The sequence below is a fragment of the Rhizobacter sp. P2_D12 genome (assembly GCF_056404395.1).
On record NZ_JBFUEB010000058.1, the window covers coordinates 1 to 41525 of the forward strand.

The window sequence follows — 41525 nt, forward strand, 5'->3', positions numbered from 1 at the left end:
TCGTGCCGCTGAGCGCCGCCTGCGCTGCCGCCGGCACGCCGCCGGCCAGCCCGGTGGCCGCGCCGGCCACGCAACTGACGGCCGACTGGGCCACCGCCACCACCAAGGCGCGCGCGCTGGCCACGGCCGCGGGGCTGGATTTCGACGTGCTGGCCGCCGTCACGCCGTACGACTTCTACGGCGACTTCCACCGCACGGTGTACGCCGGCGAACTGGCGCTGCGCGACATGGGCGAACTGCGCGTGAAGCAGTACAAGCTGCTGATGTCGGCCTTCCCGGCGGCGCCCGCGGCGATCGTCAAGGTCGGCGACAAGCCCTCGGACCAGAACGCGGTGCAGGTGGCCTTCCAGAGCCAGTTCAAGCAGGTTTTCGCGATCTTCAAGGGCCTGGGGTCGGCCAAGCCCAGCGACCATTTCACGGTGGACTTCAAGAACAAGAAGCTGGTCAACGCGAACGCGGCGGGCCTGAGCTTCAACTGAGGGCGCGTTTTGATGGCAAGCTCCGGGGTCCTTTCCCAGACTCCGGAGACTGACATGCCCAAGGGCTACTGGATCGTTCGCGCCGACATCACCGATCCCGAGGTCTACAAGACCTACCAGGCGGCCAATGCGGCGCCGTTCAAGCGTTTCGGCGCACGCTTCCTGGTGCGCGCCGGTGGCTTCGAGGTGGTCGAAGGCAGCAGCCGGGCACGCCACGTCGTGCTCGAGTTCCCGTCCTACGAGGCGGCGCTCGCCTGCTGGAAGTCGGACGACTACCAGGCCGCGATCAGGCTGCGCGAGAAGGTCTCGACGCTCGACATCGTCGTGATCGAGGGCTACGAGGGCCCCCAGCCCTGACGCCAAGCGAGACTTTGCGCACGGCCGGCGGGCCTGTGTAGGCAATCGCCCTTCTCAAGGGAGGCTGCGCGCGGGCCGATAAACCCGTGTGGTCTCCTTCGCCTGCCCCAACCCCTCCTGGCAACGCCGCGTCGCGGCGGCTGCTGTGCTGTTGCTGGCCGGCTGCGCGCTGGTGCTGGCGGCGCCGGTGAAGGCCGGCGCGATCGGCGATGCGGTGTTCGCGATCGAGGCGAAGCACGGCAACGAGCCGGCGTCGGTGATCGCCGCGCTGCGCCAGGTCGAGCCGCAGGCCCGTGCGGGCGGCGGCGACGACCTGCGCATCTTCCTGGCTGCCTGGGGCTATGCCCATGCGGCGATCGACAAGCCCGCGGTCGCCGAGGCGGCGATCGAGGAACTGACCGAGATCGGCCAGCGCACCGGCGATGCCGCGGCGCTGGCGTCGGCCTACACGCTGAAGGCCTGCGTGCTGCAGTTCTCCGGCCAGGTGCGGGCCGCGTTCGGCTGGGTCGAGAGCGCGGTGCCGCTGGCCGAGAAGGTCGACAGCCCCGATCTGAGCTACTGGGTCGACATGACGGGCGGCGACCTGGCCACCTCGAACGGCCAGATCGATGAAGGCATCCGCCTGCTCGAAGGCGCGGTCAGGGCGGCGCGCGCCAGCGGCAACCCGCGCCGCGAGGCCCAGGCCTACCAGGCGCTGACGCCGCTGCGCATCGTCAAGGGCGACACCACCGCGGCGCTGGCGGAATCGCGCCGGGTGCGCGAGCTCGCCAGCCGCGCCGGCGACGTCGCGCTGATCACCTCGGGCTGGATCATGGACGCGCTGGCCGCCGAAGCGTCGCACCAGCCCGAGCGTGCCGAGCATGCCCGCCAGCAGGCCGCGCTCACCGGCAGCGTGCTGCGTCCGGCGTCCGGCGTCAATTCGCAGATGGGCGGCAGCAACTGGCTGAGCACCGAGCTCGACACCCTGCTGACGATGTCGACGCTGTACCTCGGCCACCGCGACTACCCGGCAGCGCGCGAGTTCGCGCTGCGGGCGCAGCGCCTGGCCGACCAGCGCCAGGACCGCGGCACCGCCGCGCGTGCCCTGGTCAACCAGGGCCTGGCGGAACTCGGCGCCGGCCACCTGCTGACCGGCCGGCAGCTCGCCGACCAGGGCCTGGCGATGCTCGGCAAGGCCGGGCGCGATGCCGAATACCTGATCCAGCTGAACCGCTATGCCGCCGCGCTGGAGCGTGCCGGGCAGGCCGTGCAGGCCCTCGACCGCCTGCGCGAGGCCTTGCTGCTCGAAACCGACCTCGAGCGTCGCGATCGCCACAGCACCGTCGTCGCACTGCAGCGCGAGTCGAGCTTCCAGCAGCGCCAGCGCCAGCTGGAGCAACTGCAGCACGACAACGAGCTGCAGGCGGTCGAGATCTCGAGGCGCAAGAACGAGCGCGCGCTCGGCTTCCTGCTGGTGGCGGCGCTGGCGGTCGGCGTCGTCGCGGCCTGGCGCCTGTACCTGCGCTCGCTGAAGGCGAACCGCCAGCTGGCCGTCAACAACGAGCAGCTGGAATTCGCGAGCACGCACGACAAGGTGACCGGGCTGCTGAACCGCCGTGCGATGGAGGCCGAGGTGGCGGCGCTCGCCGGCCAGCCGTATTGCGGCGTGACGCTGTCGGTCAAGCAGTTCGGCCTGATCGTCGGCAGCGTCGGCCATCAACTGGGCGACAGCCTGCTGTGCCAGATCGCCACGCGGCTGGACGATGCGGCGACGCGCCACGGGGGCCGGCTGTACCGCGTCGACGGGGTCACCTTCGGCGCGATCTTCCGCTTCGGTGGCGACGAGACGCGGCTGCGGCTGGCGCTGGAGGCGCTGACCGAGGCGATGGAGATGCCGTTCGAGATCGGCAACCAGGACCTGATGGTGTCGATCGGCGTCGGGGCCTCGGAGTATCCGAAGGACGCGAAGAACGCCGATGAAGTGGCGCGGCTGGCCGAGCTGGCCAAGCTGCAGGCGCAGGCCGAGCCGGGCAACAGCTTCGTGGTCTACGACGCACGCATCGGCGAGGGCCAGCGCGACAAGCTGCGCATGGAGTCGCGCATGAAGAAGGCGCTGGAGCACGGCGACTTCGAGCTGTACTACCAGGCGCAGCGCACGCTGCGCGACGGCAGCATCAAGGGTTTCGAGGCGCTGCTGCGCTGGCACGACGACGGCAAGATGGTGTCGCCGGCGCAGTTCATCCCGCTGGCCGAGGAGTCGGGGCTGATCGTGCGCATCGGCGCCTGGGTGCTGCGCCAGTCGTGCCTGCAGGCCAAGGCCTGGGCCGATGCGGGGCTGGGTGCGCCGGTGGTGGCGGTGAACATCTCGCCTCGCCAGTTCAACCACCCGGAGTTCATGACCACGGTGCGCGAGACGCTGGCCGAGACCGGCGTCGACCCGGCGCAGATCGAGCTGGAGATCACCGAAGGCAGCGTGATGGACGATGCCGAGGCGAGCGTGGCGCGGCTGCATGCGCTGCGGGCGCTGGGGCTGCAGCTGGCGATCGACGACTTCGGGACGGGCTATGCGAGCCTGTCGTACCTGCGGCGCTTTCCGCTGAACCGGCTGAAGATCGACCGCTCGTTCATCAGCCAGCTGAGCGCGAGCGAGCAGGACGACACCATCGTGCGCACGGTGATCGAGCTGGCACACAGCCTGGGGCTGTCGGTGACGGCCGAGGGCGTCGAGACGACCGCGCAGGAGTCGGTGCTGAACGGCTGGGGCTGCGACATCGTGCAGGGCTTCCTGCATTCGCGGCCGGCACCGGCGGTGACGGCGACCAGCCTGCTGGTGAGCGACAGGCAGCCGGCGTTGGTGGCGGCCTGAAACGTCCCGCCTGAACACGGGCTTGCCGGCCGCCCTGCAGTGCTGGCACAGTGCAGCCATGGCCATCATCTCCTCGCCACTGCCGCGCATCGCGACCGTGCTGCTGTGCAGCCTGCTCCTGTCCAGCGCCGCTTGGGCGTCCGAGCATGACGATGCGATCGACGTCACCTTTCCCGGCAAGCTCGGGGGCCTGTCGCTGCAAGGGCGCCAGACCTTCGGCCAGAAGGCGCTGGGCGCGAGCTACGGTTATCAGAACGAATGGGGTTCGCTGCGCGTCGGCATCTATGTCTACAACGGCGGCTTGCGCAGCATTCCCGGCGACCTGGCCGCGCCGGTCGTGCGGCGGCATTTCGAGCAGGTGATCGGCGAGGCGAAGTCCTTGCAGGCCACCGGGCAGGTGCGCGCGGTCGAGTTGACCGACACCGCGCCGCTGCTCACTGCGCTGCCCGGCTGCGGCCCGCAGTTCGTGCACCAGGGCTTCACGATGGAGATGAACGCCGGCCTGCAACTGACATCCGCCACCTGGCTGACCGTGATGCGCGACAACTTCATCAAGCTGCGCGTCTCGTACCGATCCAACGCGCCGGAAGAGGCCGCCTACGCCGAGCGCTTCATCGGCGAGTTGCGGCGCACGCTGGGCCACTGCCCGGTGCAGGTGGCGGGGCTGCCATGACCAGGGCCTGGCTCATCGCGGTGCTGCTGCAGGCCGGCATCGCCACCGCCCAGCAATCCCCCGCCGAGATCCGCCCCGAGCAGGTCGCGCAATACCGCGTGAAGCTGGAAGCCGGCTGCGTCACCGACGCCAAGGCGGGTGGCCTGTCGCAGCAGACCGCGCAGGCGATGTGCAGCTGCTGGGGCAAGAGCCTCGGCCAGAGCGTCACCGAGCCCGAATGGCAGGCCGCCACCTTTCATGCGCTGAAGCGCGACGAGGCGGCCGAATCGCAGGTGCTGGTGGCGCACGTGCGCACGGCGGCGCGGCTGTGCGCGTCGGTGGGTCGCTGAGCCTTCAGGCTGCCAGCCGCCGGTAGAAGTAGGTCGTCGCGCACAGCGGCCCGTCGGGCATCAGCGCGTAGTCCGGGATCGCGCCGACACGCTGCCAGCCTTCGCGCTCGTACAGCCGCTCGGCATCCGGGTTCGCGGTGTCCAGCACCAGCAGCGTCTTGCCGCACTCGCGCGCCAGCGCCTCGGCCGCACGCATCAGTGCCGCGCCGGTGCCTTGGCGCCGCGAGCGTCGATGCACCAGCATCTTGCACAGGTCGGCACGGTGCGGCTGGTTGTCCGGCATGTCGAGCACCAGCTGCACGGTGCCGACGATGCCGAGCGCGTCCTCGGCCACCAGCAGCGCGCGCTCGCCGCTGGCCACGCCGTCGGCGATGCGGCGCCAGAAGGCCTGCGCGCGGGCGTGGCTGAACGGTTGCATGAAGCCGACCGACGCGCCCCCCTCGACGCAGTCGACCAGCACCGCGCACAACGATTCGATCTCGGCCGGGCCCAGCGCGGTCAGTCGGCGGACGGTCAATGCTGCGGCAGTCATCTCATCTCCAGGGGGCGGTTTCGGTGGTGATCACCACGGCATAGCGGGCGGGCTTGCGCGTGGGGTTGTGGTAGCTCATCGGCCGGTCCAGCACCATGGCCAGGCAATCGCCGGCGTTCAGCCGGTGCTGCTCGTCGCCCAGCGTGATCGCGATGCTGCCTTCGAGCATCCACACCTGCTGGTGCACGCGCGGCGTGCGGGCGGCCGTCTCGTAGTTGACGCGCGCGCCGGCCGGGAAGGCCACCTCGACGATCTGGATCGGCGATGCGAAGCCGGGCGGCGAGACATTGCGCCGCACGTAGCCCGAGCCCGGGTCGCGCCACAGCGGCTGGTCGGCCAGCCGCGACACCGGCTCGGGCATGGCGTCCGGGGCTTCGAACAGCGAGGCCAGAGACACCCCCAGCCCGGTGGCCAGCTTCTCCAGCACGACGGCGGTCGGGCTGCTCTCGCCGCGCTCGATCAACGAGATCATCGAGCGGCTGACACCGCAGTGCGTGGCCAGCTCGTCGAGCGACAGGTTGCGCGCGGCGCGCAACTCGCGCACGCGCTGGGCGATGCGGTCGCCGAGGGAGGAAGTGGGTAAATCATCCATTGGAATAATCATCCAATATGGTGGATTGCCTTGTCAAGGGGATCGTGGGTGCGCTCGTACAAGGCCAACGCGCGCGCGTGGTGGTGGGCGGTGAGCCAATTGCCGGCATGATGCCGAGGGTCGCAAGAGGAGAGGGCGCGCCATGGGGATGATGGGAAGTTTCGTGCCGATGTCGGCAGGACATGGCGGACAAGCGCATCTATCCCGATGTGATCTGGGTTCGCGAAGGGCAGGGCGCGTTGGACTTCCTGATGGAGAGCCATGCCGCGATGGTGACGCTGTACCGCGATGCCGCCGCGCGCGGCGACGCGATGATCCTCTGGCTGGCCTGATACGTCGCACCACTGAAGATTCGGCATGAGCGGGCGACGCAACCTTCAAGGCATCAATGCCATCGTCATCGGCGTGCTCGCCGTCATGCTGATTGCGTTCGTCAAGCAGATCGAGCTCGCCCGCGAGACGCATGCAGGCTACCTGCTGCGGTGGATGGATCGCCTCGGGCTGATTGCCGATGGGTCGCGCGATGAGAGCCGCCTCAAGGCCTGGGACCCGTTCTCGCTCAATGACGACACGGCATTGACCGCCGTGTTCGGCTTCGGGATCTACCTCGCCGTCGCGGCGATGGCTTCCGCGCTGTGGGCCCGGCGGCGGGGCGAGGACAACCTGTTCCTCAGCGCCGGTTTCATGTGCGCTTCGTGCGCGCTGGTGCTGGCCGACTACACCTGGGGGATGGCAGCGATGTTCGGCGGCGCCTTCGTGATGGCGCTTCTGCGCGAGCGCCGTACCTGAACCGCGGAGCTGCCCCGCGGGCGCAATCCCATCGAATGTGTTGTAGCCCGGATGCCAATCCGGGATTCGTGCGTCGTGCAGCGCCGTTCCCGGATTGGCATCCGGGCTACCCGAATATCCCTCAGGCCGCCGGCGCGAACCCGCCGTCGAAGGTGTTGCGCACCTCCAGCCGCTGCTTCAGCAGCCCGGCCTCCAGGTAGAAATCCGCCGTCGCCTGCTGGTCTGCCAGCACCTGCGCGTCGACCGCGATCCAGCGCTGCCGGCGCCGCTCGAACTGCAATCGCGCGGCCTCGGGCGGGATGCCGATGATGCGGGCCAGCGCGGCCGAGAACTCCGGCACGTGCTGGTACGACCAGCGCTGCGCCCGCACCACGCGCTGCGCGAAATCCTGCAGCGCCGCGCGCTTGGCCGCGATCGCGCTGTCGGTGGCCGCCAGGAAGCTCAAGCCCGATGACAACCCCCGCCCGTTGACCAGCACGCGGGCATGCCCCGCCGTCTCCGCCATCGCGGTGTACGGCTCCCACGTCGCCCACGCATCCACCGAGCCCTGCGTCAACGCCAGCTTGGCCTCGGCCGGCGGCAGGAAGCGGAAGGTGTCCGCATCCGGCTTCAGCCCGGCCGATGCCAACGCCTTCAGCGCCACGTGGTGCCCGATCGAGCCGCGGTTGGTCGCGATGCGCTTGCCCTTCAGGTCGGCCGCCGTCTTCAGCGGCGAATCGGGCCGCACCAGCACCGCCGTGCCATACGGATCCGAGCGGTTCACGCCGATGGCCTTCACGCGCACGCCGTTGGCCAGCGCGAAGATCAGCGGCGCATCACCGATCGGCCCCAGGTCGACCGCCTCGGCGTTCAAGGCCTCGGCCAGCGGCGCCGCGGCCGGGAACTCGGCCCATTGGATCTGGTAGCCCAGGCCTTGCAGCTCGTTCGCCGCTTCCAGCAGCGCGCGCAGGCCGCCCTTCTGGTCGCCGGCCTTCAGCAGCACGCCTTGCGCCTGCAGCCTGCCCACGCCCAGGGCTGCGGCGGCGCCGACGATCAACCGGCGACGGGTCGGATGGTGCTTCATCGCCACGCCCTTCACGCCGCGCGGCGCGAGCCGGCCGCCAGCCGCTCGGCGACGAGTTGCCGGGTGCGCGGGATCAGCTCGCGGCCGTAGTCGATCGCATCCTCCAGCGGATCGAAGCCGCGGATCAGGAAGGTCGTCACGCCCAGCGCGTGGTAGTCGAGGAAGGCCTCGGCCACCTGCTGCGGCGTGCCCACCAGCGCGGTGCTGTTCGAACGCCCGCCAGTCTCCTGCGCGATCGCCGTCCACAGGCGCTTGTCGACGCGCGCGCCCTTCTGCGCCGCGGCGAGCAGCCGCTGGGCGCCGACGCTCTGCTGCGGCCCGCCACGGCTGTAGCCGGCCTGCACGCGCAAGCGCCGCGTGTCTTCCAGGATGCGCTCGGCACGGGTCCAGGCCCGGTCTTCGGTGTCGGCCAGGATCGGGCGGAACGACACCGAGAAGCGCACGCTGCGGCCGTGCTTCGCGGCCTCGGCGCGCACGCGCCCGGTCAGCTCGGCCACCTGCTCCAGCGACTCGCCCCACAGCGCGTAGACGTCGGCATGCTTGCCCGCCACCGGGATCGCGGCGTCCGAGGCGCCGCCGAAGTACACCGGCACGTGCGGTTGCTGCAGCGGCTTCACCTCGGAGAAGCCGGCCTGGAAGCGGTAGTGCTTTCCTTCGTGGTCGAACGGTTGGTCTTCGGTCCAGATGCGCCGCAGGATCGTCAGGTACTCGTCGGTGCGCTCGTAGCGCTGGTCGTGCGTGAGCCAGTCGCCGTCGCGCTTCTGCTCGTCGTCGGAACCGCCCGAGATGAAGTGCACGCCCAGCCGCCCCCCGCTGAACTGGTCGAGCGAGGCGATCTGCCGCGCCGCCAGCGTCGGTGCCGTGAACCCCGGCCGGTGCGCGAGCATGTAGTGAACCCTCTCGGTGTGCGCCGCCGCGTAGGCGATGGTCAGCGTCGCGCTCGGGCCGGTGGAGTGGTGCGGCACCAGGATGCGGTCGAAGCCCGCCTGCTCGTGCGCCTGGGCGAAGCGCCGCACGTAGTCGCGGTCGATGGCCGGGCCCTGCGCGGGGTGCGTCTCCGAAACCTTCTGCCCCTGGATCATGCCGATGAATTCGATGCTCACTGCCGTGTCCTGCTGCCTGTCGGGTCGACCCACCGGACGGTAGCGAGCCGCACCGCGCCGCGGCAACGAAGGATTTCGGCGCTGCATATGCGCTATCCATGATTTACGGATCGCGGATGCGGGTCTACGCTTGCACGATGCTGGAACGCTTCATCGCCGACTTCTCGCGGTTGCTGCTGGCGCGACCCGACGAAGCACGCATCCGTCGCGAGGGCGGGGCGCTGCTCGGCGGCCTGATCGAAGACGAGGGCTGGCTGCCGGCGACGCACGCGGTGCCCGGCGCCGACCGTTTCCGCCAGTACCTGCTCTACCGCGACCCGCTGTCGCGCTTCTCGGTCGTCAGCTTCGTCTGGGGCCCGGGGCAGGAGACACCGATCCACGACCACACCGTGTGGGGCTTGATCGGCGTATTGCGCGGCGCCGAGCTGTCGCAGGGCTATCGCTTCACCGGCTCCGGACGATTGGAAGCGGCCGGCGCGCCGCTGCGCATCGAGCGCGGCCAGGTCGAAGCCGTGTCGCCCGCGATCGGCGACATCCACCGCGTGCGCAATGCCTTCGACGACCGCACGTCCATCAGCATCCACGTCTACGGCGCCGACATCGGCGCGGTCGAGCGCTCGGTTTACACCGAGGACGGCCAGCGCCGGCCCTTTGTCTCCGGCTATTCGCCCTTGCCTGAACTCACATGAGCCATCACGACGATTTCCCGCTGCTGCAACCCGCCGAGGTGCATGCCGCACTGCTGGCCCGCCATGAGATCGCAGTGCTCGACGTGCGCGAGGAAGACCCGTTCGCGCAGTCGCACCCGCTGTGGGCGGCCAACCTGCCGCTCGGCCGCCTCGAGCTCGATGCCTGGGGCCGCATCCCGCGGCGCGACACCCGCATCGCCGTCTACGGCAACGGCAGCGGCAACGACGACGCTGACGCGCTGCATGCCGCGCGCCGGCTGCGCGAACTCGGCTACACCCAGGTGCACCTGCTGGCCGGCGGGCTGGCCGGCTGGGCCGCGGCCGGGCTCGAGCTGTTCCAGGACGTCAACGTGCCCAGCAAGTCGTTCGGCGAGTGGGTCGAGGCCCGGCGCCACACGCCGTCGCTGGCGGCCGAAGAGCTGCAGGCCCTGCTCGACGCGAAGGCCGACGTGGTGGTGCTCGACGCGCGCCGCTTCGACGAATACCAGACGATGAACATCCCCGGTTCCACCAGCGTGCCCGGTGCCGAACTGGTGCTGCGGGTGCGCGACCTGGCCCCCGATCCGGCGACACGGGTGATCGTCAACTGCGCCGGCCGCACGCGCAGCATCATCGGCACGCAGTCGCTGGTGAACGCCGGCATCCCGAACCCGGTCAGCGCGCTGCGCAACGGCACCATCGGTTGGACGCTGGCTGGCCAGAAGCTCGAACACGGTGCCGCCCGGCGCTTCCGCCCGGCCAGCGACGCGGCGCGGCATGCCGCGCGCGACGGTGCACGCGCGGTGGCCGAACGTGCCGGTGTGCGCCGCATCGGTGCCGCGCAACTCGCGCACTGGGTGGCCGAGCCCGGCCGCACCACATATCGCTTCGACGTGCGCACGCCGGAGGAATACGCCGCCGGCCACCGGCCGGGCTTTCGCAGCGCGCCCGGCGGCCAGCTGGTGCAGGAGACGGACGTGCATGCGCCGGTGCGTGGCGCACGCATCGTGCTGGCCGACCACGACGGTACGCCGGCCGGGTCGCGCGACGCCGGGGTGCGTGCCGAGATGAGCGCGTCATGGCTCGCGCAGATGGGCTGGGAGGTCGCGCTGCTCGACGTCGATGCTGCAAGCGATGCGCCGCAGACCGGTGCCGATGCGCCGCCGCGGCCGACACCGCCAGCCGTGCACGCCATCACGCCCGCGACCTTGGCGGATTGGCTCGCGAGCCCCGGCCACGATGTGCTGGTGCTGGATGTCGCACCCTGCGCGAGCCACGTGAAGCGCCACATTCCCGGCGCGTGGTTCGTGCTGCGTTCGCAGCTGCAGGACGCATTGAAGGCACTGCCTCCGGCGCGCCGTCACGTCGTCACCTGCGGCACCGGGCTGCTGGCACCGTTCGCCGCGCAGGACCTGCAGGCGCAGCTCGGCCCGCAGGCCGAGGTGCACGTGCTGCAGGGCGGCACCGCGGCCTGGGCCGACGCGGGGTTCCCCGTCGAGAGCGGTGACGCCCGGCTCGCGTCGTCCCGCATCGACCGCTACCGGCGCCCGTACGAGGGCACCGACAACGCGCATGCGGCGATGCAGGCCTACCTCGACTGGGAGTTCGGCCTCGTCGCGCAGCTCGAGCGCGACGGCACGCACCACTTCTCGCCGATCTGATCGCCCGCTGTCGCGCCACCCGTTCACGGGTTCTTGCGGCGGCCGATCATCCAGGCCGCGCTGATGCCGCTGAGCAAGGCCAGCAGCGCGCACACGCCCATCACCTGCCGGAAGCCGCTGACGAAGGCGCCGCCGACGGCCTGCTTCAGCGCGGCGGCGCCGGCCGCATCGAGGCCCGGCGGCGGCACGATGCCGGCCAGGCGGTCGCGCTGCTGCAGCACCGCGTCGGTGGCCGCGGCCGGCAGGTGCAGGCCGGACAGCGACTGCGCAAGCTGCTGCTCGAAACCCCAGGCCATCAGCAGGCCGAAACCGGCCACCGCCAGCAAGCCGGCTGCGCGCGACACCGCGTTGTTGACGCCCGAGGCCACGCCGGCCATCTCGCTGCCGACGGCGTTCATCACCGTCGTCGTCAACGGGGCCACCGTCACCGCCATGCCGAGGCCCAGCACGACGATGGCCGGGAAGAAGCCGCTCCAGTAGCCGCTGCCGACGCCGGGCAGCATGAAGAGCGCGAAGCCGGCCGCGGCCACCAGCGGCCCGGCGATCAACGGCAGCCGCGGCCCGAAGCGGTCGACGATGTGGCCGGCCGCGCGCGACAGCGCGAACATGATCGCGATGAACGGCAGCAGCGCCGCCCCGGCGGCCGCGGCGCCGTAGCCCTGCACCTGGATCAGGTTGAGCGGCAGGAAGTACAGCCCGCCGCCGAGGGCCGCATAGAGCAGCAGCGTCAGCAGGTTGGCGCCGGCGAAATCGCCGATGCGGAACAGCCCCAGCGGCACCATCGGCGCGGCGCTGCGGGCCTCGGTGCGCACGAACAGCGCGAGGCCGCCGATGCCGAGCGCCAGCGCGATCAGCACGTCGACGGCGGCCCAGCCGCGCAGCGGCGCCTGCACCAGCGCGAACACGATGCCGGCCAGCCCCAGCGTCGCCAGCGCCGCGCCGGGGACATCGATCCTCGAGGCATCGGGCGTGTTGCGGCTTTCCGGCACGCGGTACGCGCAGACCAGCAGCAGCGCCGCGCCGATCGGCAGGTTGACGAAGAAGGCCCAGGTCCAGCGATAGTGCTCGACCAGCCAGCCGCCGGCCACCGGGCCGATGGCTGCGGCCACGCCGCTCATCGCCGACCAGGTGCCGATGGCACGCCCGCGCTCGGCCTGCGCGAAGTTGGCACCGATCAGCGACAGGCTGCCCGGCACCAGCAGCGCCGCGCCGACGCCCTGCAGCGCGCGCGAGGCGATCAGCAGGTCGGCCGAACGCGACAGCGCGCAGGCCGCGGAGGCCACGGTGAACAGCCCGACGCCGATCATGAAGACGCGTCGCCGGCCGAGCCGGTCGCCGAGCGCGCCGCCGGCCAGCAGCAGCGACGACAGGAACAGCGCGTAGGCCTCGACCACCCACTGCAGCTGCGCCGCGCTGGCGTTCAGTTCGCGCTGGATGGCGGGCAGTGCGACGTTGACGACGCTGCCGTCGATGAAGGCCATGCCGGAGCCGAGGATGGCGGCGACGAGGGTCCAGCGCTGGCCGCGTGCCGCGACGGGCGCGCTGGCGGCGCCATGCAGGATGGCGGCCTTGTCGCAGGGGGTCTGGCCGGCGGGGTTCACGTGCCGGCATTCTGCCGGTTCGGCGGCGACGCGTCTTCCGCAGCCCGGATGGGCATCCGGGCCACGGGTCAACGCGGCAAGGGCGGCCCGCCTTCCAGGTTCAGGCGCTTGATCTCGGCCTCCATCGCCGGTGTCAGCAAGCCCTGCTTGCGCAGTTCCGGCAGCTTCAGTTCTTCGGGCGTGTAGCGGTAGCCCTGGCGGCGTTCGGCCGTCAACGGCGTGCCTCCCTCGCCGGCCGCCGCCCACGGCGTCGACAGGATGCGCAGGCTGCGGTCGCGCCGCGCCGCCGTCAGCGCCGGCGGGATCGGCGCGGGGGCCACCCCTCCCGGCACAAGCTCGGGCTGCAGCGCGCGCGCGCCGGAGATCATCATGAAGACGGCAGGGTGCTCGTCGCCCTTGCCGAAGCCCTTGGCCGGCGTGCGCAGCAGCTTGCCTTCGACCGTGCGGATCTCCAGCACGCTGCCGGGGCGCAGCGCCAGCAGGTCGCCGCTGGCCAGGTTGCGCCCCGGCTGCAGCGGCTCGTAGACGGTGGCGTCGCGCGGGCGGATCAGCACCCCTTCGGCACCGGCCACCAGCGCGCCGTCGGCCCAGGCGATCAGGCCGTCGCGCGGCGTCAGCTGCTTGCCGAGCGGGCCGCCGCAGCAGTCGAGGCGGGCACAGCGCGGATCGCAGCCCGGTGCCTGCATCCGGCACGCCAGCGGCGACCCGGCGCCGGGAATGGTCAGCGCCAGTGCCCGCGCCGCCGGCCCCATCGCGTCGGCGCTTGCCGAGAGACCGCGTGGCGTGAAGCCGCCGAACGGGTCGCAGATCTCCGGGATGTAGTTCGGGATGCGCCCGCACCAGCCGCCCGGGCACAACTCCTTCCAGATCGGCGGGTCGATCAGGTGGACCACGTTCACCGAGTCGATCCCGCAGAGCAGCAACGAACGCGACGGCAAGGCCTTGTCGACGCTCGGCCGCAAGGCATTGCACATCTCCTGGTAGCTGCAGTCGGCCGTGTTGCACACGCGCAGCCGGGGCTTGACGGTCAGGCCGCTGGGCACGATGCCCGCCAGCTCGAATTGCGGCGACTCCACGTAGATGCCGCAGGCGGCGCGCAGCTTGCCCGCGAGACCGGTGACCGTGGGCAGCGCATCGTCGAGGCTGGCGACGCCGAACAGCGTGCGCAAGGCCTCGACCTCGTTCTGCACCAGCCCGACCGGGGCGGTGGCCGTCAGCGTGCCGTCCGCCAGCAGCCAGTCGCGCAGCACGGTGGCCACGTCGCGCACGGTCAGGGGCCCGGCCGGCGGCGTCGGCGTGAAGCCGCCGATCGCGGTGCCGAGCTTGTCGATCCAGTCGACCGCGACGCCGGCCGGCTTGCTGCAGGTGCCGTGCACCGTTTCCCAGGCGAGCTGGCCCTGGAAGTCCACCGTCTGGAAGCCCGGCTGCTCTTCGCTGAAGTAGTAGCCGATCGAGCGCATCAATTCGTCGTTCGGGTAGGTGACGGCAGATGGCGTGCGTCGCGGTGCCGGCCAGTCGAGCGCCATGTGCACCGAGTTCGCCAGGTTGCGTGCGGAATAGCGGTGCACGCCCTCGCTCATCGCGTTCTTGTGGTTCTCCGGATGGGCGTTCGAGTCATAGCCCGGCGTGCTGACCGGCGGCACGCGCGGGTCGGCCTCGATCCATGGGTCGTAGACGGGCGGCAGCTGGTACGCGGTGCTCGCGACAGTGGCCTTCGGCGCGACGCGGTTGAAGAAGTCCGAGGTCAGGATGCGCACCAGCAGGTCCTTGATGGACCAGTCGCGCGGCAGCAGCTTGTACTCGGTCAGGTTCCACAGGATCTGCTGCTGGCCGACGTTGCGCGAGAAGTAGTTGGCGATCGTCAGCGGGTAGCCCATCGTCTCTTCCCAGACGTTGTTGACGACGCGCTCGGCCACCAGGAAGGCGAAGGCCTCGTGGCCGGCCACGTCCTGGCGCACCTGGGAGCAATCGGTCGCGGCGCACTGCGCGCAGGCCGTCTGCGAGGCGATGCCGTTGATCCAGGTGCTGACCTGGGCGATCTCCGTCGCGCTCAGCGCCGCAGCGCCGAGCGGCATGCGCGAGGTGTTCGCGGCCATGCCGGTGCCGTTGAGCTTGTTGATCAGGTAGCTGTTGACGGCCACGCCCGGCTGCACCAGGTTCTTGCCGGCCACCTGTCCCGAAGACTGCAGGATCAGGTCGTTCGCCCAGTCGGCGCCGCTGGTGATGAACAGGTTGGCCGCCCCGCCGTGGCAGCCCTGGCAGCGGTTGATCAGCAGGGCCTTGACGGCCGCCGCGCCGGGCGCGTTGTTGGCCACCTGGGTGATGTCGATGTTCGAGCCCTGGCAGTTGGCGGAGCAGAAATTGCAGGTGGCCTGCACCGCCGGCGGCAGCGTGCGCTGCAGCCCGTCCACCTTCAGGTCGAGGTAGCCGAACTGCAGCACCGCCTGCACGTCGTGGATGCTGAAGGTCTGCGATTGCGACACCGCGAAGTACGGCGTGATGCCCTTCGGGTCGTTGGGCAGCGAGGTCCTGTAGCTGCCGCAGCTCTGCATGCCCCAGGGGTTGATGGCCGACGCGCCGAAGCGCACGTCGGTGCGGAACATCGCGAAGGCATTGTTGGGCGGCTCGCCGGTGGATGCGCCGAACAGGCCTTTCTCGAACAGGCCGCGGATCGGGTGGGTGCGGTTCCAGCCCGACGGCGCGCCCGAGGTCGACGACTCGCTGTTGTGGCAGACCAGGCAGCCCATCTGCCGGTTCAGGAAGGTCTCGGTGAAGCGGCCGCCGATGCGCTCGCGCGTCTGCAGCTCGTCGCTCGCGAACGGCAGCACGTTCATCAGCGCGTACAGCTGGGCCTTGTAGACCGGGTAGAGGTTGTCGGCCACCAGCGCGGAGCGCACCACGTCGCTCATGTTGAAGGGCCCGCCGGGGGCGGTGCCCTGCGGGATGCCGTCGCCGATGAAGGTGGCCAGTGCGCCGTCGGGGGTGGCGCGCAGCGGCGCGCCGAAGCAGGCGGGTTGTGCCAGCTCGCCTTCGCGCGCGATGCGCAGGTCGTCGACCAGCACCTCGGCCCAGTGGTCGACGAACTCGGGGCGGTCCATCAGCGCACGCAGCGCGGTCTCGCGATCGGTCTTCACGATCAGGTCGCTGATCAGCTTGACCTCGTCGTAGCCGCGGGCCTTGCGGCCATAGAGGATGGGGATCACCTGGCGCACGAAGGCGGCGTCGTTGGCATCCTCCTTCGGCACCAGCGGGAACAGTGCCGCGCAGCCGGCGAGCACGGCGACCAGCAGCAGCGCCGTCAGGAAGGGGTGGCGCAAAGGCAGCAGATGCAGGGGTTTCATGGCAACACCTTCTTCCTCTCAATCGAAGAACTTCTGGCGCAGTGCCACCATCCCGGCGGTGTGGTCGACGGCGCCGGCGAAGGGTGCCGACAGCGCGCCCAGCTGGTAGTTCTCGGCCTCGAAGGGGTCGATGTTCATCGCCAGCAGCTGCGCCGCGCGCAGGTCGGTGGGCGTGTAGCTGATGTCGGCCACCGCGCCCAGGTTGGCGGCGTCGCTGATGGAGCCCAGCACCTTGGACGTGGCGATCGGGCCGCCGATCATCACGCTGCAGAAGGCGTCGGGCCAGTGATCGCGGCCGGTGGAGCCGGCGGACGGCGCGTTGATGAAGCTCTTGAAGGGCGTGCGGCCGAACTCGGTGTTGATGCAGATCAGCGTGTTCGACAGGTCGAGCTTGTCGGCATCGGCCGGCGTCGGGTTGGCCGGGTCGCGCACCATGCCCATCAGGGTCGACAGCGTGTTCCACAGGTTGCTGCCGGTGTCGGTGGCATTGCGCACGGAGTGCACGTCGTAGGGCAGGCCGGCGAACTTGCTGATGCCGGAATCGACCACCTGCACGTAGCGCGCATTGAGCGGCGATGGCCGGGTCAGCAGGAACACGGCGGCCTTCAGCGCGGCCTCGGTGGTGTTCGCCCCGGTGGTGAAGGGCAGCGCCTCGGCGGCGCAGCCGGCCCCGTTGGCGATGGTCTGCGGCAGGGTCTGGAAGAAGCTGGCCAGCGACGGCGCATTGAAGAGGTTGGCGGTGGCCAGGTCGTAGTCGCGAAACGCCTTCGAGCGCACCAGGGCGGCCGGCGCGGTGGCGCCTTGCAGGCGCAGCCAGTCGCGGTACTGCGCGCGCAGGTTGTCGAGCAGCGCATCGGCGCTGGACGTCATGCCCGGGCGCCCGAGCTGCGAGATGAAGGTGGAGAACAGCGGCCCGATGCGCAGCACCAGCGGCTTGGCGCTGCCGTCGTGCGCGCCGAGCTGGCCCATGGTGGAGAACAGCAGGTTGTTCAAGCCGGCGTCCTGTGGCAGCAGGCCGTAGGCGTAGGGCGCGGTGCGTACCGGCAGGCCGGCGCTCTCGTCGAGCGCGCGATGGCGCTGCTGGATGGCGGCGCCGAGGCTCGCCTGCGTCGGCCGGCCGATGCGCAGGCCCGTCATCACGTAGGGGATCGCCGCTTCGTGCGGCATCAGGTCGTGCCGCAGCACGACCACGCGCGTGCGGTTGCGGATGTGCGCCGGCCACAGCTTGGCGGCGAACGGCCCGAGGTGGACGGGCTTGCCGTTCTCGTCGTTGGCGAGGAACTGGGAGGGCAGCGGCGGCGGGCCGGGCGGCGTGCCGTTGCAGGCCGCCAGGCCGGTGTTCCAGTTCAGGGCCGACACCTCGGTATCGAAACCACGCGTGCGCAACCCGTTGACGGGGCGGAAGTAGAAGCTCTCGAACGGGGCCATGCCGCCGAGCAGGTGGATCTCGAGGATGCGCGTGTCGGGCGGTGCCGGCCACACGCCGGCCGGCACCTCGCCCCATTCGCCGGCTGCGAGCGACAGCGACGGCATCGCGATCGCGGCGGCTGCGCCGCCGAGCCGTGCGCCGTGCGCGAGGAAGTGACGTCGGGTCCAGTGCCTCATCACGCGTCCCTCCTCTCGATGGCGCCGACCAGCGGTCAGGCTGGCCCCATGCTAGGAGCCTGCGGGCGCAACGGCATCCCCAAGATGTTGGACAGCGCCGCGTGCGAAGGCCGCGATGGCGATGGTCATCCGACACGGCCTGCTGTAGTGTTCGGCCCTTGTTCAACCCGATGGAGGAATCCCATGTTCGGTCTGACACCGCTAGGCATCGTCCACACGCTCATCTCGCTGGTTGCCGTCGCGGCGGGGCTGGTGGCCTTCTTTCGCGACCAGCGCATCGTCGCGGGGAACACCACCGGCCGCGTCTACATCTGGGCCACGGTGCTCACCTGCCTGACCGGCTTCGGCATCTTCCAGCACGGCGGCTTCGGCAAGCCGCACATGCTGGGCATCCTGACGCTGCTGGTGCTGGGCGTGGCCGCGCTGGCAGGACGGCGCAAGCTGTTCGGCGGCGGGTCGGCGTACGTCGAGACCGTCAGCTACTCGCTGACCTTCTTCTTCCACATGATCCCCGGCGTCACCGAGACGACGACGCGGCTGCCGCTGGGCAAGCCGCTGCTGCCGAACGCCGATGCGCCCGAGCTGCAGGTGGTGGCCGGCGGGCTGTTCGTGCTGTTCGTGATCGGCGCGGGCTGGCAGTGCCTGCAGCTGCGTGCGCGCAACCGGGCCGCCGGCATGGCCGCGTCCGCCTGAACCGATGAAAGACCGCGACCCGGCCCCCAGCCACCTCAGCATCACCGTCAACGATGTCGCACGCGTCGCGGGCGTGTCGGCGATGACGGTGTCGCGCGTGCTGAACCGGCCCGATCGCGTGCCCGAGGCCACGGTGGCCAAGGTGCGCGCCGCGGTGGCGCAGACCGGCTACGTGCCCAACCGGGCTGCGGGCGCGCTGCGCTCGAGCCGCAGCCGGCTGGTGGCCGCGGTGGTGCCGACGCTGTCGGGGCCGATGTTCCTGGAGACGCTGGAGGCGCTGACCGAGGGCCTCGAGGCGCGCGGCTACCAGCTGATGGTGGGGCAGAGCGGCTACAGCGAATCGCGCGAGGACGCGCTGCTGGCCGACATCATCAGCCGAAGGCCCGACGGCATCGTGCTGACCGGCGTGCTGCACACCGCGCAGGGGCGCGCGCGCCTGCTGGCCTCGGGCATCCCGATCGTCGAGACCTGGGACCTGTCGGCCGACCCGATCGACGTGCTGGTGGGCTTCTCGCACGAGGCGGTGGGGCGTGCGGTGGCGGGCTTCTTCGCGCAGCGCGGACGGCGCAGGCTGGCCGTGATCGGCGGGGACGACCCGCGCGCGCGGCGGCGGGCCGCAGCCTTTGCGGCCGAGGCGATGGCGCACGGCTTGGTCGAACCGGTGCTGCAGTTCGTGCCGGCACCGACCCGGCTGGGGCATGGGCGTTCCGCGCTCGGCGAGTTGCTGCGGCACGCGCCCGACACCGACGCCGTGTTCTGCAGTTCCGACCTGGTGGCGCTGGGCGTGCTGACCGAGGCGCATGCGCGCGGCATCGCGGTGCCCAGGCAATTGGCGGTGGTCGGCTTCGGCGACCTGAACTTTGCCGCCGACCTGGACCCGGCGCTGACCAGCGTGCGCGTCGACCCGCGGCAGATCGGCGAGCTGGCGGCGCAGTGCATCGTCAGCCGGGCGAGCCGCGAGACGCTGGCGCAGCGCGTGATCGACGTCGGGTTCTCGATCGTCGAGCGGGCGAGCAGCTGAAGCCACGAAATTGAGGGTAAACCCTTGCGCAAGAGGTCTTTCAGAAGGCGTATTGTTAACGTTAACAATCAGACCGAACCTGCTGGAGACGTTTCATGCCCAAGCTTCTTCTCGCGCTGGCTCTTGCCTGCGCTTCCATCACCGGCGCCCAGGCCCAGGCCTGGCCCGACAAGCCCGTCACGCTGCTGGTGCCGTTCCCGCCCGGCGGCTCGACCGACTCGGTGGCCCGCGCGATCGCGCCCAAGCTGGGCGAAGCCTTGAAGCAGAACTTCATCGTCGACAACAAGGCCGGTGCCACCGGCACGATCGGCGCCGCGCAGGTGAAGCGTTCGCCACCGGACGGCAGCATCTTCCTGGTCACCTCGCTCGGCCCGCTGGTGATCGCACCGCACCTGATCAAGGGCGTGCAGTACGACGCGCTGCACGACTTCGACCTGATCACGATCGCGGTGCAGGCGCCCAACGTGCTGGTGGTGCCTGCGGCCTCGCCGCACAAGAGCGTGGCCGATGTCATCGCGTTCGAGAAGGGCAACCCCGGCAAGATGACGTTCGCGTCGTCGGGCAATGGCTCGAGCGACCACCTGACGGCCGAGCTGTTCTGGCAGCAGACCGGCACCAGCGGCTCGCACATCCCGTACAAGGGCGGCGCACCSGCSATCWCCGACCTGCTGGGCGGCCAGGTGGACGCCTCGTTCCAGAACGTCAACGCGGTGCTGCAGCACATCCGGGCCGGCAAGCTGCGCGCATTGGCCGTCACCGGCGACAAGCGCTCGCCGGTGCTGCCGGAGGTGCCGACCTTCGACGAGGTGGGTGTGAAGAACCTCGCCGTCTACTCGTGGCAGGGCATCGCCGCGCCGAAGGGCCTGCCGGCCGACGTGCGCACGAAGGCGCATGCCGCCATCGTCGCCGCGCTGAACGATCCGCAGGTGAAGCAGCAGTTCACGTCGGTCGGCTTCGAGATCGTCGGCAACACGCCGGCGCAGTTCACCGCTTTCCAGCAGAAGGAATTCGCACGCTGGAAGACCGTCATCGACACCGGAAAAATCACTGCAGACTGAATGGCCCCCCAATCGCTGCGCTCCTGCCCCCAAGGGGCGCCTCGCATCGGCCCGGCAAAGCCGGATCCTCCTCGTAGCCCGGATGCCAATCCGGGTTTTGTGCCTCAAACCTCCAACAGCTTGAATCCATGCCTGCTCCCAAGATCACCTCGCTGCGCGCCATCCCGATCGCCGGGCGCGACGGCATGCTGCTCAACCTGAGCGGCGCCCATGGCCCGTTCTTCACGCGCAACCTGCTGATCCTCACCGACAGCGCCGGCAACACCGGCGTCGGCGAGGTGCCCGGCGGCGAGAAGATCCGCCAGACGCTCGAGGATGCGAGCCCGCTCGTCGTCGGCCAGCCGCTCGGCAACCACCAGCAGGTGCTGCAAGCCGTGCAGCGCCAGTTCGCCGACCGCGACAGCGGCGGCCGCGGACTGCAGACCTTCGACCTGCGCACCACCATCCACGCCGTCACCGCCATCGAGTCGGCATTGCTCGACCTGCTGGGCCAGCACCTGGGCGTGCCGGTGGCCGCGCTGCTCGGCGAAGGCCAGCAGCGCGATGCGGTCGAGATGCTGGGCTACCTGTTCTTCGTCGGCGACCGCGACAAGACCGACCTGCCGTACGCGCGCGAAGCCGACGCTGCCGACGACTGGCAGCGCCTGCGCCACGAGAAGGCGATGGACGCCGCCGCCATCGTGCGCCTGGCCGAGGCCGCGCGGGCCCGCTACGGCTTCAACGACTTCAAGCTGAAGGGCGGCGTGTTGCGCGGCGATGAAGAGGTGGAGGTGATCCGCGCGCTGCACGAGCGCTTTCCCACCGCCCGCATCACGCTGGACCCGAACGGCGGCTGGCTGCTGAAGGATGCGATCCGGCTGATGCGCGACATGCGCGGCGTCGTCGCCTATGCCGAAGACCCGTGCGGCGCCGAGGCCGGCTTCTCGGGCCGCGAGGTGATGGCCGAGTTCCGCCGCGCCACCGGCCTGCCCACCGCCACCAACATGATCGCGACCGACTGGCGCCAGCTGAGCCATGCGCTGGCGCTGCAGTCGGTCGACATCCCGCTGGCCGATCCGCATTTCTGGACCATGGCCGGCTCRGTGCGCGTGGCCCAGACCTGCCGCGACTGGGGCCTGACCTGGGGCTCGCACTCGAACAACCACTTCGACGTCTCGCTCGCGATGTTCACGCAGGTGGGCGCCGCGGCGCCGGGCAAGGTCACCGCGATCGACACGCACTGGATCTGGCAGGACGGCCAGCGCATCACCAAAGAGCCGCTGCGCATCGAGGGCGGCCACGTGCAGGTGCCCAAGCGCCCGGGCCTGGGGGTCGAGCTCGACATGGCCGAGGTCGACAAGGCGCACCAGCTGTACCTGCAGCACGGCCTGGGCTCGCGCGACGATGCGGTGGCCATGCAGTACCTGCATCCCGGTTGGGCCTTCGATCCGAAGCGGCCGGCGCTGGACCGTTGAACACGTCACGAACCGGCACTCAAGTGGCCTGACCAGCGGTCGATAAGGGGCGGTCACTCCCCCTTATCTGACCCTCATGTCCCTCGCCAACCTCTCCATCGGAAAACGCCTTGCCGTCGTCCTCGGCCTGATCCTGGGCCTGTCCGCGGCCAGCAGCCTCTACGCGGTTCGCACGCTGCGCCAGGTGGGCGCCGACATCGACGTGATGGTCTCCGACAGCGTGAAGACCGAACGCGCGCTGTCGGACTGGCTGCGCCACACCACCTCGGGCGTGCAGCGTGCGGCCGCCATCGCGAAGAGCAGCGACCCGAGCCTGGTCGAATATTTCGCCGGCGCGACCGCCGAGTCGATCCGCCAGACCACCGAGCTGCAGAAGCAGATCGAGCTGCAGATGAACACGCCGCAGGAGCAGGCGCTGTTCGCGAAGGTCGGCGAGCTGCGCCGCGCTTACCTCGGCGCGCGCGAAGAGGTCAGCAAGCTGAAGAAGGCCGGCGACGCCGACGGCGCCGCGCGCGCGTTTGCCGAGCAGTTCGAGCCCAAGTCGCGCGAGTACATCGACGCGGTGCAGGCGCTGTGCAATTCGCAGCGCGACCAGCTGGATGCCGGCGCGCGCGCCGCCGAGGCGCGTCGCGCCAGCGCGACGCTGCTGCTGCTGGCGAGCGCGGGGCTGATGCTGCTGGCCGGCGCGGCGCTCGCCACCTGGCTGGCGCGCAGCATCACGGTGCCGCTGCGCCGCGCCGAAGCGATGGCCGACGCGATCGCGCACATGGACCTGAGCGCCGCGCCGCAAGGCCGCTACGCGCAGGACGAGACCGGCCGCCTGCTGCGCTCGATCGACGCGATGCGCGGCGCGCTGACGCGCACGCTGGCCGAGGTACGCGGCGTGGCCGACGGCATCTCGACCGCGAGCACGCAGATCGCGAGCGGCAACCAGGACCTGAGCGCGCGCACCGAGCAGGCCGCGAGCAACCTGCAGCAATCGGCCGCGTCGATGGAGCAGCTGACCGGCACGGTGCGCCAGAGCGCCGAGTCGGCCTCGCAGGCCTCGCAGCTGGCCTCGTCGGCGGCGCAGGTGGCGCAGCGCGGCGGCTCGGTCGTGTCGCAGGTGGTCTCGACGATGGACGAGATCAACACCAGCTCGAAGAAGATCGCCGACATCATCGGCGTGATCGACGGCATCGCGTTCCAGACCAACATCCTGGCGCTGAACGCTGCGGTCGAGGCCGCCCGTGCCGGCGAGCAGGGCCGCGGCTTCGCGGTGGTGGCGGCCGAGGTGCGCAGCCTCGCGCAGCGCAGCGCCGACGCGGCGCGCGAGATCAAGGGCCTGATCGGCCAGAGCGTCGACAAGGTCGAGGCCGGCAGCCGCCTGGTGCAGGACGCCGGCACGACGATGGACGAGATCGTCGTCAGCGTGAAGCGCGTGACCGACATGATCAGCGAGATCAGCGCCGCATCGACCGAGCAGAGCCAGGGCATCGGCCAGGTCAACGTCGCGGTGAGCCAGCTCGACCAGATGACGCAGCAGAACGCGGCGCTGGTGGAAGAGTCGGCCGCCGCGGCCGAAAGCCTGAAGGACCAGGCGCTGCGGCTGAGCGGGATCATCGGGACGTTCAGGCTGAACGGGCAGGGGATGGCGGCGGCCTGAGCCGGCGCGGCTTGGTGATGCTGCCAAACATTGGTAGCCTCCAGACCGTGCAGACCGTCTCTCCCGCCGGCTACTCCGGCACGCCTCTCTCCAAGAAGCTCGGCATCAAGGACGGCACCGAGGTGGCCGTTTCGGGCGCGCCGCCTGAATACCGGCAACTGCTCATGCCGTTGCCCCCCGAGGTGCGCTTCTGCGGGCAGGCCTCGGCCACGACCGACATTGCGCACGTCTTCGTCACCTGCCGCGCCGACTTGTCGGCCCACCTCGAGCGCCTGCGCAAGACCCTGCGGCCCGACGCCATGCTGTGGGTCTCCTGGCCCAAGAAGAGTTCGAAGCGGCCGACCGACATCACCGAGGACACGATCCGCGAACTCGCGTTGCCGCTCGGCTTCGTCGACGTCAAGGTCTGCGCGGTCGATGACACCTGGTCGGGCTTGAAGCTGGTGGTTCGCAAGGCTCTGCGTTGAACCCATCGGATCCGTTCGGCGGGCGGCGCGGGCACCGTCGATTGCGCAATCGGTCACGACAAAGGTGGCAGGACACATCCCGACTGTCAGGGAGAATCGTGGCCGCTTCTTCAACCCCATCGCCACGTTGCCCATGAGAATCCTTGCCACCCTGAGCCTCGCATCCGTCTTCGCCTCGGGATGCACGACGGTTCGACAGCAACCGATCGACGCCAAGGCCGGCAGTTCGCTGAAGGGCCAGACCGTGGCCGCGACGGTGCATGGCACCAAGCCCGATTTCGCGGCAATGACTTCGACGAAGGCCGCGTTTGCGCTGATCGGCGCCGTGGTCGCGATCAGCGAGGGCAACAAGCTCGTGGCTGCCAGCAATATCGATGACCCGGCCGCTGGCATCTCGTCGGCGCTGTCGCTCGCGCTGCAGGATCGCTATGGCGCGCAGGCGGTCCAGCCCGCCATCAAGACGAACGGCGAAGAGATCGCCCAAGTGGTGGCCGCTGTCGGTTCGGCCGCCAACTACGTCGTCGACGTCCGCACGATCAACTGGAGCCTCAACTATTTCGCAACCGACTGGACGCACTATCGCCTGATCTATTCGGCGCGTGCGCGCCTCATCGACACCAAGACCCAGCAGGTCGTCGCGGAAGGTTTGTGCAAGCGCATCCCGGAGACCAACGAGGGCGCGCCGACCTATGACGAAATGGTCGGCAACAACGCCGCGCGCCTTAAGAAGGAACTGGCAGTCGCTGCGCAAACCTGCGTCGACAGCCTGAAGAAGGACATGCTGTCCATCTGAGGATGGCGGATTGGCGGGCGCGCGTCTGCGTGACGATCGCGCCGCCCGCCGGCGGCGAATCCCTTCGTCGAACAGGTCTTTAATGTGTCAGTGAGAATCACAGAATGTCACACGCCAACGTCCAGTTCTCCGTCGCGTCGCACGTGATGGCGGTGCTGGGCACGGCAGAGGGGCACGAGCTGCGTTCGGCCGAGCTGGCCAGCAGCGTCAACGCCGACCCGAGCTTCGTGCGCCGCGTGGTCTCCAAGCTGGTCAAGGCCGGCCTGGTGAGCACCACGCGAGGCAAGAACGGCGCGTGCGCGCTGGCGCGGCCGGCTTCGAAGATCACGCTGCTCGACATCTACCAGGCCAGCCAGGCGACGGCGAGCATCGCCGTCCACAGCTACCCGGTCGACAAGACCTGCTGCGTCAGCCGCAACATCAAGGACTGCATGGTCGACGTGCTGCAGCAGGCGCAGCACGGCTTCGAGCAAAGCCTCGCGCAGCAGACGCTGGCCGACGTGGTCAAGAGCGTGCGCAAGGATCGCTGAATTTTTTTCGCGTAATTGTTATTTTGATATACACATTTTGGAGAATCAACCTTGACCCGCACTGAACAACTCACTCTCGATGGCGCAGGTGCCGATGCGCTGGCGGCACCTCGCGCGGCGGCGGATGCACCTGCATCGGCATGGCTGGCGGTCGCGTCGCTGGGCGTCGGCGCCTTCGCGACCGTCACCACCGAGTTCCTGCCGATCGGGCTGCTGCCCAACATCGCCGCCACGCTGCAGGTGTCCGAAGGCACGGCCGGACTGATGGTCACGATGCCGGGCGTGGTCGCGGCGATTGCCGGGCCGGCCTTGATCGTCGCGTCGGGGCGGCTCGACCGGCGCTCGGTGCTGATCGCGTTGTCGGCGCTGCTGGTCGCATCCAACCTGCTCGCGGCGCTGGCGCCGAACTTCGCGACGATGCTGGTCGCGCGGCTGCTGCTCGGCCTGTGCGTCGGCGGCTTCTGGACCTTTGCGCCGGGCGCCACCGCCTACCTGGTGCCGCCGGCGCAACAAGCGCGGGCGATGTCGTACGTGCTCACCGGCATCTCGGTGGCCACGGTCGCCGGCGTGCCGGCGGGCTCGCTGCTCAGCAACCTGATCGGCTGGCGCGCGGCCTTCGGCGCGGCCGCGGTGGTGGCGGCGATCGTGCTCGCCTTCCAGCTGAAGCTGCTGTCGCCGATGCCCCCTGCCCGCGCGACGAAGCTGCGCGACCTGCTGACGCCGTTGGTGCGCGGCGGGGCGCGCATGGGGCTGCTGGTGACGCTGTTCCTGGTGGCCGGGCACTTCGCGGCCTACACCTACCTGACACCGATGCTGCTGCAGGTGTTCGGCCAGCCGCCGGCGATCGTGACGCCGCTGCTGCTGGTCTACGGCGTGGCCGGCTTCGTCGGCACCTTCTTCGGCGGGCGACTGGCGGCCCGCGGCGCGCGCGGCATCGCGTTCATCACGGCCGCCTTGATCGCGGCGACGCTGCTGGTGTCGGCGATGTTCGGCAGCGGGCTGATCGGCGGCGCGCTGGTGACGCTGGCCTGGGGCATCGCGTTCGGTTTCATGCCGGTGGCGATGACGACCTGGATGCTCGAAGCCTTGCCCGATGCGCCCGAGGCCGGCCAGGCGCTGCTCGTCACGGCGTTCCAGGTGGCGATCGCGTCGGGGGCGCTGTTCGGCGGGTTGGCGGTCGATGGCGTCGGCGTGTCGGGTGCGATGTGGCTGGGGGGTGGGCTGTCGGCATTGGCCGCCGTGCTGATCGGGGCCGGCGCCAGTCCGCGACGCGCTGCCGCCTGACCGAATACGCCACATTGCCGGGCGCGAACCGGCCGATCGCAGGCATTTCGACACGCCGCTTACCCCGCGTGAACCCCCGGGCCGCCGCGCCGGGGCCTGCAAGCCGCTAGCATCGACGCGCGTTGCGCGGGCACCCGTCCGCCCTGCCTGATGGAACCGGTTATCGCCTTCTCATGGATTTCAGCCCCGAACTGCTTGCCGTCCTGGTCGCTGCGCTCGCCTTCGTCGCCGGCCTGCTGTTCGTGCGCGCGCGGCGCCGGCAGACCCGCACGGTCGGCCGCGGCACCGGCGTGCGCGGGCCGGCCAACCTGCGCTTCACCTGTGCCAACTGCACCAAGCAGTTCACGCATTCCCGCCGCACGCTGCTGGCCTACGAGCAGGGCGAGCGCAAGTTCTTCTGCAATGCCTGCCACACGCGCTGGCGCGGCTCGCAATCGGTGATCCAGAACCGAACGCACGGGCCGGCCTCGATGATGGCGCGCCGCGAGGCGAACCAGGTGAAGCAGGCCCTGCACGCCGAGCAGGCCAAGAGCGCCAAGCGCACGCCCGCGTCTTCCGCGGCCGGCGGCAAGCGCGGTTGCCTGGGGGTGGTCGCGCTGCTGATCACCCTGCCCGGCGTGATCGGATGGGCGGCCGTCCACTACCTCTGACGGATGTCCTTGGGGCCATCCGCATGACGGCCGGCGGGGGCCTGTGACATAGTCCCCCGACCGTTCCGTCCAACGCGTCGAGCCATGTCGCCCCAACCCCTGATCGCCGTGCGCGATGTCGAATCGAGCAGCCGCTGGTACCAGTGCGTGCTGGGCCTGCGAAGCGGCCACGGCGGCCCCGACTACGAACAGCTGATGTCGGGCGAGCGCATGGTGATGCAGCTGCATCACTGGGATGCGCACCACCACCCGCACCTCGGCCGGCCCGACATCAAGGCGCGCGGCAACGGCACGCTGCTGTGGTTCGAGACCGAGGACTTCGACGCCGCGGTGCTGCGCGTGCGCCAGCAGGCCGCGCAGGTGCTGGAGGGACCGGAGGTCAACCCGAACGCGCAGCACCGCGAGATCTGGTTGCGCGACCCGGACGGCTACGTGGTCGTGCTGGCCGGGCCGCGCGGCGACCTGGGCCCGTCGACGCCGCCGCCGCGGGTGTGAGATGGACCAGCCGATCGTCGGCTTCCACCAGGACGCGGAGCACCACTGGGTCGCGCGCCTGGCCTGCGGCCACAACCAGCACGTGCGCCACGACCCGCCGTGGCAGAGCCGTCCGTGGGTCGTCACGCCGCAGGGCCGGGCGGCGACGCTCGGCCGGATGCTGGCGTGCCGCAAGTGCGATGCAGGTGCCGCGCGCGACTGGCCGCTGGAACCACCCGGCGACAGCCCGTAGACTGGGCAGCCCCGCAGACTGCCGCTCCAGCCCATGGCCCGCAACATCGAGATCAAGGCCCGCATCGCCAGCGTCGAGGCCCTCGCGCCGCGCGTTGCCGCGCTGGCGCAGCAGGGGCCGATCCCCATCCTGCAGGACGACACCTTCTTCCGCTGCGCCAACGGCCGCCTGAAGCTGCGCAGCTTCTCGGACACCGACGGCGAGCTGATCTTCTACCGCCGCGCCGACCAGGCCGGCCCCAAGGAATCGTTCTACGTGCGCTCGCCGACCGCCGACCCGGCCTCGCTGCGCGAAGCGCTGACGCTGGCCCATGGCCAGGCCGGCAGGGTGCGCAAGCACCGCACGCTGTACCTGGTGGGACGCACGCGCGTGCACCTCGACCGCGTCGAGGGCCTGGGCGATTTCCTGGAGCTGGAGGTCGTGCTGGCGCACGACGAGCCGGCGCAGGCCGGCATGGCCGAGGCGCATGCGCTGATGGCGCGGCTCGACGTGTCGCCGCCGCAGCTGGTCGAGGGCGCGTATGTCGACCTGCTGAGGCAGCTTCGCTGATGGCACTCCAGCTGCTCGCCCGGCAAGCCGACATCACGACCCTCGCGGTCGACGCCATCGTCAACGCCGCCAACTCCTCGCTGCTGGGCGGTGGCGGCGTCGATGGCGCCATCCACCGCGCCGCGGGCCCCGACCTGCTGCACGAATGCCGCCTGCTCGGCGGCTGCAAGACTGGCGAAGCCAAGCTGACGCGCGGATACCGCCTGCCGGCGCGCTTCATCGTCCACACCGTCGGGCCGGTGTGGCGTGGCGGCGGCCATGGCGAACCGGACCTGCTGGCGTCATGCTACCGGTGCTCGCTCGCCCTGGCCGCGGCGAAGGGCGCACAGGTGATGGCGTTCCCGAGCATCAGCACCGGCATCTACGGTTACCCGATCGAGGCGGCTGCCGCCGTGGCGATCGGCACCGTGCGAGCCGAGGCGCCGAACTTCCCCTCGCTGCAGCAGGTGATCTTCTGCTGCTTCTCGGCCGGCGATCTGTCGGTCTACGAGCGCGTGCTCCAGGCCACCGCATGCTGAAGCTGCTGGCCGGGCTGCTGGCGGTCGTGGTCCTCGGCTACCTCGGCCTGTGCGCCGCGCTGTATGCGTTGCAGCGCTCGTTCCTGTACTTTCCGCAGCCGCGGTCGGCGGCGGCCACGGCGCCGTTGACGCTGCGCGTGCCCGACGCCGAGGTGCTGGTGTCGGTGCGCCCGCATGCCGGTCCGCGGGCGCTGGTCTACTTCGGCGGCAATGCCGAGGACGTGGCCTTGAGCCTGCCGGCCTTGTCGCAGGCCTTTCCCGAGCACGCGCTGTACCTGATGCACTACCGCGGCTACGGCGGCAGCAGCGGCTCGCCGTCCGAAGCGGCACTGCAGCGCGACGCGCTGGCCTTGTTCGACCTCGTCAAGGCGCAGCATCCGCAGGTCGCGGCGATCGGCCGCAGCCTGGGCACCGGCATCGCGTTGCAGCTGGCGCGCGAGCGGCCCGTCGATCGCCTCGTGCTGGTGAYGCCCTACGACAGCATCCAGGAGCTGGCGGCTGCGCAGTACCGCGGGTTCCCGGTGCGCTGGCTGCTGCAGGACAAGTACGAATCGTGGCGCCTGGCACCGGCCCTCGCGGTGCCCACGCTGCTGCTCGTGGCCGAGCGGGACGAGGTGATCCCGCGTGCCAGCAGCGAGCGCCTGTTCGCGAGCTTCGCGCCCGGCATCGCGACGCTGCAGGTGATCGACGGTGCCGGGCACAACGACATCTCGCAGTTCCCCGCCTACCTGCCGCTGCTGCGGTCGGGCGTGTCGCGCTGACCGACAATGCGCGGCATTCTTCACTGCCCACCGCATCGCCCATGTTCGTGCTGATCCTGCTGGCCGCCCTCGGCGCCGCGTTCACGCTGGCCATCCTGGCGGCCCTCCTCTGGGCGCTGACCCGCGCACCCGACCGGGTGCAGGTGGCCACGCTGTGCCTGCTGCTGTGCAACGTCGGCTACCTGTACTTCTGCGCGCGGCTGTACGAGCAGGACGGGGCGCCGCGGGTGATCGCGCTGGCGCTCGGTGCCTACATGCTGGTGCTGCACGGGGTCACGGCGGTGCTCGCGATCGGGCTGCAGCGCTGGGCCTGGCAGGCCGCGGTGGTCGGCTTCGGCGTGCACATCGCGGCCCCCTTCATCGGTTGGGGCCTGGGCCTGCTCGGCAGCCGCAACGACGCGGTCGCGGGCGCCGCATGGGTGCTGATCGGGGCTGTCGGGCTGTGGGCCGCGCTGCACCCGGGCACGCGCGCGCGGGTGGCAGCGGCGTCTTCGGCTACGGCTGCGGCTGCGCGCTGACCAGCCGCCCGGTGCGCGCCTGGAACGCGCAGCGGTAGGTGAACGGGATCGAGCTCATCCCCGGCGCGCGCTCGACCGCGCCCTGGCCATCGAGCCAGGTGTCGTCGTTCGGGGCCGGCAGCAGCTTGCGCGTGTCGGCATCGAAGGCGATGCGGCCGACGCGCGGGTACTTGTCCTTCAGTGCCGCGGCGATCGCGGTTTCGCAGGTGTCGGGCGAAACCTTGCTCAGGTCGGGCTCCCAGGCCTTCTCGGCGGCCGGCCGGCTGCTGGCGGTCTCGCGGAACACGACGCCCGAGGTCTCGTTGGATTCGGCGTTGTAGGCGCAGCGGTAGGTGAAGCCGTGCACGCCGGTGGCCGCGGTCTTGTAGCGGCCGGCGCCCTTCACCGTCGTCTCGTCGCCGGTGGCCGGCAGCAGCGAGCGCTGGGCGGCGATGAACTCGATGTCGCGCGCTTCCTTGCCACGCATCTCGCGGATGGTGTCGGCAACCGCGGTCTCGCAGCGCTCTGCGGGCTTCGCGGTGTCGGCGGGCGCCGTGGCCTGGGCGGCCTGGGCCATCAGCGGCAGGGCGAGGAGGGGCAGGGACCAGAGCAGGCGCATGGGAGAGAGGGGAAGCCGGACAACAGCGCCAAGGGTACACGCTGGGGCGCCGCAGGGGAACCGCTGTTGCAGTTCAGCCGGCCTTGCGACGCTGGTAGTGCCGCTGCAGCTTCGCGCGGTTGCCGCAATCGCCCATCGAACACCAGCGGCGCGGCGCACCGCGGCTGTCGTCGAGGAACAGCCAGCCGCACAGCGGGCCGGCGCACAGCCGGATGCGCGCAGCGCGCGGCGAACAGCACAGCGACAGCGCCTCGCGCGCCAGCAGCGTGCGCAGCGCAGCGGCCGAGTCGTCGGCGTTGCCGCGCCAGCGCAGTCCCGCCTGCGTGATGCTGACGCGCGGGCCGTCGCCGGCCGCCAGGTCGTTCAGCAGCGCCAGCGCGGCCGCCGGCGGCTTGGTGGCCTCGGCGATCGCAAGGGTGGTGCGGAACACCGCATCGCGCACGGCCGTGACCGGCGCCAGGTCGTCGCTGCAAGCCTTCAGCGCCGCGGCACCGCGGGCATCGACCAGGTCCTGTTCGAGGCACCACTGCGCGAAGCGGGCCCAGCTGAACAGGCGCTCGGACGGCGTGTCGGACAGGTGATCGCCGGCGGTGTTGGCGAACTCCAGCGCCAGCGTGCCGCCGACGCCGGCCGAGACGCCCGGCACCGGCGCCATCAGCGCTTGTCCGGCCAGTAGCGTTGCTCGGTGGCGGCGAAGCGCGGGTGGGCGTCGATGTGCGAGAGCCGGGCGGCGAAGGCCGGCCGTGCCCGGGCGAGGTGGGGGCGGGTGCCGAAGCACTTGGACAGCGCCGCGGCCATCAGGTCGAGCGCGCCCGGCGCGTCAGCGGGCAGCGGGAAGCTGTCGGCGAACACCTCCCACAGGCCGTGCAGGTGCTTGCGCGTCTGCGCGCGGATGCGCTGGGCGTCGACGTCGCTGCAGGCCTCGCAGAAGCGCTCCGGGAAGTCGATCACCGTGATCGCCGGATAGATGTTGGCGACCAGGTAGACCATGCCGCGCAGGTCGTGCGCGCGCGCCGCGGCATCGGCCGGCAGCAGCTGCGCGCCTGGGTGCGTGAGCCCGAGATGGATCAGGATCGCGGCGGTCTCGGTCAGCAGTTCGCCGGACGGGCCCTGCAGCGTCGGGACCTGCACCAGCGGGTTGGCGGCCTTCAGCCGATCGCGGCCGGGCGATTCGGTCCACGGGGCCGCCTCGACGGTCTCGAACGGCACGCCGCACAGGTGCAAGGCGGCGTCGACCGCCGCGCAGCCGACGGATCCGGGGGTGGCGAACAAGGTGTACATGGCGATCTCCGATTGGCCGTGGAATGGCTTGATTCTGCCTAACCGGTTAGGCAATTCAATCACCCTGCGTGCATGGCGGCCTGTTGRTGGGTTCAAATTGCGGGCATGAGCAAGGCGTTCACCAAAGAGACCGAATCCGACGACGACGATGACGACGTGGGCCTGCCCGCGTTGCCGCAGGGCACGCGCAACTACGTCACCCCGGCCGGCTACCAGGCGCTGCGGCACGAGCTGCTGACGCTGCTCGACGACGAGCGGCCCAAGGTGGTCGAGGTGGTGTCGTGGGCGGCGAAGAACGGCGACCGCTCCGAGAACGGCGACTACCTGTACGGCAAGAAGCGGCTGCGCGAGATCGACCGCCGCATCCGCTTCCTGACCAAGCGGCTCGACATCGCCGAGGTGGCCGACCCGTCGCTGCACCACGGCAACGACCAGGTGTTCTTCGGCGCGACCGTGACCTACGCGAACGAGCGCGGCGACGAGCGCACGATCACGATCAAAGGCATCGACGAGTCGGACAGCAGCAAGGGCGAGGTCAGCTGGATCGCGCCGATCGCGCGGGCGCTGCTGAAGGCGCGCGTGGGCGACGAGGTGCAGCTGATGACGCCGGGGGGATTGGAGCGGATCGAGGTGCTGGAGGTGTCGTATCCGAAGGCCTGACCCGGATGCCAATCCGGGTCGTCAGGGCTTGACGCGCGTGACGCGCAGCACCGGCGCGGCGCGACGCAGCGTGCGCATCACGTCGGCCAGGTGCAGCCGGTCGCGCACGCTCAGCAGCAGGCGCAACTCGATCGTCTGCGCCGCCGGCTCGTCGTCCATGTCGATGTGGGTGATGTCGGCCTCGGCCTCGCTGACCGCGGCCGCCACCTGGGCCAGCACGCCCTTGCCGTTCTTCAGCAGCAGCGTCACGCCGGTCTCGAAGGCGCGCACCGGTTCTTCCGCCCACTCGACCGTCATCCAGCGCTCGCTGTCGCGCTCGAACAGGCGCTTCGCGGTGGAGCAGTCGACGGTGTGCACCAGCAGGCCCTCGCCGCGTCCGAGGTAGCCGACGATCGCGTCGCCCGGGATCGGCCGGCAGCACGGCGCCATCTGCACCGACGCGCCCTCGCTGCCGTCGATCACCACCAGGCCCTGCGACGGCGCGTTGTCGTCGGAGGCGTAGCGGCCCATCGTCAGCGTCAGCGCATCGGGGCGCTCGCCGCGCTCGCCCATCATCTGGGCCAGCCGCTTCGCGACGATGGTGGCGATCTTGCGGCCCAGGCCGACGTCGATCAGCAGCTCGGCGCGCGAGCGGTTGCCGCTCCAGCGCGCGAGCTGCTGCCACAGCGCGGCGGCCGCGCCATCGGCCGGGTCGCTGGTGGGCAGGTTCAGGCCCTCGGCGCGCAGCGCCTGCGCGAGCAGCTTCTCGCCCAGCTGCTGCGATTCTTCCTGCTCCATGTTCTTCAGGTAGTGCCGGATCTTCGAGCGCGCCCGGCCGGTGCGCACGAAGTTCAGCCAGGCCGGGTTGGGCCGCGCACCGGGTGCGGTGACGACCTCGACCACGTCGCCGCTGCGCAGCTCGGTGCGCAGCGCGACCGGGTCGCCGTTGACCTTGGCCGCGACGCAGTGGTCGCCGACGTCGGAGTGGATCGCGTACGCGAAGTCGACCGGCGTCGCGCCGCGCGGCAGCGCCATGATCTTCGACTTCGGCGTGAACACGTAGACCGCGTCGGGGAACAGGTCGATCTTGACGTGCTCGAGGAACTCGTTGGCGTCGCGCGTCTCGTCCTGGATGTCGATCAGCGACTGCAGCCACATCGACCCGAGGCGCTGCGCGTCATGCGCGTGGCCGCCGCCGGCCTTGTACATCCAGTGCGCGGCGATGCCCTTCTCGGCCACCGCATGCATCGGCTCGGTGCGGATCTGGAACTCGACCGCCGTGCCCAGCGGGCTCACCAGCGTGGTGTGCAGCGACTGGTAGCCGTTGGCCTTCGGGATCGCGATGTAGTCCTTGAAGCGCCCCGGCAGCGGCTTGTACAGCTGGTGCAGCACGCCCAGCGCGAGGTAGCACTCGGGCAGCGTGCCGACGACGATGCGGAAGCCGAAGATGTCGTTGACCTGCGCGAAGCTGAAGTGCTTCTCGCGCATCTTGCTGTAGATCGAGAACAGCGTTTTCTCGCGGCCGTAGACCTGCACCTTCTGGTGCATCGGCATGGGCGAATCGGCAAAGGCCTTCTCGACCTCGCGCTGGATGCGCTCGACGATGTCGCGCCGGTAGCCGCGCGCGCGCAGCACCGCCTTCGACAGCGCCGCGTGGCGCCACGGCCGGGTGTGCTGGAACGACAGCTCCTGCAGCTCGCGGTAGGTCTGGTTCAGGCCCAGGCGGTGGGCGATCGGCGCGTAGATGTCGAGCGTCTCGCGTGCGATGCGCATGCGCTTGGCCGGCGCCATCGCGTCCATCGTGCGCATGTTGTGCAGCCGGTCGGCCAGCTTGATCAGGATCACGCGCACGTCGCGCGCCATCGCGAGCAGCATCTTGCGGAACGATTCGGCCTGCGATTCCTCGCGCGTCGAGAACTGCAGCTTGTCGAGCTTGGTGAGGCCGTCGACCAGGTCGGCGGTGGACGAGCCGAAACGCTCAATCAGCTCGGCCTTGGTGACGCCGCAATCCTCCATCGCGTCGTGCATCAGCGCGGCCATGATGGCCTGCGCATCGAGCTTCCAGTCGGCACACAGGCCGGCGACGGCAATGGGGTGGGTGATGTAGGGCTCGCCGCTGGCGCGGAACTGGCCCAGGTGGGCCTCGTCGGCGAAGCGGTAGGCCTCGCGCACGCGCTTGATGTCGGCGGCGTCGAGGTAGTCGAGCTTGTGGGTCAGCGCGGCGAACGAGGCGGCCGCGGCGTCCTTCGTGGCGGCCGGCACCGGCGTGCTGTCGCCGCGGCCCGGGGCCGGGGGCGCTTCACGCAGGGCAGCAGCCGAAGAACGGGCATTCATCTCCGGAATTTATCGCGGATTGGCGCCCGACGCCGCCGCATGGGCTGGGCGATGGATGGAGCGAGGGAAAACACGAACGGCCCCGAAGGGCCGTTGCTGATGAAGGCGCCGGTCGCTCAGACGGGCACTTTGCGCAGCATCTCGATGCCGATCTCGCCGGCGGCGATCTCGCGCAGCGCGGTCACGACGGGCTTGTTCTTGGTCTCGATCTTCGGCGCGTGGCCCTGGCTCAGCATGCGCGCGCGGTAGGTGGCGGCCAGCACCAGCTGGAAGCGGTTCGGGATCTTGGTCAGGCAGTCTTCGACGGTGATGCGGGCCATGGACGTACTCCGGTAGGCGAATCAGCTGAGGTTCAGGTTCGCAAAGACGGCGGGTCTGCCTCTTTGCTGTGCGGCGTACTTGAGGCGCTGCGAGTGGACGATCGCTTTCAGGTCGAAGAGCGCCGTCTCGAAGAGAGCGTTGATTATAACGAAGTCGAAATGTCGGGCTTGCGCCACCTCGATGCGTGCGTTGGCCAGCCGTTGCTCGATCACGTCGGGATGGTCCTCGCCGCGGCGGTTCAGGCGCTGCGCCAGCTCTTCCCAGCTGGGCGGCAGGATGAAGATCAGGATCGCATTCGGGAACAGCCGCTTGATCTGCAGCGCGCCCTGCCAGTCGATCTCGAGCACGACGTCCTGGCCGCCGGCGATGCGTTCCTCGATCTCGCGGCGCGAGGTGCCGTACAGGTTGCCGTGCACCTCGGCCCATTCGAAGAAGTCGCCGGCCGCGATCTTGGCGCGGAAGGCGTCGGCGCTGATGAAGTGGTATTCGCGGCCGTCCTGCTCCTGCCCGCGCGGCGCGCGCGTCGTGTGCGAGATCGAGACCACGAGGTGCGAATCCAGCTCCAGCAAGGCCTTCACGAGGCTCGACTTGCCGGCACCGCTGGGAGCCGCCACCACGAAAAGATTGCCGGGATAGTCCATCGCGCGGGATTTTGCACCAGTGCTTGACCGGGCCGGCGTCGCTCATTATGATTGAGTACTTGCTCAATTAATTGAAGGTGACCGTGGCCCGACCCCGAAGCGAGGACAAGCGCAACGCCATCCTCGATGCCGCCATCGAGGAATTCGCCGTTCGCGGCGTATGGACGACGCCGACCTCGGCGATCTCGAAGGCTGCCGGCGTGGCCGAGGGCACGCTGTTCACCTATTTCGCGAGCAAGGACGTGCTGGTCAACGAGCTGTACCGGGCACTGAAGCTCGATCTCGCCGACGCGATGCTCAGCGGCTATCCGGCCGGCGGCTCGGCGCGCGACAAGTTCCACCACGTCTGGACGCGCTACCTGCACTGGGCGATGAAGAGCCCGCTGAAGTGCAAGGTGATGGGCCAGCTGAGAGTGTCCGATCGCATCGCGCCCGAGACGCGCGAGGCCGGCAGTGCGCCCTTCGTCGAGTTGCTGCGCGAAGCCGAGGACTGCGTGCGCCGCAAGGTCGTCCGCGACGTGCCGGTGCACTTCATCGGCGCGATGTTCAGCGGCCTGGCCGACGCGACGATGGACGTGCTGGCCGGGCCGGCCGATGGAAGCGGCACCGACTACGTCGAGGCCGGGTTCGAGGTTTTCTGGAGCGGCATCGCGCAGCCTTGACGTGGCCGCCTTTTTTTGCCTGATGAATGCTTGATTACTCACTTATTTTGTGGAGAACCCGATGAAGCCGTGGCGCATTGACGACATTCCTTCCCAGCGAGGCCGCGTGGCGGTCGTGACCGGTGCGACCGGTGGGCTGGGCTACGAAACCGCGCTGGCGCTGGCCGGTGCCGGCGCCGAGGTGGTGCTGGTCGGGCGCGATGCGGCGAAGGGCCGGGTGGCTGCGGCGCGCATCGCGGCGGCGCATCCGTCGGCCGTGCTGCGCTTCGAAGCCTGCGACCTGGGCAGCCTGGCGGCGGTGCGCCAGCTGGCGGCCCGGTTGACGCAGCGGTACGTGTCGATCGACCTGCTGGTGAACAACGCCGGCGTGATGGCACCGCCCACGCGCCATGCGACGGCCGATGGCTTCGAGCTGCAGTTCGGCACCAACTACCTGTCGCACTTCGCGCTGACCGCGCGGCTGCTGCCCGCCTTGCGCAGCGCCGGACACGCGCGTGTCGTCAACCTGAGCAGCCTTGCGCACCGCAGCGGCGCGATCCATTTCGACGACCTGCAAGGGGAGCGCCGCTACAGCGCCTGGTCGTCGTACGCCCAGTCGAAGCTTGCGATGCTGATGTTCGCCTTCGAGCTGCAGCGGCGCAGCGACAGCGCAGGCTGGGGCCTGATGAGCCTCGCATCGCACCCCGGCTACGCCGTCACCGGCTTGCAGAGCGCCGGCCCGCGCCTGGGCCGCAGCAGCCCGCCACTGCTGGAACGCATCGGCAAGCTGCTGGAGCCGTGGCTCGCGCAATCGGCGGCCGAAGGCGCATTGCCGACGCTGTTCGCCGCCGCCTCGCCCGATGCGCAGGCGGCGGCCTACTATGGTCCGGACGGTTTCTTTGAAATGAGGGGACAGGTGCACCCCGCCGTCGTGGCCCGCCAGGCGCGCGACGAAGCGGCCGCGGCCCGCCTGTGGACCGTGAGCGAACAACTGAGCGGCGAGCATTGGCCCGCCGTCGCCTTGAGGAGTGCTGCATGAAGGTCGTGATCTTCGGCGCCACCGGCATGGTGGGCCAGGGCGTGCTGCGCGAATGCCTGCGCGCCGCCGATGTGACGCAAGTGATCAGCGTCGGCCGCACGCCGCTGGCGGTGCAGCACCCCAAGCTGACCAGCCTGGTGCAGGCGGACCTGCTCGACCTGTCCGCGATCGAGGGGCAACTGGGTGGCCTCGACGCCTGCTTCTTCTGCCTCGGCGTGTCGTCGCTCGGCATGCAGGAGGCCGACTACCGGCGCCTGACGCTGGACCTGACGCTGTCGATCGCCAACACGCTGGCTCGGCTGAGCCCGCAGCTCAGCTTCGTCTACGTGTCGGGTGCCGGCACCGACGGGAGCGAGCAGGGCCGCACGATGTGGGCCCGCGTGAAGGGCCGCACCGAGAACGAGCTGATGCGGTTGCCGTTCCGCGGCGCGTACATGTTCCGCCCCGGCGTGATCCAGCCCCTGCACGGCGCGCGCTCCAAGGTCGGCTGGATCCACGGCTTCTATGTCGTGCTCGGGCCGCTGCTGACTGGTCTGCGCGCGCTCTTCCCGCGCGGGCTGCTGACGACCGAATCCGTCGGCCTCGCGATGCTGGCCGTGGCCCGCGAACCCGGTGCGCGCCGCGTGGTGGAAGTGTCGGAGATCTACGCGCTGAGCCGGGGAGTCCACCATGCGGCGTGACCGGTGGCGTCGGGCCGGCTGGGCCCTCGCGATCGCTGCGTCAGGCGTGGGCCTGCTGCTGTCCAGTGCCTGCACCGGCTTCGGCCAGCTGCACCGCGAGCCCGCCGAGCAGGCGGTGGTCGAAGCCTCGCCGCAATGGCACGACGGGCACTTCGCCAATCCGCAGCCGATGTGGAACGACCTGACCGACGCGTTGCTGCGCGCCTTCGAGACGGCGCCGGCCCAGTCGCCCGACGCTCCCGTGCCGGTGCGGCGCAGCGACGGCGAGGCCCTGGCGACGCTGCCCGCGAGCGGCCTGCGCGTCACCTGGTTCGGCCATTCGTCGACTCTGCTGGAGATCGATGGCACGCGGGTGCTGGTCGACCCGATCTGGAGCGAGCGCCCGTCGCCGCTGGGCTGGATCGGCCCGAAGCGCTGGTTCGCGCCGCCGATCGCGCTCGACAAGCTGCCGCCGGTCGACGTGGTGCTGGTGTCGCACGATCACTACGACCACCTCGACGCACCGACCGTGAAGGCCCTGCTGGACCGCGGCGCGCGCTTCGTCGTGCCGCTGGGCATCGGCGGCCACCTGCGCGGCTGGGGCGTGCCGGCGCAGCGCATCGTCGAACTGGACTGGTGGCAGGCGACGCAGGTGGGCACGCTGACGGTCACCTCGACGCCGGCGCGCCATGCGTCCGGCCGCGTCAACCCGCAGGCGGACAAGACGCTCTGGAGCGGCTTCGCGCTGGCGGGACCGCAGCACCGCGTGTACTACTCCGGCGACACCGGGCTGTTCCCGGCGATGAGCGACATCGGCGCCCGCCTCGGCCCGTTCGACCTGACGCTGATCGAGGCCGGCCAATACGACGCCGACTGGCCCGACTGGCACCTGGGCCCGGAGCAGGCGGTGCAGGCCCACCTGCGCGTGCGCGGCAAGCTGATGATGCCGGTGCACTGGGGCCTGTTCGCGCTGGCCCACCACGGCTGGACCGAGCCGGTCGAGCGGGTGCTCGCAGCGGCCGCGTGCCAGGGCGTCAGCGTGCTCGCGCCGCAGCCGGGGCAGAGCGTCGAGCCCGGGCGCGACCCCGCGGTCGCACGCTGGTGGCCGGTGCAGCCGTGGCGCAGCGCGGCAGAGAAGCCGATCGTCGCGACGAAGAATGGCCGCCAGGAAGACCGGGTCGCGCTGCCGGCCTGCGTGGCCGCCGCGACGGCTTCCTAGGCAGCCCAGAGCCCGGACGCGGCGGTGCGCCGCACGTAGTCGGCGAAGTCGCGCGGTGCGCGGCCGAGTGCGCGCTGCACGCCATCGGCCAGCGGCAGGTTGCGGCCGTCGAGCACCGTCGTGAACAGGTACAGCACCAGGTCGGCCACGTCCGCCGGCAGCTGCGCTTCGGCGAGCCCCGCGCGGAAGGCCTCGGGCGCGATCCGCTCGAAGCGGATGTCGCGGCCGGTGGCCTGCGCGATCTCGCGCACCGCCTGCGAGAAGGTGATCGCGCGCGGACCGGTCAGCTCGTACAGCTGGCCGATGTGGCCCGGCTGCGTGAGTGCCGCCACCGCCACCTCGGCGATGTCCTCGACGTCGACGAAGGGCTCGCCGATGTCCGCGACCGGCAGGGCCACCACGCCGGCCTGGATCGGCTCCAGCAGGAAACTCTCGCTGAAGTTCTGGCAGAACCAGCTCGCGCGCAGGATGGTCCAGTCGGCGCGCGTGGCCTGCAGCGCCTGCTCGGCCTGCTGCGCCTCTGCTTCGCCACGTCCCGACAGCAGCACCAGCCGGGTCGCCCCGCTGGCCAGCGCCCGGGCGTAGAACGCCTGCACCGTCGCCAGCGCGCCGGGCACGGCCAGGTCCGGCTGGTAGCTCACGTAGACAGCTTCGACGCCATCCAGCGCCGCCGACCAGGTCGACCGGTCTTCCCAGTCGAAGGCCGGCTGCGCTGAGCGCGAGCCCACACGCACCGCGCGGCCCAGCGCGCGCAGCCGTTCCACCACGCGGCGGCCGGTCTTGCCGTTGCCGCCCAGCACCAGCGTCAGGCCGGTTTTTGCCGGAGCCATGTCATGTGCAGTCGTCATCTCGATCTCCTCGTGTTTGAACATGAGCAATCCTCATGTTGATAACATGATAGATGCTCACATTCAGGAGTCAAGCCGCTTTCTTCAGTGCGCGATCCAGTGCGGCGATGGCGGGCTCGATGTCGGCCGTCTCGATCAGGCCGTAGCCGAACACCAGGCCGTTCAGTCGCAACGGCGGCCGGGCCTGCGCGTCCAGCGTGTCGATGCGGATGCCGGCCTGCGCGGCCGTCGTGCGCCAGTCTGCTGCGCGCTGCGGCGCCCGCAGTGCGGCGCTCAGGTGCAGCCCGGCCAGCGAGGGCACCGGCACCAGCCGGTCGCCGAGGTGCCTGCGCAGCGCCGCGAGCAGCGTGTCGTGGCGCTCGGCGTAGACGCTGCGCATGCGCCGCACGTGGCGTGCGAGGTGGCCTTCGGCGATGAAGGCGGCCAGCGTCGCCTGGTTCACTGCAGGCACGTGCCAGTTGTGCACCAGCCGCGCGGCGACCAGTGCCGGCACGGCCCAGGCCGGCGCGACGATGAAGCCGATGCGCAGGCCCGTGAACAGGCTTTTCGAGAAGGTGCCGACGTAGAAGACACGCTGCTCGCGGTCGAGCGTCTGCAGCGCATCGAGCGGGCGGCCGCCGAGGCGGAACTCGCCGTCGTAGTCGTCCTCGACGACCACCGCGTCGGCGGCGTGGGCGTGCGCCAGCAGCGCGTGGCGGCGCGGGGCCGACATCGTGACGCCGAGCGGCGATTGGTGCGATGGCGAGACGCCGATGATGTCGACGCGGCGCGGCAGGCGGTCGACGCACAGGCCCTGCTGGTCGACCGGCGTGTCGTGCAGCAGCGCACCGGCGCGCTCGAAGCAGGCGTGCAGCGGCTGGTAGCCCGGGTTCTCGAGCGCGGCCACCGTGCGGCCGGGGGTGACGAGCACGCGCGCCAGCAGGTCGAAGGCCTGCTGCGCGCCGGCCGTCACGATGACGTTGCTCGCGTCGCAGGCCACGGCCCGGGTGTGCGACACAT

At 70.5% G+C, this 41525-nt stretch carries 44 protein-coding genes and 1 pseudogene; 30 read left to right on the top strand and 15 right to left on the bottom strand.

Annotation, left to right across the window (positions count from 1 at the left end):
- The 5 genes and pseudogenes from AC1DYN_RS19150 to AC1DYN_RS19170 all read left to right on the top strand — a co-directional run.
- Positions 1 to 479 (top strand): annotated as a pseudogene (locus AC1DYN_RS19150) (metallophosphoesterase); the annotation flags it as partial.
- A gap of 54 nt (positions 480 to 533) precedes the next feature.
- Positions 534 to 836, top strand: a complete 303-nt coding sequence (locus AC1DYN_RS19155) for a DUF1330 domain-containing protein (RefSeq protein WP_169668745.1) — start codon at positions 534 to 536, stop codon at positions 834 to 836.
- Between the two features lie 145 nt (positions 837 to 981).
- Complete coding sequence (locus AC1DYN_RS19160) at positions 982 to 3681, top strand: putative bifunctional diguanylate cyclase/phosphodiesterase (RefSeq protein WP_477962426.1); 2700 nt, start codon at positions 982 to 984, stop codon at positions 3679 to 3681.
- Positions 3682 to 3739: 58 nt separating this feature from the next.
- On the top strand, positions 3740 to 4354 hold the full coding sequence (locus tag AC1DYN_RS19165) for a hypothetical protein (RefSeq protein ID WP_477962428.1): 615 nt from the start codon (positions 3740 to 3742) through the stop codon (positions 4352 to 4354).
- Entirely contained in the window at positions 4351 to 4683 is a 333-nt protein-coding gene (locus AC1DYN_RS19170) for a hypothetical protein (RefSeq protein ID WP_477962429.1), read from the top strand. The genes AC1DYN_RS19165 and AC1DYN_RS19170 overlap by 4 nt, the downstream gene beginning before the upstream one ends.
- A 4-nt stretch (positions 4684 to 4687) precedes the next feature.
- Here the strand turns inward: AC1DYN_RS19170 and AC1DYN_RS19175 are convergent, their stop codons facing one another.
- Together AC1DYN_RS19175 and AC1DYN_RS19180 are read right to left on the bottom strand one after the other, a co-directional pair.
- Positions 4688 to 5215: a GNAT family N-acetyltransferase gene (locus AC1DYN_RS19175; RefSeq protein ID WP_477962431.1), complete on the bottom strand. Its 528-nt coding sequence runs from the start codon at positions 5213 to 5215 to the stop codon at positions 4688 to 4690.
- Between the two features lies 1 nt (position 5216).
- The gene (locus AC1DYN_RS19180; RefSeq protein ID WP_477962433.1) at positions 5217 to 5807 is read right to left on the bottom strand and encodes a helix-turn-helix domain-containing protein; all 591 of its coding nucleotides are present in this window, start codon (positions 5805 to 5807) and stop codon (positions 5217 to 5219) included.
- Positions 5808 to 5989: 182 nt separating this feature from the next.
- On the opposite strand from AC1DYN_RS19180, the gene AC1DYN_RS19185 reads away from it, so the two are divergent.
- The gene (locus AC1DYN_RS19185; protein ID WP_477962435.1) at positions 5990 to 6139 is read left to right on the top strand and encodes a DUF1877 family protein; all 150 of its coding nucleotides are present in this window, start codon (positions 5990 to 5992) and stop codon (positions 6137 to 6139) included.
- Between the two features lie 25 nt (positions 6140 to 6164).
- On the top strand, positions 6165 to 6596 hold the full coding sequence (locus tag AC1DYN_RS19190) for a hypothetical protein (protein ID WP_477962437.1): 432 nt from the start codon (positions 6165 to 6167) through the stop codon (positions 6594 to 6596).
- 121 nt (positions 6597 to 6717) lie between these two features.
- On the opposite strand, the gene AC1DYN_RS19195 is transcribed toward AC1DYN_RS19190, so the two are convergent.
- Entirely contained in the window at positions 6718 to 7659 is a 942-nt protein-coding gene (locus AC1DYN_RS19195) for an ABC transporter substrate-binding protein (RefSeq protein ID WP_477962439.1), read from the bottom strand.
- 11 nt (positions 7660 to 7670) lie between these two features.
- On the bottom strand, positions 7671 to 8762 hold the full coding sequence (locus tag AC1DYN_RS19200) for an LLM class flavin-dependent oxidoreductase (RefSeq protein ID WP_477962441.1): 1092 nt from the start codon (positions 8760 to 8762) through the stop codon (positions 7671 to 7673).
- Between the two features lie 116 nt (positions 8763 to 8878).
- On the opposite strand from AC1DYN_RS19200, the gene AC1DYN_RS19205 reads away from it, so the two are divergent.
- Together AC1DYN_RS19205 and AC1DYN_RS19210 are read left to right on the top strand one after the other, a co-directional pair.
- Positions 8879 to 9451 (top strand): cysteine dioxygenase family protein, encoded by a 573-nt coding sequence (locus tag AC1DYN_RS19205; RefSeq protein WP_477962443.1) that lies wholly within the window; start codon positions 8879 to 8881, stop codon positions 9449 to 9451.
- Positions 9448 to 11091, top strand: coding sequence for a rhodanese homology domain-containing protein (locus AC1DYN_RS19210; RefSeq protein WP_477962445.1), 1644 nt, complete (start codon positions 9448 to 9450; stop codon positions 11089 to 11091). Before AC1DYN_RS19205 ends, AC1DYN_RS19210 begins: the two co-directional genes overlap by 4 nt.
- 23 nt (positions 11092 to 11114) lie before the next feature.
- On the opposite strand, the gene AC1DYN_RS19215 is transcribed toward AC1DYN_RS19210, so the two are convergent.
- From AC1DYN_RS19215 to AC1DYN_RS19225, 3 genes are all read right to left on the bottom strand, one after another.
- Entirely contained in the window at positions 11115 to 12692 is a 1578-nt protein-coding gene (locus AC1DYN_RS19215) for an MFS transporter (RefSeq protein ID WP_477962447.1), read from the bottom strand.
- Between the two features lie 68 nt (positions 12693 to 12760).
- A complete protein-coding gene (locus AC1DYN_RS19220) occupies positions 12761 to 16033 on the bottom strand; it encodes a hypothetical protein (protein ID WP_477962449.1) in 3273 nt (1090 codons plus the stop codon).
- Between the two features lie 18 nt (positions 16034 to 16051).
- Entirely contained in the window at positions 16052 to 17638 is a 1587-nt protein-coding gene (locus AC1DYN_RS19225) for a DUF1501 domain-containing protein (RefSeq protein WP_477962451.1), read from the bottom strand.
- Between the two features lie 183 nt (positions 17639 to 17821).
- Between AC1DYN_RS19225 and AC1DYN_RS19230 the strand changes: the two genes are divergently transcribed.
- From AC1DYN_RS19230 to AC1DYN_RS19305, 16 genes are all read left to right on the top strand, one after another.
- Entirely contained in the window at positions 17822 to 18331 is a 510-nt protein-coding gene (locus tag AC1DYN_RS19230; RefSeq protein ID WP_477962453.1) for a DUF2306 domain-containing protein, read from the top strand.
- A gap of 4 nt (positions 18332 to 18335) precedes the next feature.
- The gene (locus AC1DYN_RS19235) at positions 18336 to 19352 is read left to right on the top strand and encodes a LacI family DNA-binding transcriptional regulator (protein WP_477962455.1); all 1017 of its coding nucleotides are present in this window, start codon (positions 18336 to 18338) and stop codon (positions 19350 to 19352) included.
- Positions 19353 to 19447: 95 nt separating this feature from the next.
- Positions 19448 to 20410 carry a Bug family tripartite tricarboxylate transporter substrate binding protein gene (locus tag AC1DYN_RS19240; protein ID WP_477962457.1) on the top strand — a complete coding sequence of 321 codons (963 nt, stop codon included), beginning with the start codon at positions 19448 to 19450 and terminating at the stop codon, positions 20408 to 20410.
- Between the two features lie 128 nt (positions 20411 to 20538).
- Positions 20539 to 21864 (top strand): glucarate dehydratase, encoded by a 1326-nt coding sequence (gene gudD, locus AC1DYN_RS19245; RefSeq protein ID WP_477962459.1) that lies wholly within the window; start codon positions 20539 to 20541, stop codon positions 21862 to 21864.
- Between the two features lie 76 nt (positions 21865 to 21940).
- Positions 21941 to 23509 carry a methyl-accepting chemotaxis protein gene (locus AC1DYN_RS19250; protein ID WP_477962461.1) on the top strand — a complete coding sequence of 523 codons (1569 nt, stop codon included), beginning with the start codon at positions 21941 to 21943 and terminating at the stop codon, positions 23507 to 23509.
- Positions 23510 to 23526: 17 nt separating this feature from the next.
- Positions 23527 to 23976: a DUF3052 domain-containing protein gene (locus AC1DYN_RS19255; protein ID WP_477962462.1), complete on the top strand. Its 450-nt coding sequence runs from the start codon at positions 23527 to 23529 to the stop codon at positions 23974 to 23976.
- A 133-nt stretch (positions 23977 to 24109) separates the two neighbouring features.
- Positions 24110 to 24769, top strand: coding sequence for a hypothetical protein (locus tag AC1DYN_RS19260; RefSeq protein ID WP_477962464.1), 660 nt, complete (start codon positions 24110 to 24112; stop codon positions 24767 to 24769).
- Positions 24770 to 24873: 104 nt separating this feature from the next.
- Entirely contained in the window at positions 24874 to 25299 is a 426-nt protein-coding gene (locus AC1DYN_RS19265) for an Rrf2 family transcriptional regulator (RefSeq protein WP_477962466.1), read from the top strand.
- A gap of 51 nt (positions 25300 to 25350) precedes the next feature.
- Positions 25351 to 26583 (top strand): MFS transporter, encoded by a 1233-nt coding sequence (locus AC1DYN_RS19270; protein WP_477962468.1) that lies wholly within the window; start codon positions 25351 to 25353, stop codon positions 26581 to 26583.
- A gap of 173 nt (positions 26584 to 26756) precedes the next feature.
- On the top strand, positions 26757 to 27233 hold the full coding sequence (locus AC1DYN_RS19275) for a hypothetical protein (RefSeq protein WP_477962470.1): 477 nt from the start codon (positions 26757 to 26759) through the stop codon (positions 27231 to 27233).
- An 84-nt stretch (positions 27234 to 27317) separates the two neighbouring features.
- Entirely contained in the window at positions 27318 to 27728 is a 411-nt protein-coding gene (locus AC1DYN_RS19280) for a VOC family protein (protein WP_477962472.1), read from the top strand.
- A gap of 1 nt (position 27729) precedes the next feature.
- Positions 27730 to 27960 carry a DUF3565 domain-containing protein gene (locus AC1DYN_RS19285; RefSeq protein ID WP_477962474.1) on the top strand — a complete coding sequence of 77 codons (231 nt, stop codon included), beginning with the start codon at positions 27730 to 27732 and terminating at the stop codon, positions 27958 to 27960.
- Positions 27961 to 27993: 33 nt separating this feature from the next.
- On the top strand, positions 27994 to 28509 hold the full coding sequence (locus tag AC1DYN_RS19290; protein ID WP_477962476.1) for a class IV adenylate cyclase: 516 nt from the start codon (positions 27994 to 27996) through the stop codon (positions 28507 to 28509).
- Positions 28509 to 29027 carry an O-acetyl-ADP-ribose deacetylase gene (locus AC1DYN_RS19295; protein ID WP_477962478.1) on the top strand — a complete coding sequence of 173 codons (519 nt, stop codon included), beginning with the start codon at positions 28509 to 28511 and terminating at the stop codon, positions 29025 to 29027. Before AC1DYN_RS19290 ends, AC1DYN_RS19295 begins: the two co-directional genes overlap by 1 nt.
- Positions 29021 to 29788, top strand: a complete 768-nt coding sequence (locus tag AC1DYN_RS19300) for an alpha/beta hydrolase (RefSeq protein WP_477962480.1) — start codon at positions 29021 to 29023, stop codon at positions 29786 to 29788. The genes AC1DYN_RS19295 and AC1DYN_RS19300 overlap by 7 nt, the downstream gene beginning before the upstream one ends.
- A gap of 41 nt (positions 29789 to 29829) precedes the next feature.
- The gene (locus tag AC1DYN_RS19305; RefSeq protein ID WP_477962482.1) at positions 29830 to 30306 is read left to right on the top strand and encodes a hypothetical protein; all 477 of its coding nucleotides are present in this window, start codon (positions 29830 to 29832) and stop codon (positions 30304 to 30306) included.
- Here AC1DYN_RS19305 and AC1DYN_RS19310 read toward each other — a convergent pair.
- From AC1DYN_RS19310 to AC1DYN_RS19320, 3 genes are all read right to left on the bottom strand, one after another.
- Positions 30284 to 30904, bottom strand: a complete 621-nt coding sequence (locus AC1DYN_RS19310) for a hypothetical protein (RefSeq protein ID WP_477962483.1) — start codon at positions 30902 to 30904, stop codon at positions 30284 to 30286. The two genes, AC1DYN_RS19305 and AC1DYN_RS19310, sit on opposite strands and share 23 nt — an antisense overlap.
- Positions 30905 to 30977: 73 nt before the next feature.
- On the bottom strand, positions 30978 to 31559 hold the full coding sequence (locus AC1DYN_RS19315) for a CGNR zinc finger domain-containing protein (protein WP_477962485.1): 582 nt from the start codon (positions 31557 to 31559) through the stop codon (positions 30978 to 30980).
- Positions 31559 to 32185, bottom strand: a complete 627-nt coding sequence (locus tag AC1DYN_RS19320; protein WP_477962487.1) for a glutathione S-transferase family protein — start codon at positions 32183 to 32185, stop codon at positions 31559 to 31561. Before AC1DYN_RS19320 ends, AC1DYN_RS19315 begins: the two co-directional genes overlap by 1 nt.
- Before the next feature lie 105 nt (positions 32186 to 32290).
- Between AC1DYN_RS19320 and greB the strand changes: the two genes are divergently transcribed.
- Entirely contained in the window at positions 32291 to 32845 is a 555-nt protein-coding gene (greB, locus tag AC1DYN_RS19325; protein ID WP_477962489.1) for a transcription elongation factor GreB, read from the top strand.
- Positions 32846 to 32866: 21 nt separating this feature from the next.
- Here greB and AC1DYN_RS19330 read toward each other — a convergent pair whose 3' ends face one another.
- The 3 genes from AC1DYN_RS19330 to gmk form a co-directional block, all read right to left on the bottom strand.
- Positions 32867 to 35158 carry a RelA/SpoT family protein gene (locus AC1DYN_RS19330; RefSeq protein ID WP_477962491.1) on the bottom strand — a complete coding sequence of 764 codons (2292 nt, stop codon included), beginning with the start codon at positions 35156 to 35158 and terminating at the stop codon, positions 32867 to 32869.
- Positions 35159 to 35274: 116 nt separating this feature from the next.
- Positions 35275 to 35478 (bottom strand): DNA-directed RNA polymerase subunit omega, encoded by a 204-nt coding sequence (rpoZ, locus tag AC1DYN_RS19335; protein ID WP_477962493.1) that lies wholly within the window; start codon positions 35476 to 35478, stop codon positions 35275 to 35277.
- Positions 35479 to 35499: 21 nt separating this feature from the next.
- Positions 35500 to 36120 carry a guanylate kinase gene (gene gmk / locus AC1DYN_RS19340; RefSeq protein WP_477962495.1) on the bottom strand — a complete coding sequence of 207 codons (621 nt, stop codon included), beginning with the start codon at positions 36118 to 36120 and terminating at the stop codon, positions 35500 to 35502.
- An 83-nt stretch (positions 36121 to 36203) separates the two neighbouring features.
- Here gmk and AC1DYN_RS19345 point away from each other — a divergent pair, with 83 nt between their 5' ends.
- The 4 genes from AC1DYN_RS19345 to AC1DYN_RS19360 all read left to right on the top strand — a co-directional run bounded on the left by AC1DYN_RS19345 (position 36204) and on the right by AC1DYN_RS19360 (position 39678).
- On the top strand, positions 36204 to 36782 hold the full coding sequence (locus AC1DYN_RS19345; protein ID WP_477962497.1) for a TetR/AcrR family transcriptional regulator: 579 nt from the start codon (positions 36204 to 36206) through the stop codon (positions 36780 to 36782).
- Between the two features lie 61 nt (positions 36783 to 36843).
- A complete protein-coding gene (locus AC1DYN_RS19350) occupies positions 36844 to 37800 on the top strand; it encodes an SDR family oxidoreductase (RefSeq protein ID WP_477962499.1) in 957 nt (318 codons plus the stop codon).
- Complete coding sequence (locus tag AC1DYN_RS19355) at positions 37797 to 38480, top strand: NAD(P)H-binding protein (RefSeq protein WP_477962501.1); 684 nt, start codon at positions 37797 to 37799, stop codon at positions 38478 to 38480. The genes AC1DYN_RS19350 and AC1DYN_RS19355 overlap by 4 nt, the downstream gene beginning before the upstream one ends.
- The gene (locus tag AC1DYN_RS19360) at positions 38470 to 39678 is read left to right on the top strand and encodes an MBL fold metallo-hydrolase (RefSeq protein ID WP_477962503.1); all 1209 of its coding nucleotides are present in this window, start codon (positions 38470 to 38472) and stop codon (positions 39676 to 39678) included. Before AC1DYN_RS19355 ends, AC1DYN_RS19360 begins: the two co-directional genes overlap by 11 nt.
- Here the strand turns inward: AC1DYN_RS19360 and AC1DYN_RS19365 are convergent.
- The gene (locus tag AC1DYN_RS19365; protein ID WP_477962505.1) at positions 39675 to 40526 is read right to left on the bottom strand and encodes an NAD(P)H-binding protein; all 852 of its coding nucleotides are present in this window, start codon (positions 40524 to 40526) and stop codon (positions 39675 to 39677) included. The two genes, AC1DYN_RS19360 and AC1DYN_RS19365, sit on opposite strands and share 4 nt — an antisense overlap.
- A gap of 70 nt (positions 40527 to 40596) precedes the next feature.
- On the bottom strand, positions 40597 to 41525 hold a 929-nt coding region (locus AC1DYN_RS19370; protein WP_477962507.1), incomplete at its 5' end, for an aminotransferase-like domain-containing protein.

What these genes read in the sequence shown, in the direction of transcription:
- AC1DYN_RS19235 (WP_477962455.1), top strand. Translation starts at nt 18,336, where the DNA reads ATGAAAGACCGCGACCCGGCCCCCAGCCACCTCAGCATCACCGTCAAC.
- rpoZ (WP_477962493.1), bottom strand. Translation starts at nt 35,478, where the DNA reads ATGGCCCGCATCACCGTCGAAGACTGCCTGACCAAGATCCCGAACCGC.
- AC1DYN_RS19290 (WP_477962476.1), top strand. Translation starts at nt 27,994, where the DNA reads ATGGCCCGCAACATCGAGATCAAGGCCCGCATCGCCAGCGTCGAGGCC.
- AC1DYN_RS19320 (WP_477962487.1), bottom strand. Translation starts at nt 32,185, where the DNA reads ATGTACACCTTGTTCGCCACCCCCGGATCCGTCGGCTGCGCGGCGGTC.
- AC1DYN_RS19170 (WP_477962429.1), top strand. Translation starts at nt 4,351, where the DNA reads ATGACCAGGGCCTGGCTCATCGCGGTGCTGCTGCAGGCCGGCATCGCC.
- AC1DYN_RS19280 (WP_477962472.1), top strand. Translation starts at nt 27,318, where the DNA reads ATGTCGCCCCAACCCCTGATCGCCGTGCGCGATGTCGAATCGAGCAGC.
- AC1DYN_RS19275 (WP_477962470.1), top strand. Translation starts at nt 26,757, where the DNA reads ATGGATTTCAGCCCCGAACTGCTTGCCGTCCTGGTCGCTGCGCTCGCC.
- AC1DYN_RS19315 (WP_477962485.1), bottom strand. Translation starts at nt 31,559, where the DNA reads ATGGCGCCGGTGCCGGGCGTCTCGGCCGGCGTCGGCGGCACGCTGGCG.
- AC1DYN_RS19155 (WP_169668745.1), top strand. Translation starts at nt 534, where the DNA reads ATGCCCAAGGGCTACTGGATCGTTCGCGCCGACATCACCGATCCCGAG.
- AC1DYN_RS19285 (WP_477962474.1), top strand. Translation starts at nt 27,730, where the DNA reads ATGGACCAGCCGATCGTCGGCTTCCACCAGGACGCGGAGCACCACTGG.
- AC1DYN_RS19210 (WP_477962445.1), top strand. Translation starts at nt 9,448, where the DNA reads ATGAGCCATCACGACGATTTCCCGCTGCTGCAACCCGCCGAGGTGCAT.
- gmk (WP_477962495.1), bottom strand. Translation starts at nt 36,120, where the DNA reads ATGGACTATCCCGGCAATCTTTTCGTGGTGGCGGCTCCCAGCGGTGCC.
- AC1DYN_RS19260 (WP_477962464.1), top strand. Translation starts at nt 24,110, where the DNA reads ATGAGAATCCTTGCCACCCTGAGCCTCGCATCCGTCTTCGCCTCGGGA.
- AC1DYN_RS19255 (WP_477962462.1), top strand. Translation starts at nt 23,527, where the DNA reads ATGCTGCCAAACATTGGTAGCCTCCAGACCGTGCAGACCGTCTCTCCC.
- AC1DYN_RS19265 (WP_477962466.1), top strand. Translation starts at nt 24,874, where the DNA reads ATGTCACACGCCAACGTCCAGTTCTCCGTCGCGTCGCACGTGATGGCG.
- AC1DYN_RS19360 (WP_477962503.1), top strand. Translation starts at nt 38,470, where the DNA reads ATGCGGCGTGACCGGTGGCGTCGGGCCGGCTGGGCCCTCGCGATCGCT.
- AC1DYN_RS19365 (WP_477962505.1), bottom strand. Translation starts at nt 40,526, where the DNA reads ATGACGACTGCACATGACATGGCTCCGGCAAAAACCGGCCTGACGCTG.
- AC1DYN_RS19165 (WP_477962428.1), top strand. Translation starts at nt 3,740, where the DNA reads ATGGCCATCATCTCCTCGCCACTGCCGCGCATCGCGACCGTGCTGCTG.
- AC1DYN_RS19225 (WP_477962451.1), bottom strand. Translation starts at nt 17,638, where the DNA reads ATGAGGCACTGGACCCGACGTCACTTCCTCGCGCACGGCGCACGGCTC.
- AC1DYN_RS19295 (WP_477962478.1), top strand. Translation starts at nt 28,509, where the DNA reads ATGGCACTCCAGCTGCTCGCCCGGCAAGCCGACATCACGACCCTCGCG.
- AC1DYN_RS19205 (WP_477962443.1), top strand. Translation starts at nt 8,879, where the DNA reads ATGCGGGTCTACGCTTGCACGATGCTGGAACGCTTCATCGCCGACTTC.
- AC1DYN_RS19310 (WP_477962483.1), bottom strand. Translation starts at nt 30,904, where the DNA reads ATGCGCCTGCTCTGGTCCCTGCCCCTCCTCGCCCTGCCGCTGATGGCC.
- AC1DYN_RS19220 (WP_477962449.1), bottom strand. Translation starts at nt 16,033, where the DNA reads ATGAAACCCCTGCATCTGCTGCCTTTGCGCCACCCCTTCCTGACGGCG.
- AC1DYN_RS19190 (WP_477962437.1), top strand. Translation starts at nt 6,165, where the DNA reads ATGAGCGGGCGACGCAACCTTCAAGGCATCAATGCCATCGTCATCGGC.
- greB (WP_477962489.1), top strand. Translation starts at nt 32,291, where the DNA reads ATGAGCAAGGCGTTCACCAAAGAGACCGAATCCGACGACGACGATGAC.
- AC1DYN_RS19355 (WP_477962501.1), top strand. Translation starts at nt 37,797, where the DNA reads ATGAAGGTCGTGATCTTCGGCGCCACCGGCATGGTGGGCCAGGGCGTG.
- AC1DYN_RS19175 (WP_477962431.1), bottom strand. Translation starts at nt 5,215, where the DNA reads ATGACTGCCGCAGCATTGACCGTCCGCCGACTGACCGCGCTGGGCCCG.
- AC1DYN_RS19250 (WP_477962461.1), top strand. Translation starts at nt 21,941, where the DNA reads ATGTCCCTCGCCAACCTCTCCATCGGAAAACGCCTTGCCGTCGTCCTC.
- AC1DYN_RS19305 (WP_477962482.1), top strand. Translation starts at nt 29,830, where the DNA reads ATGTTCGTGCTGATCCTGCTGGCCGCCCTCGGCGCCGCGTTCACGCTG.
- AC1DYN_RS19330 (WP_477962491.1), bottom strand. Translation starts at nt 35,158, where the DNA reads ATGAATGCCCGTTCTTCGGCTGCTGCCCTGCGTGAAGCGCCCCCGGCC.
- AC1DYN_RS19230 (WP_477962453.1), top strand. Translation starts at nt 17,822, where the DNA reads ATGTTCGGTCTGACACCGCTAGGCATCGTCCACACGCTCATCTCGCTG.
- AC1DYN_RS19350 (WP_477962499.1), top strand. Translation starts at nt 36,844, where the DNA reads ATGAAGCCGTGGCGCATTGACGACATTCCTTCCCAGCGAGGCCGCGTG.
- AC1DYN_RS19195 (WP_477962439.1), bottom strand. Translation starts at nt 7,659, where the DNA reads ATGAAGCACCATCCGACCCGTCGCCGGTTGATCGTCGGCGCCGCCGCA.
- AC1DYN_RS19185 (WP_477962435.1), top strand. Translation starts at nt 5,990, where the DNA reads ATGGCGGACAAGCGCATCTATCCCGATGTGATCTGGGTTCGCGAAGGG.
- AC1DYN_RS19180 (WP_477962433.1), bottom strand. Translation starts at nt 5,807, where the DNA reads ATGGATGATTTACCCACTTCCTCCCTCGGCGACCGCATCGCCCAGCGC.